Origin of the sequence: Paraburkholderia sp. 22099, from assembly GCF_052045835.1 — a bacterium.
Taxonomy (GTDB): Bacteria; Pseudomonadota; Gammaproteobacteria; order Burkholderiales; family Burkholderiaceae; genus Paraburkholderia; species Paraburkholderia terricola.
Genome location: NZ_JBQEPU010000009.1, coordinates 57672 through 111293, shown reverse-complemented (window position 1 = coordinate 111293; position 53622 = coordinate 57672). Strand labels below are relative to the sequence as shown.

The 53622-nt window shown below is 61.6% G+C and carries 57 protein-coding genes and 3 pseudogenes (2 of these 60 running past the window's edge); 37 read left to right on the top strand and 23 right to left on the bottom strand.

The features are described 5' to 3' along the window. A protein-coding gene (locus ACTJLC_RS11320) for a DMT family transporter (protein ID WP_310124769.1) crosses the window boundary here: on the bottom strand, positions 1-119 show its 5' portion. The gene continues 871 nt to the left of window position 1, outside the view; 119 of the gene's 990 nt are visible here — the first part of the coding sequence; its start codon is at positions 117-119; the stop codon falls past the left edge of the window. 259 nt (positions 120-378) lie between these two features. Between ACTJLC_RS11320 and guaB the strand changes: the two genes are divergently transcribed. The 4 genes from guaB to ACTJLC_RS11300 all read left to right on the top strand — a co-directional run bounded on the left by guaB (position 379) and on the right by ACTJLC_RS11300 (position 5964). Then, complete coding sequence (gene guaB / locus ACTJLC_RS11315) at positions 379-1839, top strand: IMP dehydrogenase (RefSeq protein ID WP_073428002.1); 1461 nt, start codon at positions 379-381, stop codon at positions 1837-1839. A 6-nt stretch (positions 1840-1845) separates the two neighbouring features. After that, positions 1846-2613: a hypothetical protein gene (locus tag ACTJLC_RS11310; RefSeq protein WP_073428003.1), complete on the top strand. Its 768-nt coding sequence runs from the start codon at positions 1846-1848 to the stop codon at positions 2611-2613. 200 nt (positions 2614-2813) lie between these two features. Further along, entirely contained in the window at positions 2814-4397 is a 1584-nt protein-coding gene (gene guaA, locus ACTJLC_RS11305; protein ID WP_440843977.1) for a glutamine-hydrolyzing GMP synthase, read from the top strand. 310 nt (positions 4398-4707) lie between these two features. Then, positions 4708-5964: a tyrosine-type recombinase/integrase gene (locus tag ACTJLC_RS11300; protein ID WP_440843975.1), complete on the top strand. Its 1257-nt coding sequence runs from the start codon at positions 4708-4710 to the stop codon at positions 5962-5964. Positions 5965-5988: 24 nt separating this feature from the next. Here ACTJLC_RS11300 and ACTJLC_RS11295 read toward each other — a convergent pair whose 3' ends face one another. Beyond that, entirely contained in the window at positions 5989-6375 is a 387-nt protein-coding gene (locus tag ACTJLC_RS11295; protein WP_440843973.1) for a helix-turn-helix transcriptional regulator, read from the bottom strand. A gap of 119 nt (positions 6376-6494) precedes the next feature. Between ACTJLC_RS11295 and ACTJLC_RS11290 the strand changes: the two are divergent. Further along, positions 6495-6767 (top strand): annotated as a pseudogene (locus ACTJLC_RS11290) (hypothetical protein); the annotation flags it as partial. Between the two features lie 126 nt (positions 6768-6893). Beyond that, positions 6894-7355 carry a hypothetical protein gene (locus ACTJLC_RS11285; RefSeq protein WP_440843971.1) on the top strand — a complete coding sequence of 154 codons (462 nt, stop codon included), beginning with the start codon at positions 6894-6896 and terminating at the stop codon, positions 7353-7355. Between the two features lie 26 nt (positions 7356-7381). Here ACTJLC_RS11285 and ACTJLC_RS11280 read toward each other — a convergent pair whose 3' ends face one another. The 5 genes from ACTJLC_RS11280 to ACTJLC_RS11260 form a co-directional block, all read right to left on the bottom strand. Further along, positions 7382-9331, bottom strand: coding sequence for a DUF3732 domain-containing protein (locus tag ACTJLC_RS11280; protein WP_440843969.1), 1950 nt, complete (start codon positions 9329-9331; stop codon positions 7382-7384). Next, positions 9328-9810 (bottom strand): three component ABC system middle component, encoded by a 483-nt coding sequence (locus ACTJLC_RS11275; protein WP_440843967.1) that lies wholly within the window; start codon positions 9808-9810, stop codon positions 9328-9330. The genes ACTJLC_RS11280 and ACTJLC_RS11275 overlap by 4 nt, the downstream gene beginning before the upstream one ends. Continuing rightward, the gene (locus ACTJLC_RS11270; RefSeq protein WP_440843965.1) at positions 9807-11024 is read right to left on the bottom strand and encodes an ABC-three component system protein; all 1218 of its coding nucleotides are present in this window, start codon (positions 11022-11024) and stop codon (positions 9807-9809) included. The genes ACTJLC_RS11275 and ACTJLC_RS11270 overlap by 4 nt, the downstream gene beginning before the upstream one ends. A 196-nt stretch (positions 11025-11220) precedes the next feature. Beyond that, complete coding sequence (locus ACTJLC_RS11265) at positions 11221-12279, bottom strand: hypothetical protein (protein ID WP_440843963.1); 1059 nt, start codon at positions 12277-12279, stop codon at positions 11221-11223. Beyond that, positions 12276-13538, bottom strand: a complete 1263-nt coding sequence (locus tag ACTJLC_RS11260) for a hypothetical protein (protein WP_440843961.1) — start codon at positions 13536-13538, stop codon at positions 12276-12278. The genes ACTJLC_RS11265 and ACTJLC_RS11260 overlap by 4 nt, the downstream gene beginning before the upstream one ends. Before the next feature lie 666 nt (positions 13539-14204). On the opposite strand from ACTJLC_RS11260, the gene ACTJLC_RS11255 reads away from it, so the two are divergent. Then, positions 14205-15029, top strand: a complete 825-nt coding sequence (locus tag ACTJLC_RS11255) for a DUF932 domain-containing protein (RefSeq protein WP_440843959.1) — start codon at positions 14205-14207, stop codon at positions 15027-15029. An 80-nt stretch (positions 15030-15109) separates the two neighbouring features. Continuing rightward, positions 15110-17158 (top strand): ParB N-terminal domain-containing protein, encoded by a 2049-nt coding sequence (locus ACTJLC_RS11250; protein WP_440843957.1) that lies wholly within the window; start codon positions 15110-15112, stop codon positions 17156-17158. Positions 17159-17517: 359 nt separating this feature from the next. Here ACTJLC_RS11250 and ACTJLC_RS11245 read toward each other — a convergent pair whose 3' ends face one another. Continuing rightward, on the bottom strand, positions 17518-17739 hold the full coding sequence (locus tag ACTJLC_RS11245) for a hypothetical protein (RefSeq protein WP_440843955.1): 222 nt from the start codon (positions 17737-17739) through the stop codon (positions 17518-17520). A 190-nt stretch (positions 17740-17929) separates the two neighbouring features. Between ACTJLC_RS11245 and ACTJLC_RS11240 the strand changes: the two genes are divergently transcribed. Further along, entirely contained in the window at positions 17930-18244 is a 315-nt protein-coding gene (locus tag ACTJLC_RS11240; protein ID WP_440844042.1) for a DUF736 domain-containing protein, read from the top strand. 40 nt (positions 18245-18284) lie between these two features. Here the strand turns inward: ACTJLC_RS11240 and ACTJLC_RS11235 are convergent, their stop codons facing one another. Both ACTJLC_RS11235 and ACTJLC_RS11230 read right to left on the bottom strand, forming a co-directional pair. Continuing rightward, a complete protein-coding gene (locus ACTJLC_RS11235) occupies positions 18285-18953 on the bottom strand; it encodes a hypothetical protein (RefSeq protein WP_440843953.1) in 669 nt (222 codons plus the stop codon). A gap of 77 nt (positions 18954-19030) precedes the next feature. Continuing rightward, on the bottom strand, positions 19031-19315 hold the full coding sequence (locus tag ACTJLC_RS11230; protein ID WP_440843951.1) for a helix-turn-helix domain-containing protein: 285 nt from the start codon (positions 19313-19315) through the stop codon (positions 19031-19033). Between the two features lie 310 nt (positions 19316-19625). On the opposite strand from ACTJLC_RS11230, the gene ACTJLC_RS11225 reads away from it, so the two are divergent. The 9 genes from ACTJLC_RS11225 (at position 19626) to ACTJLC_RS11185 (ending at position 26993) form a co-directional block, all read left to right on the top strand. After that, entirely contained in the window at positions 19626-19976 is a 351-nt protein-coding gene (locus ACTJLC_RS11225) for a DUF2958 domain-containing protein (RefSeq protein WP_440844040.1), read from the top strand. Between the two features lie 327 nt (positions 19977-20303). Continuing rightward, the gene (locus ACTJLC_RS11220) at positions 20304-21062 is read left to right on the top strand and encodes a DUF7011 domain-containing protein (protein WP_440843949.1); all 759 of its coding nucleotides are present in this window, start codon (positions 20304-20306) and stop codon (positions 21060-21062) included. Positions 21063-21187: 125 nt separating this feature from the next. Beyond that, positions 21188-21469: a helix-turn-helix transcriptional regulator gene (locus ACTJLC_RS11215; RefSeq protein ID WP_440843947.1), complete on the top strand. Its 282-nt coding sequence runs from the start codon at positions 21188-21190 to the stop codon at positions 21467-21469. A 26-nt stretch (positions 21470-21495) separates the two neighbouring features. After that, a complete protein-coding gene (locus tag ACTJLC_RS11210) occupies positions 21496-22329 on the top strand; it encodes a replication initiator protein A (RefSeq protein ID WP_440844038.1) in 834 nt (277 codons plus the stop codon). A gap of 253 nt (positions 22330-22582) precedes the next feature. Further along, on the top strand, positions 22583-23221 hold the full coding sequence (gene parA, locus ACTJLC_RS11205; RefSeq protein ID WP_440843945.1) for a ParA family partition ATPase: 639 nt from the start codon (positions 22583-22585) through the stop codon (positions 23219-23221). Then, on the top strand, positions 23218-23469 hold the full coding sequence (locus ACTJLC_RS11200; RefSeq protein ID WP_440844036.1) for a chromosome partitioning protein ParB: 252 nt from the start codon (positions 23218-23220) through the stop codon (positions 23467-23469). The genes parA and ACTJLC_RS11200 overlap by 4 nt, the downstream gene beginning before the upstream one ends. Further along, entirely contained in the window at positions 23466-23999 is a 534-nt protein-coding gene (locus ACTJLC_RS11195) for a DUF2840 domain-containing protein (RefSeq protein ID WP_440843943.1), read from the top strand. The genes ACTJLC_RS11200 and ACTJLC_RS11195 overlap by 4 nt, the downstream gene beginning before the upstream one ends. Then, on the top strand, positions 23996-24583 hold the full coding sequence (locus tag ACTJLC_RS11190) for a S26 family signal peptidase (RefSeq protein WP_440843941.1): 588 nt from the start codon (positions 23996-23998) through the stop codon (positions 24581-24583). Before ACTJLC_RS11195 ends, ACTJLC_RS11190 begins: the two co-directional genes overlap by 4 nt. A 448-nt stretch (positions 24584-25031) precedes the next feature. Beyond that, complete coding sequence (locus ACTJLC_RS11185) at positions 25032-26993, top strand: DUF3363 domain-containing protein (RefSeq protein WP_440843939.1); 1962 nt, start codon at positions 25032-25034, stop codon at positions 26991-26993. A 104-nt stretch (positions 26994-27097) separates the two neighbouring features. Here the strand turns inward: ACTJLC_RS11185 and ACTJLC_RS11180 are convergent, their stop codons facing one another. Then, positions 27098-27703 (bottom strand): TetR/AcrR family transcriptional regulator, encoded by a 606-nt coding sequence (locus ACTJLC_RS11180; protein WP_440843937.1) that lies wholly within the window; start codon positions 27701-27703, stop codon positions 27098-27100. Positions 27704-27791: 88 nt separating this feature from the next. Between ACTJLC_RS11180 and ACTJLC_RS11175 the strand changes: the two genes are divergently transcribed. From ACTJLC_RS11175 to ACTJLC_RS11165, 3 genes and pseudogenes are all read left to right on the top strand, one after another. Then, positions 27792-28163, top strand: a complete 372-nt coding sequence (locus tag ACTJLC_RS11175; RefSeq protein ID WP_175705395.1) for an antibiotic biosynthesis monooxygenase family protein — start codon at positions 27792-27794, stop codon at positions 28161-28163. Next, positions 28150-28602, top strand: a pseudogene (locus ACTJLC_RS11170) (NAD(P)H-binding protein); the annotation flags it as partial. The gene ACTJLC_RS11175 and the pseudogene ACTJLC_RS11170, both read left to right, overlap by 14 nt. 36 nt (positions 28603-28638) lie before the next feature. Beyond that, positions 28639-29087: pseudogene (locus ACTJLC_RS11165) on the top strand (type IV secretory system conjugative DNA transfer family protein); the annotation flags it as partial. A gap of 23 nt (positions 29088-29110) precedes the next feature. On the opposite strand, the gene ACTJLC_RS11160 reads toward ACTJLC_RS11165, so the two are convergent. Together ACTJLC_RS11160 and ACTJLC_RS11155 are read right to left on the bottom strand one after the other, a co-directional pair. Next, complete coding sequence (locus ACTJLC_RS11160; protein ID WP_175705394.1) at positions 29111-30223, bottom strand: NADH:flavin oxidoreductase; 1113 nt, start codon at positions 30221-30223, stop codon at positions 29111-29113. A gap of 32 nt (positions 30224-30255) precedes the next feature. Further along, positions 30256-31140 carry an alpha/beta fold hydrolase gene (locus ACTJLC_RS11155; RefSeq protein WP_440843934.1) on the bottom strand — a complete coding sequence of 295 codons (885 nt, stop codon included), beginning with the start codon at positions 31138-31140 and terminating at the stop codon, positions 30256-30258. 188 nt (positions 31141-31328) lie between these two features. Between ACTJLC_RS11155 and ACTJLC_RS11150 the strand changes: the two genes are divergently transcribed. Further along, the gene (locus tag ACTJLC_RS11150; RefSeq protein WP_440843932.1) at positions 31329-31679 is read left to right on the top strand and encodes a winged helix-turn-helix transcriptional regulator; all 351 of its coding nucleotides are present in this window, start codon (positions 31329-31331) and stop codon (positions 31677-31679) included. Between the two features lie 254 nt (positions 31680-31933). Here the strand turns inward: ACTJLC_RS11150 and ACTJLC_RS11145 are convergent, their stop codons facing one another. Beyond that, positions 31934-32368 carry a winged helix-turn-helix transcriptional regulator gene (locus tag ACTJLC_RS11145; protein ID WP_440843930.1) on the bottom strand — a complete coding sequence of 145 codons (435 nt, stop codon included), beginning with the start codon at positions 32366-32368 and terminating at the stop codon, positions 31934-31936. 106 nt (positions 32369-32474) lie between these two features. On the opposite strand from ACTJLC_RS11145, the gene ACTJLC_RS11140 reads away from it, so the two are divergent. Beyond that, positions 32475-33251 (top strand): SDR family oxidoreductase, encoded by a 777-nt coding sequence (locus ACTJLC_RS11140; RefSeq protein ID WP_175705390.1) that lies wholly within the window; start codon positions 32475-32477, stop codon positions 33249-33251. Between the two features lie 33 nt (positions 33252-33284). Here ACTJLC_RS11140 and ACTJLC_RS11135 read toward each other — a convergent pair whose 3' ends face one another. Beyond that, on the bottom strand, positions 33285-34280 hold the full coding sequence (locus ACTJLC_RS11135; protein WP_440843927.1) for an AraC family transcriptional regulator: 996 nt from the start codon (positions 34278-34280) through the stop codon (positions 33285-33287). A gap of 115 nt (positions 34281-34395) precedes the next feature. Between ACTJLC_RS11135 and ACTJLC_RS11130 the strand changes: the two genes are divergently transcribed. The 5 genes from ACTJLC_RS11130 to ACTJLC_RS11110 all read left to right on the top strand — a co-directional run bounded on the left by ACTJLC_RS11130 (position 34396) and on the right by ACTJLC_RS11110 (position 38330). Further along, entirely contained in the window at positions 34396-35496 is a 1101-nt protein-coding gene (locus ACTJLC_RS11130; protein WP_440843925.1) for a zinc-binding dehydrogenase, read from the top strand. Positions 35497-35533: 37 nt separating this feature from the next. Beyond that, entirely contained in the window at positions 35534-35971 is a 438-nt protein-coding gene (locus ACTJLC_RS11125; RefSeq protein WP_440843923.1) for a MarR family winged helix-turn-helix transcriptional regulator, read from the top strand. Between the two features lie 66 nt (positions 35972-36037). Continuing rightward, positions 36038-36601, top strand: a complete 564-nt coding sequence (locus tag ACTJLC_RS11120) for a cysteine hydrolase (RefSeq protein WP_440843921.1) — start codon at positions 36038-36040, stop codon at positions 36599-36601. Further along, positions 36602-36931, top strand: a complete 330-nt coding sequence (locus ACTJLC_RS11115) for a hypothetical protein (protein WP_440843919.1) — start codon at positions 36602-36604, stop codon at positions 36929-36931. Then, positions 36912-38330 carry a DHA2 family efflux MFS transporter permease subunit gene (locus ACTJLC_RS11110; RefSeq protein ID WP_440843917.1) on the top strand — a complete coding sequence of 473 codons (1419 nt, stop codon included), beginning with the start codon at positions 36912-36914 and terminating at the stop codon, positions 38328-38330. Before ACTJLC_RS11115 ends, ACTJLC_RS11110 begins: the two co-directional genes overlap by 20 nt. A gap of 338 nt (positions 38331-38668) precedes the next feature. Here ACTJLC_RS11110 and ACTJLC_RS11105 read toward each other — a convergent pair whose 3' ends face one another. Next, positions 38669-39250 (bottom strand): TetR/AcrR family transcriptional regulator, encoded by a 582-nt coding sequence (locus ACTJLC_RS11105; RefSeq protein ID WP_301766296.1) that lies wholly within the window; start codon positions 39248-39250, stop codon positions 38669-38671. A 255-nt stretch (positions 39251-39505) separates the two neighbouring features. Between ACTJLC_RS11105 and ACTJLC_RS11100 the strand changes: the two genes are divergently transcribed. Then, positions 39506-40639 (top strand): alpha/beta fold hydrolase, encoded by a 1134-nt coding sequence (locus ACTJLC_RS11100; RefSeq protein WP_175705383.1) that lies wholly within the window; start codon positions 39506-39508, stop codon positions 40637-40639. 316 nt (positions 40640-40955) lie between these two features. Here the strand turns inward: ACTJLC_RS11100 and ACTJLC_RS11095 are convergent, their stop codons facing one another. Together ACTJLC_RS11095 and ACTJLC_RS11090 are read right to left on the bottom strand one after the other, a co-directional pair. Next, positions 40956-42494: an FAD-dependent monooxygenase gene (locus tag ACTJLC_RS11095; protein WP_440844034.1), complete on the bottom strand. Its 1539-nt coding sequence runs from the start codon at positions 42492-42494 to the stop codon at positions 40956-40958. Positions 42495-42886: 392 nt separating this feature from the next. Next, complete coding sequence (locus ACTJLC_RS11090) at positions 42887-43261, bottom strand: winged helix-turn-helix transcriptional regulator (RefSeq protein ID WP_175705381.1); 375 nt, start codon at positions 43259-43261, stop codon at positions 42887-42889. A 112-nt stretch (positions 43262-43373) separates the two neighbouring features. Between ACTJLC_RS11090 and ACTJLC_RS11085 the strand changes: the two genes are divergently transcribed. From ACTJLC_RS11085 to ACTJLC_RS11075, 3 genes are all read left to right on the top strand, one after another. Continuing rightward, a complete protein-coding gene (locus ACTJLC_RS11085; RefSeq protein ID WP_440843914.1) occupies positions 43374-44393 on the top strand; it encodes an alcohol dehydrogenase catalytic domain-containing protein in 1020 nt (339 codons plus the stop codon). A gap of 149 nt (positions 44394-44542) precedes the next feature. Continuing rightward, a complete protein-coding gene (locus ACTJLC_RS11080; protein ID WP_440843912.1) occupies positions 44543-45346 on the top strand; it encodes an SDR family oxidoreductase in 804 nt (267 codons plus the stop codon). 255 nt (positions 45347-45601) lie between these two features. Then, positions 45602-45937 (top strand): alpha/beta fold hydrolase, encoded by a 336-nt coding sequence (locus tag ACTJLC_RS11075; RefSeq protein WP_440843910.1) that lies wholly within the window; start codon positions 45602-45604, stop codon positions 45935-45937. Here the strand turns inward: ACTJLC_RS11075 and ACTJLC_RS11070 are convergent. Further along, a complete protein-coding gene (locus ACTJLC_RS11070; protein ID WP_440843908.1) occupies positions 45934-46563 on the bottom strand; it encodes an NADPH-dependent FMN reductase in 630 nt (209 codons plus the stop codon). The genes ACTJLC_RS11075 and ACTJLC_RS11070 overlap by 4 nt on opposite strands. 81 nt (positions 46564-46644) lie before the next feature. Beyond that, positions 46645-47466 carry a DODA-type extradiol aromatic ring-opening family dioxygenase gene (locus ACTJLC_RS11065; protein ID WP_440843906.1) on the bottom strand — a complete coding sequence of 274 codons (822 nt, stop codon included), beginning with the start codon at positions 47464-47466 and terminating at the stop codon, positions 46645-46647. 82 nt (positions 47467-47548) lie between these two features. Here ACTJLC_RS11065 and ACTJLC_RS11060 point away from each other — a divergent pair, with 82 nt between their 5' ends. After that, positions 47549-47923: a winged helix-turn-helix transcriptional regulator gene (locus ACTJLC_RS11060; RefSeq protein ID WP_440843904.1), complete on the top strand. Its 375-nt coding sequence runs from the start codon at positions 47549-47551 to the stop codon at positions 47921-47923. A 229-nt stretch (positions 47924-48152) separates the two neighbouring features. After that, the gene (locus ACTJLC_RS11055; protein ID WP_440843902.1) at positions 48153-48350 is read left to right on the top strand and encodes a hypothetical protein; all 198 of its coding nucleotides are present in this window, start codon (positions 48153-48155) and stop codon (positions 48348-48350) included. 546 nt (positions 48351-48896) lie between these two features. Here the strand turns inward: ACTJLC_RS11055 and ACTJLC_RS11050 are convergent. Next, positions 48897-49832, bottom strand: a complete 936-nt coding sequence (locus ACTJLC_RS11050; protein WP_440843900.1) for a LysR substrate-binding domain-containing protein — start codon at positions 49830-49832, stop codon at positions 48897-48899. 257 nt (positions 49833-50089) lie between these two features. On the opposite strand from ACTJLC_RS11050, the gene ACTJLC_RS11045 reads away from it, so the two are divergent. Then, on the top strand, positions 50090-50506 hold the full coding sequence (locus ACTJLC_RS11045; RefSeq protein ID WP_440843898.1) for a nuclear transport factor 2 family protein: 417 nt from the start codon (positions 50090-50092) through the stop codon (positions 50504-50506). A gap of 264 nt (positions 50507-50770) precedes the next feature. On the opposite strand, the gene ACTJLC_RS11040 is transcribed toward ACTJLC_RS11045, so the two are convergent. Then, positions 50771-51376 carry a DUF2867 domain-containing protein gene (locus ACTJLC_RS11040; RefSeq protein WP_440843896.1) on the bottom strand — a complete coding sequence of 202 codons (606 nt, stop codon included), beginning with the start codon at positions 51374-51376 and terminating at the stop codon, positions 50771-50773. A gap of 153 nt (positions 51377-51529) precedes the next feature. Continuing rightward, entirely contained in the window at positions 51530-52414 is an 885-nt protein-coding gene (locus ACTJLC_RS11035; protein WP_440843894.1) for a LysR family transcriptional regulator, read from the bottom strand. A gap of 88 nt (positions 52415-52502) precedes the next feature. Here ACTJLC_RS11035 and ACTJLC_RS11030 point away from each other — a divergent pair, with 88 nt between their 5' ends. Then, a complete protein-coding gene (locus tag ACTJLC_RS11030; protein ID WP_440843892.1) occupies positions 52503-53447 on the top strand; it encodes an NAD-dependent epimerase/dehydratase family protein in 945 nt (314 codons plus the stop codon). After that, positions 53444-53622, top strand: partial view of an SDR family NAD(P)-dependent oxidoreductase gene (locus ACTJLC_RS11025; RefSeq protein WP_175705371.1) — the beginning only. The gene runs 562 nt beyond the window's last position; 179 of the gene's 741 nt are visible here — the first part of the coding sequence; it begins with the start codon at positions 53444-53446; the stop codon falls past the right edge of the window. Before ACTJLC_RS11030 ends, ACTJLC_RS11025 begins: the two co-directional genes overlap by 4 nt.

The window sequence follows — 53622 nt, the reverse complement described above, 5'->3', positions numbered from 1 at the left end:
ATCGTGTAGCGGCCGGCAGAGAGCAGCAGCGGCGAAAAGTCGGGCAGCACGCGCGGCACCAGAAACACCATGCCCCATAAGGCTCCAGCCATCACTCCATATGCCACACCGCGCTGCATCGACTACCCCTGCCGGAAAGACTCGAATGGTCGGCAGAATAGCCCGGTGGCGGCGGGGCGTCTTGTTCGATTCTGCATTCGGCGCCGATGCGCCCGAACGCGCAAACGAAACCCGATCGAACCCGAGCCGAACAGCGAGGCGAAATCGCCGCGCCCAAAGTCACGAAAAAAATCGGCGGAAACTCGCTAAGCTGCTGTTCGTGCAGTGAAAACCAGGAGGTATCGCGTATAATTCGCTTTTGCGCCTATAGGATTTGCCATGCGTCTGATCCAAACAGCACTCACGTTCGATGACGTGCTCCTCGTCCCGGCCTACTCCGATGTTCTGCCGCGCGACACCAGCCTCAAGACCCGGCTGACCCGCAATATTTCCCTGAATATGCCGCTCGTGTCCGCCGCCATGGACACGGTCACCGAAGCACGCCTTGCGATCGCGATGGCGCAAATGGGTGGCGTGGGCATCATCCACAAGAATCTCACGCCGGCCGAGCAGGCGCGTGAAGTCGCCAAGGTCAAGCGCTTCGAATCGGGCGTCGTGCGTGATCCGATCACGGTGCCGCCGCAGATGAAAGTGCGCGACGTGATCGCGCTGTCGCGCCAGCATGGCATTTCCGGTTTCCCGGTGGTCGAGGGCGCGCAACTGGTCGGTATCGTCACGAACCGCGACTTGCGCTTCGAGGAGCGTCTGGACGAACCGGTGCGCAGCATCATGACGCCGCGCGAGCGCCTCGTCACCGTCAAGGAAGGCACGCCGCTCGCCGAAGCCAAGGCGCTGATGCACAGCCACCGCCTCGAGCGCGTGCTGGTCATCAACGAAGCGTTCGAACTGCGCGGCCTGATGACTGTGAAGGACATCACCAAGCAAACCGAACACCCGGACGCCTGTAAGGACGAACACGGCAAGCTGCGCGCGGGCGCGGCGGTCGGCGTGGGCGAAGACAACGAGGAGCGCATCGCGCTGCTGGCGCAGGCGGGTGTCGACGTGATCGTCGTCGATACGGCGCACGGCCACAGCAAGGGCGTGCTCGAGCGCGTCAAGTGGGTCAAGCAGAACTTCCCGCACGTCGAGGTGATCGGCGGCAACATCGCCACCGCGGCGGCGGCCAGGGCGCTGGTCGAATACGGCGCCGACGGCGTGAAGGTCGGTATCGGCCCCGGTTCGATCTGTACGACACGCATCGTGGCGGGCGTGGGCGTGCCGCAGGTCACGGCGATCGCCAACGTGTCGGAAGCGCTGAAGGGCACCGGCGTGCCGGTCATCGCCGACGGCGGCGTGCGCTTCTCGGGCGACGTCAGCAAGGCGCTGGCAGCGGGCGCGAACGCGGTGATGATGGGCAGCATGTTCGCCGGCACCGAAGAAGCGCCGGGCGACGTCTTCCTGTTCCAGGGCCGCCAGTACAAGTCCTACCGCGGCATGGGCTCGGTCGGCGCGATGAAGGACGGCGCGGCGGACCGCTACTTCCAGGACAACTCCGCGAACATCGACAAGCTGGTGCCGGAAGGTATCGAGGGCCGCGTCGCCTACAAGGGTTCGGTCAACGCGATCCTGTTCCAGTTGATCGGCGGCGTGCGCGCCAGCATGGGCTACTGCGGTTGCCGCACCATCGCGGAGATGAACGAGAAGGCCGAGTTCGTGCAGATCACGGGCGCGGGCTTGCGCGAGTCGCATGTGCACGACGTGCAGATCACCAAGGAAGCGCCCAACTATCACGTGGACTAAACGCCAATGAAGCCATTGCTGCGTGCTGTACTCATCCTCGATGCGTTGCTGTTGCTTGCGTTCGGCCTGCTGTTCGTGCTGACGCCCTGGACTTCGTTGTACAACGCGCTGCTTCTGGTGCAAACCCAGCCGGCTCTGGTCGGCCAGGGGTTTGGCGTGGCGCTGATCGGGCTCGGCTGGCTGGCCTTGCACGCGTCGATCGACGGGGCGCTCACTTCGAGTGTCGCGAGAGTCGTCGGGCACGTGAACTGGTTGACCGGCGTGCTGATGCTAGTCTGGCTGCTCGGTTTGCATACGCCGTCGCTGACCGGTTTCGGGCAGATCGTGGCGGTGCTGACGGGTGTGGTGCTGCTGGTGATCGGCCTGGGCGGCGTGCGTTTATCGAGCGCGGTGCGGCGGCGTGAAAAGGCGCGCTTGGCTGAAGCCGCCGCTGCCGAGCGCGCCGAGCGCCAAGCGGCGAAAGATGCCGCGAAAGACGCCGCCTACAAACGCGAACCCGGGAGCGGGGCCGCTCCCGTCACGGCGGGCTTTCCGGTCTACCGTGCGGAGCCGGTGATCGAGCCGGTCATGCCGGCTACGCGGCCGGTGAGTCCGGCTACGGGTGCGCCGGTCGATCCAGCGGTCGACGAACCGGGTAGGCCTGCGGCCGAGCGTGCTGTACGCGCTGAACATGCAGCGAGGGCCGCCAGTTCCGAGGCTACGAGCGCACGCGACGAGGCCCGCAACGCCGCCGCCGACGCGCCGGGTGCGCCCCGCCCGCCGTTTCATGGCTGAGGCGCCGGACCGCCCCGTCCTTCGAAGCTACCGGATTCGTTCGCGCGTGCCGCAAATCACTGCCTGCGGCGCCGGCCACGCCAGCGCGCATCATCGTTACGTTTCATGCTCGACCGTTCCCACGTGGACCGCTTTGAATTCAACGCCGCGCCTCGTGCGCGGCATTCCGTATCCGTTCACTTTTGACTCCGTCCGCTGCCATGCATGACAAGATCCTGATTCTCGACTTCGGTTCGCAAGTCACCCAACTGATTGCACGTCGCGTTCGCGAAGCCAACGTGTACTCGGAAATTCATCCGTACGACGTCGACGCGTCGTTCATTCGCGATTTCGCGCCGAAGGGCGTGATCCTGTCCGGCGGCCCGAGCTCGGTCACCGAAACGGACACGCCGCGCGTGCCGCAAGCGGTGTTCGAACTCGGCGTGCCGGTGCTCGGCATCTGCTACGGCATGCAGGCACTGGCCGAGCAACTGGGCGGCAAGGTCGACATCGGCCACCTGCGCGAGTTCGGCTATGCCGAAGTGCGCGCGCGCAACCATACGAGCCTGCTCGAGGGCATCAGCGACTTCACCACGCCGGAAGGTCACGGCATGCTGAAGGTGTGGATGAGCCACGGCGACAAGGTACTGGAAATGCCGCCGGGCTTCGCGCTGATGGCGTCGACGGAATCGTGCCCAATCGCGGCGATGGCCGACGAAAAGCGCCATTTCTACGGTCTACAGTGGCATCCGGAAGTCACGCACACCGTGCAGGGCCGCGCGATGCTCGAGCGCTTCGTGCTGCGGATTTGCGGCGCCAGGCCCGATTGGGAGATGGGTCATTACATCGACGAAGCCGTCGCGAAGATTCGCGAGCAGGTCGGCAACGAACACGTGATCCTGGGGCTGTCGGGCGGCGTGGATTCGTCGGTGGCGGCGGCGCTGCTGCATCGCGCGATCGGCGATCAACTGACCTGCGTGTTCGTCGATCACGGCCTGTTGCGCCTGAACGAAGCCGAGCAGGTGATGGCGACGTTCGCCGATCACCTCGGCGTGAAGGTGATTCACGTGGACGCCAGCGATGTGTTTCTGAGGAAGCTCGCCGGCGTGAGCGATCCGGAAGCGAAGCGCAAGATCATCGGCGCGGAGTTCGTCGAGGTGTTCCAGGCCGAGGCCGGCAGGCTCACCGACGCCAAGTGGCTGGCGCAAGGCACGATCTATCCGGACGTGATCGAATCGGCCGGCAAGGGCAAGAAGGCGACGCAAACCATCAAGAGCCACCACAACGTGGGCGGCCTGCCTGAGACGCTGAATCTGAAGCTGCTGGAGCCGCTGCGCGAACTGTTCAAGGACGAAGTGCGCGAACTCGGCGTGAAGCTTGGTTTGCCGCCCGCGATGGTATATCGCCATCCGTTCCCGGGCCCGGGTCTGGGTGTGCGGATTCTCGGCGAAGTGAAGCGCGATTTCGCGGACCTGTTGCGTCGCGCGGACGCGATTTTCATCGAGACGCTGCGGACTTTCATCGACAAGGAAACCGGCAAGTCCTGGTACGACCTGACGAGCCAGGCGTTCGCGGTGTTTCTGCCGGTGAAGAGTGTCGGTGTGATGGGCGACGGGCGGACTTATGAGTACGTGGTGGCGCTGCGCGCGGTGCAAACGCTCGACTTCATGACCGCGCATTGGGCGCATCTGCCGCATGAGCTGCTGGGGCATGTGTCGAACCGGATCATCAATGAAGTGCGCGGGATCAACCGGGTTGTTTATGACATTTCGGGGAAGCCGCCGGCGACGATTGAGTGGGAGTGAATTGACGTCCTTCGAGGACTATCGCCAGCTATTGAAAAACTGACGTAACGTGTTGATATAGAAGGAAATACGTCGCGCCAGCTATCGGTGGCTATCGCCGGCCAGCAGAAAAAGTTGGCGGTAGAGCTGACGGTAAAAATCTAGGCCGGATTAAGACACTCTCGTTCACTATTCAGACTTTTACCGTCTTTGACGGTAAAAGCCTTCTCGGGAAAGCTTATTTTATGCGGCTTTCCGGGCAGCAACAGGTCTCCAGGTCCTTGACGGTAAAGCCTGACGGTAAAGCCGTCACAAGCCGGAGGAAACCTCGATGCTTACTGACGCTGCACTACGAAATATGAAGCCTAAATCCAAGATTTATAAGGCTTCTGACCGGGACGGGATGTACGTGACGGTATCGCCTAGCGGTACTGTCACCTTCCGATACGACTACCGCCTCAACGGCCGCCGCGAGACGCTGACTCTCGGGCGCTACGGCCAGGGCGGCATCTCACTGTCGATGGCGCGCGAACTGCTCCTAGACGCGCGGAAAGCCGTGCTCAAGGGCATCTCGCCCGCGCTCGAAAAGCAGCGCGAGAAACGCCGGGTGGTCGCCATCAAGACCTTCGGCACGGCGATGGACACCTGGCTGGCCAACGCAAGGTTGGCCGACAGCACCCGCGCCATGCGCAAGCACATCATCGACCGGGACATCTTGCCGGTCTTTCAGAACCGCCTCCTGACCGAGATCCAAGCCGAAGACCTGCGAGCCTTGTGCAACAAGGTCAAAGAGCGCGGGGCGCCCGCCACCGCGGTCCAGATTCGGGACATCGTGAAGCAGGTCTACGTCTACGCCATCGCCCACGGCGAAAAGGTGGACAACCCCGCCGACAGCGTGGGCGCGGCGTCGATCGCCACCTTCGTACCGAAGGACCGGGCCTTGTCGCCGCTGGAAATCCGACTGTTTGTGCAACAGATGGAGTCCGTGGCGACCTATCCGACCATCAAGTTGGCGTTGCGCCTGATCCTGCTGACGCTGGTGCGCAAGAGCGAACTGATCCAGGCCACCTGGGATGAGATCGATTTCGAGAGCAAGACCTGGACGATCCCGAAGCAGCGGATGAAGGGACGCAACCCGCACGTGGTCTATCTGTCACGCCAGGCGCTCGACATCTTCGTGACGCTGCACGCCTGCGCGGCGGGCTCAAGATTCATTTTTCCTTCTCGTTACGATGCCGAGCGGTTCATGTCTAATGCGACCTTGAATCGGGTCACGCAGCTCGTGGCGGAGGCTGCAAAGACCAAAGGGCTGCCGCTACAACCGTTCACCGTCCACGACCTGCGCCGTACCGGCTCGACGCTGTTGAACGAAATCGGCTTCAACCGCGACTGGATCGAGAAGTGCCTGGCGCACGAGGACGGACGTTCCTCGCGTTCGGTCTACAACAAGGCCGAATACGCGGAGCAACGGCGCCATATGCTGCAAGAATGGGCCAACATGATCGATGCTTGGAGCGGCGGGCAGCCCTACGTGCCGAAGCTGCTGCCGGACAACGTGGTGGTGCCGGCGTTGAGCGCGATGGCCTGAGCGGATGAGAGCCGCTGCGCGGCTTCATTCCTCACTCGAACCCGCCCGAACAGGGCGGGTTTTGCGTAGATGCACATCCGGTTTCGAGACGCTGCCGCGACGGGCTTGCTTGCGCTGCTCGATCCAGGCTTCCACTTCTGCCAAGTCCCACACGACGCACCGTGGCGTCAAATTGAAGCGGTGGGGAAACTCGCCGCGGCGCTCCATTTCATAGATCGTCGTTTCGGCCAATGGAACGATCTGCCGCAGCTCCTGGCGGCGAATGGTACGACGGTAGGGAAGTGGGCTGCGCTTTGGGAACTGCGGCAACTCCTCGTAGGCTTTCGTGCCGGGCAGGGGAAGATGCTGGCCGGCGTCGATGCCAGCCGCGCTGGATACTGCTTGCGGTAGTTGTTTCACATCGGGCTCCATGAGTACGCGCATGGAGGCATGGTGACGTTCGATACCTATCGGGACAACTTGCTGCGGCGTAGTGCGGCGAACTTGGAGCAACCTTGATCTCAATTGCTATGTCGAAAATCCGAAATGGCGTCGGGACGAATGGCATCCGTCATCGCGCGGCCACCGACATCGCTAATTCCGGCGTTTCCGTCAAGGTCGGAATAGCGTTGACTGCGCACAAGACCGTCACCATGTTCACGACTCGTGTGCATACCGACGATAATTCCGAGCGGGCGGCAGCCGACAAGATTGCGAAGACGAACTGGCCCATGTCCGAGCAAGATGCACTCGACATTCTGACCCTGGTGTCGTTGATTCATCGCAAGCTGGATCGCACACAGAAGGCTATTCCATCACCGTAGTGAGGAAATCCCATCTATGGGTCTTCCACGTATCGAATTACCTCCGCGGCAAGAGCCGCTCTTGATGCCCTGGCCGGTGCAAGGGAATCCAGGTGGGTTCAGTTCGACCACGCTGATCAATGGCGCATGTTCATCGGCAGCCTAGACATGGACGCTCGCATTCCAGATGTTGTGCGCCTGAAATATGCCCGCGCGCAGAAGCTCTATTTGTTCGGCTGGATCGACACTGACTTAATCAAGGCCGGCGAGCTGATCGCTCTGACCACGCTGGAACTCGCGCTAATGGATCGCTATGGGACCAAGTTCAAGACACGAGAGCGGACGTTTGCCGCCGTGCTCAAGCATCTAGTGGAGGTCGACGGTTTGACTGACGCGCAAATACCTGTTGTCGCCCGCTGTGGCGGTAGTGCGATCGGCCAGCTAGTCGGCACGGTGAGGCCCACATTAGCGCAACGCGGAAATGCGTTGGCCCACGGTGACCCATTCGACGGGTTCCCGGTCGGCGGCCTTCTTGAATTGGTGCGCGACCTGATTACATTCGCTTATCGCAGTTTCATCGCAGAATACCGCCAAGGAGTAACCGGCTAGGACGCCGGATAATCCGTTTGGCTGTTTCATTGTTCGGGCCAGTCTTCCGGTACAAGCGCCGGCGGCTTGGTCCAAGGCTGTTCTACCAACGCGTCTTGGAACCACTGCTCGCGAAGGTTCGCGTGCTCGGTGACGATCAACTGGAAGCCAGGTGCGTCTTCCTGTGTGAACTTGAGCAGCAACTCGAACAACCGCTGGACCGCCTTGAGGTCGGCATCGGCTTCCTCTGTACTCTGGACGGAGCCGTCGGCTTCTTTGTAGACCTGCTCCGACGGGAAATAGACTTGGGTCGGCTGATCGATCAGCAAAAAGCGTGGAATCGGCCGGTTGTTCTTGACGGCGAACAAGTGCAGGGCGAGCAATGCAGAGAGGTGGTAGGCCAGATGGTTCTCGCCACCACCAGTTCGGCTCATGGGAACCGGTCGTTCGGGGCGATCGAAGACGATCGTGATGTTGGCCAGGTCGAATCGCGCCGGATAGGCTCTGAACTCGGCTTCGAACTTCTGAATATATTGCGATACCTGCGTCGAGATGATGTTTAGTATCGAATTGAGCCGGTCGTTGCTGTCGTCCGCGCCAACACGCTTTTCCAGATCCTCAACCTTCAGCTTGAGGCGGCGATGTTCCGCCTCAAGCCTAGCAAGTTCTTCGTTCGGAGCGAGGTTTTCCAGGAATAGGCTGATGCGACCGACGACACGTGCGGCCGCATTGTTACGAGTGCCCATCTGAGCGATGACGTCATTTGCCGCTATCGCTGCGGAAAGTTCGGCTTCCTTCTCTTTGATGACACCAGCGATCTCTTGCGCCTTGACATTTAATTCGGTCAGGTAGGCGTCGAGCTTGGGGCGTTGCCCGGTGGCAATGCGTAGCTCGGCATCGAGCGATGCCAGTTCGTCGAGTAGGACCGTGGCGACCGGCGATTCCATCGCCAGGTTTTGTGCACTGAACGGCCACTGCCATTCGCCGGTATCCGGGTTCTTCGGCAGTGCCTTGATCGAAGATAGTCGGTCCAACTGCTCGGTGGCCTCGCTCTCATAGCCGCTGGCGCGTTTGGAAAATTGGCGAGCGGCATCAATCTTCGCTTGTGCTTCCCGACGATCCTTGCGCAATTGGCCCAGTTCTTCTTCGAGACGAGATATCCTGCTCCCGTCGTCTTCGGGAATCTTCTCGGGTTTCCAGCCGAGCGCGGATCGCAGGATTTCGATGATCCCGTTCGCGGTGGTGTCGGCGTCGGTGTCGCCGATTACGCCAACGGCTTTGGCCTCGGAGTAAAGACTAATCGCCTTCTCGTGGGACGTGTCGATGGCATCCCGCGCCTGTTCCAATAATTTTGCATTGAGCCTCAGATCCCGCTGTGCGACGCGCAGCTTAGATTCGAGTTCATACCGATCATGGGAAAAGACCCCGAGCAAGATCGGTAGCGTGTCACGGATCGCCTGCGGCTGAAACTGCTCGTTCTGGCGATAGAGGAGTTGGTCCTTGTTTGCAACCAGCCCTTGCTTCTGGAACAGGTAATAAAACGTGTGCTTGACGTTGGCGTCGTAACTGTCTCTGCTGTTTTCCAGAGGGACATCGGTGCGGTTCTCGGGAATTCCGAGCAGGCGTGAGAGCAAAGTAACAACGGCATCGTCATCTGAATTGACGGCCAATTCTTCGAACGATGGGGCCTGCAATTCAGTACCCCGACGCAACATCGCGGTGCTGCAACTTGCTCCGCCTTCGGGCGGCGTTGGCTTTGCGACTAGGACCTGCTCGTGTTCGAACTGGTAGATGACGGCGAACCACGCCACCTTGTCGCGAATAATGCCCTCCGGGACATTGAATGAGGACCGCCCCATACAGTATTCGACGATCTCGGAAAGCGCAGATTTGCCGGTGGAAGAACGCCCGGTGATGACGTTGAGACCGTCCACCCGGAATTGCAGATCCCTGCGTTGCCCGTCATGGCTGTAGATGTGGATGGACTTGATCTTCATGGGCGAATTCCGAAAGTCGTATATACGGTCACTCGGTCAGCGATGCGGGCGAATTCCTTCCCGACGATGCGTGCCACGCGCTGGCAGGATTTCGTTTCGTCGGTTCCCGTTATTGTTTTCCGAACCTTGTCGGGGACAGTTTGGAGCCGCCCGTCAGGCGCGACGACGATGCAGCCTCTCTCCATCAACAAGCCGAAGCCCTCGAACGCATAAGGCAGCATGGCCGTGACTCTGCTGGCGAAGCCTACCTGCACCTGGGGATTCTTTTCGATACTCTTCAACAGGTAGCTTCGAGGATTAATTGCTTCGCGCGAGTCTTTGTGCAGGCACAGTGGCAGTACGAGTAAGGAGAGCGAGAAGGGCAAACCTCGGGCGTCTTCTTCCTCATAACCCTGCATGGCACGGAATAGGATGAGGCCGCAGAAGGCCGGATTGAACAAGTTCCGTATCTCGAAAGGGCGCTGGTCCCAGCGTTTCATTTGGCGACCTCCAGCAACTGACCAACGCGGTCGAGGAATCGGGGATGCCAGTAGACCCTGGGTTCAGGAGCGGCATCGGCCAGAATATGGAAAGAGCCGCGGGTGACATAGGGTTCGGTTACGCGCGCCCGGATACGCAGCGATTCGTAGTTCCCAGTCTGCTGATCTGCCCACGTGTAAAGCTCCCTGCCGGCTCGCAGCAACACATCCTCGGCACTGTTTTCGTCAAGTTCCTCGAACACAACGTCCTTGTAGCGGCTCCATTCATCGACGAGGCGGTCTTCGTAGTCCTCGATCTCTCCCGAAACCAGCAGGTTTTCGCGCGCCCACTCTGATCGTTGTTCAAACGCCCTGTAGTAGTCCAAGATCGCGTTGCGGATACGGTTAGAGGAAACACCGACCTGCCGGAGTTGCACCACAAAGGTCCGAGGGTCGTTGTCAGTGTCAATCTCGCCGGCCGGCGTCTTGCCGCGGAATGTGATGGGCAGGTTGTCCAGTTTATATTCTTCGGATAGCGCGGAGAACTTGTCGGATACCTCGTAGCCGAAAATTCCATTGTCCCTACTGCCAGTCAATTGCTTGATGACGGCGTCGTTCCACCATCCCTCCAATCGCTCAAAGACAGCATTCCGATGCTCGCGCCGAACGCTCCGCATGTGCATGTCTTTGATGGTCTGCGGAATGTCCTCGATGCGGGGGCTGCCGTCGAGAATCAGAATACGGGCCAGGAAGTCCTCTTTCTCGGAGCGGGTAAGTTCGTTAAATGCCTCCGCGATCTCCCCGATCAGCTCCGACCTTGATCTGCTGAGCGCTTCTTCCGCCTGTTCAGCAAGCGTCATCGCTTCGTCGTCTGTGCTGAGTTGGACCGGCAAGAATCTTTTCAGGAATGAGGAGTCCGAAACCGTGCCCGTTGTAAATAGAAAGAAGCGAAGGTTCGATGCGCTGCGCCCGTCGTGCTTGTATCGTACCAACCAGATGCGGACGGATTTCCAGAAGTCGGTCGACAGGTCGGTCAGACGGTCGCCGGCGGCCTTGTGTTTTAACGATGCGAGGGATTTGCTGCCGTCGCTGTCCACGAAGTCCAGGTCGTCGTCCTTCTCCAGGAAGACGGCTGTATCTTCTGGTAGCTGCAGTAACTGAAGCAGAGCGAGGCGTGCTTGATAGATGTACCCCAGTCCCTGCTCGCCTGCTGAGAACTTGTCTGTGGTTGCCACGGCGATACCCCAAGCCCTTTTGCAATGTTGTAATGACGGCAGAGCTCCCGAGTGGCCTAGCACGGAGAGGGCGCGGTTACCGACGCGCCCTGTTGATCTCTGATTCTTTCCCCGCGGCTACGACGGTTGATGTAATTCGTGCCTGCCTTTCCGTACCGATAGTACCAAATCCCGATAGCGTAGCTACCTTGATCGATTACTTCACCTCTAGCGCTTCTGAAAACAGCACGCGATCGATACCCCAGTAATCGAGCAAGCAGAAAAGCATACTGCGAAGTTCGATACTGGCGGCGTCGTGAAACGCAAATGCCCTTGACATGGCCATCTGCTCGAACTCCTTAGCAACTGCAAATAGAGTTTTGGCCACCTCATTTTTTGAGAAGAACTCTCCCAAGATGGCCGTGTTCAACTGAGCCAACTGCTTCTCAACACTTGCTCTTACTTGTCGAGAGATGGCGGGGCCGTCGCTCGCATGTTCTTCAACCAGCCCCATTGCAACATTGAGGACTTTCTTCAGGCCAGTGCTGCCTCTAGCCCCATACGTGAAGCCGTCTTTGATGAGTACGCTTCGCTCGGACTGCTCATGAAACGAGAGTTCCTTCATGCAATAGTCCACTGCAATGGCGATGAACGAACACACCAAGTACAGGCACCGAAGTGCCGTTTCACGCTGATTGCCTTTGGTGATGGACTGCTCGGCGAAGAACTTGCCTTGTCCAAGCCATTCGTTGCAGCTATCGAACGAAAGCGATTTCGCAAGCAGGCTCTTTGAAAGAGCGATACGTCCTCGCCAATCGCCATCTAATTTGTTCAATGAATATTCATTGATTTTTGCGAAGAAATCTTCATCCGAGATCCGCGTTCCGTTGGGATCGTCCGACTTGGCAAGCTTGCTTAGAAAGGTTCCATCTAGAACGAGTATGCCGAGGTCACGCCCGAAGTCTTTAACTTCTTGGCGTTTCTCCGTTGTGGCGACAATTGCATTTGTGGCTTTGGTGGCGATACGAAGGCCCTGTACCCAAAAGATTCGTTCTATGGCTTGCGGCGTCTTCTTGTTTTTTGCGTCCACCAAAGTGACTTCACGGGATACTGACGACGTGCGGCTGTACAGCCATAGGTCAATATCGGTCACGTCAAAGCTTTCGTACACAAACGGGACACCGCGCACAACGTAGTAGCCGGCTTTGAGGAAATAGCTGCGCAGCAACTCCTCCATCATGGGGCCCTTGGACAAACTGTTTGTGTTCTTGCTCACAGTCCACCTCCGGTACGGAGGATGGACAGCATGTCGTTCGTTGCTTTCGGACTCATCTTGGTTTGTGTCCTCCGGACCTTCTCACGGTTGTGCTCGGGGCCGTTGAACGTGGTGACAGCAGCGGTTGGTAGTGCGTTGAGCGAGTGCTCGCTGACATCACCCTGTCGAATCGCCTGAAGGGCAAGCTCGCCAACTTCCGTTTTCAATAGGCGGAGCATGGGGCCGGTGCGCCCCTTCTTGGTCCCTTGCTTAACTTCGACCACCCCTTTCAGTTCAAGCACCTTGTAGTCTTCTGCGATTGCTCGTACCGGCCCCACGCTTTCCCCTCGCACAAGCGCGCTCAACAGAGCGTCGACCATTTGAATCTGTCCGCGAGCATAGTTGCTCTTGGTCATGCCATAGGTCACTGAGCTGACGAAGGCTTTGGCGAGGTCAAAGGCATCATCGACCATCGAGTTGCTGTACTTGGAGAACGCAGACGGCAACGTGAGGAAGCCGACATCTTCGGTAGAGTTGCTAACTACACTGATGTCGAACAGGCCGATGGCCACCACCTTTTGAAAGAGCGCATCACCAAGGAACTGTTTTGCATAATCTGCGGTGACACATGCTCGCTTACGCAGCATCTCCGTCAGTTCATTGAGCTTTGTCTGTTCCGCTGGTTTGAGTGAATCGAGGACGGTTTTGATTTTCTGGGTCGTATCGCGGCGGAACAGATTGCCGTTGAATAGCAGTGTATCGCTGCCGCCAAGTTTCTCGGTATCGACAAAGCCGATCTGTTCTGCGTCTGACAGCAATTGGCTAAGGTTCGCCGAACCTAGCTTGTAGGTGTCAGCCAGATCTTGGGCCACCTCGTTGGCAAACACCGGGGCCACGGAGGCACGCTCTGCGAGCGCGATCGAAGCAACTTCGTTCGCGCTAGGTGAGAGGGCATCGAAAAGCTCGGACGTGCGCTCCAGTGCGGTGACGGTTGTGACGCCAAGCACGGCGATTCCCCCGGAGGCTGTATCAACGAGCTTCTGTTGTTGCAATACCTCCACGAGTTTCGGAAGTTCAAACGTCGTGTTGATGTTGGCGGCCTGCGCCAATACATTCAGTCTGTCGTTGTTGACGGTGCTCTGCTTGTTGGCAGATATCGCCGACAGCAATATCCCAGCTTTTCCGGCCAAATAGGTCTTTTCGTAGCCGACCTGATTGGTAACTCCCTGAAGCTTGTTGGTATGGTGGATCAACCACGATCCTTTGGTTTTCTTGTCCATGTTTCCCCGTTCCATCCATCAGTGTTCTGTGTCGAGCAACCCTCGATTCTTCATCAGGCAGCGAGGGGTGTCGTTACTACGTGTCGTGCGTGAGTAATGATTTATATGCAAAACAGCTAAAAGCTACAGAAACCAGCAGGTTTTACCTAGGTAAATTGTGCCACGAACCAGGGTCTCTGCGCTTTTGACTTGAGCGTCTCCCGGCTGTGCCGGGCCGCGCTGTCGTGCTCCGCATCGAGCCTCGCTGCGCGAGTCTCGCCCCCTTCGGGCTTCCATCGCTGACGCCTTCGGCCCGGCTCCCTGAGCCGGGCCTGCGCGCTTCGCTTGCGTGGGGTCTGCGCCAACTGCGGCCGGTTGCCTGTCCAGCAGTCTTCCCTGACTTCATCCCCTTGTCCGCGACTGTAGCCCGCGGCCGGGCGCCGTCAAGGCGCGCAGGGCCGTGTCCTCGGCTGCGCCTGCGGGCCGCACCAACCCTGCGCTTCTTCCCTTGACGGCCCCCGTCCGCGCGCTCCTGACCGTCGCGGGCGATGAACTCAGGAAAGACGGTGGCAACGAGGCCGGCCCAGGTCTCCGCGCCGACCCCACCGGAAAAGCCGAAAGGCGGGCTCCGAATCTAGGAATCCGGTGGTGGTTTTTCGACAGTCAACCCTTTGCAGGAGAACGACCATGCAACTCGCATCCCGCTTCGCTTCCCGTTCGCCGGTGCTGCGTTCGGAATATCCCTTGTCGGACGACCAAATTCGCGCCGTAGCGCCGTCCATCTTCGCGGACGCGCCGCACGAAAGCCGTTCGGAACGGTACAGCTACATCCCCACCGCGACCGTGCTGCAAGAACTGCGCGGGGAAGGTTTCGAGCCATTCATGGTGTGCCAGACCCGCGTGCGTAACGACGACCGCCGCGAATACACCAAGCACATGATCCGGCTGCGTCACGCCAGCCAGATCAACGGCCGTGAGGCAAACGAAATCATCCTGCTGAACTCGCACGACGGCACGAGCAGCTATCAGATGCTGGCCGGCATGTTCCGGTTCGTATGCAGCAACGGCCTTGTTTGCGGTGACACCGTGGCGGATGTGCGCGTACCCCACAAGGGCAATGTAGCGGCGCAAGTCATCGAAGGCGCTTACGAAGTCCTGCACGGCTTCGACCGGGCGCAGGCATCCCGTGACGCCATGCAGACCATCACGCTGGACGCCGGGGAATCGGAGGTGTTCGCCCGCGCCGCACTAGCGTTGAAGTACGACGACGCCACGCCCGCGCCCATCACGGAATCGCAAATCTTGATGCCACGCCGTCACGACGACGACCGTCGCGACTTGTGGAGCGTGTTCAACCGCACGCAAGAAAACCTCATCAAAGGCGGCCTGTCCGTCCGCGCCGCGAATGGTCGTCGCCAGACGACACGTCCGGTGCAGGGCATCGACAACGGCATCCGCCTAAATCGGGCCTTGTGGTTGCTGGCCGATGGCCTGCGTCAGTTGAAAGCCTGAACCCCACGCGGAGGGGCTTCCAATATCTCGGCCCCTCCATTCCTTCCGCTGTTGTTCCGCTCACGAATGGAGTTATCACCATGAACGCCGTAACCAAAACCGAAACCGTCGCCCTCGAAGCTGCCGCACCGCTGGAAGTGGCCGACCCGACCAAGAACCTGATTCTGGTTCCGCTGTCGCAGTTGTTGCCACGCCGCTCCAAGCGCAACGTTCGCACGACTCCGCGCCAGTCCATCCCCGAACTGGCCGCGAGCATTGCCCGCGTCGGCCTGTTGCAAAACCTCATTGTTATCCTCGCCGCCGATGGTGAGCAGTACGAAGTCGTCGCGGGCGACCGCCGCCTGACCGCATTGAAGCTGTTGGCGAAGAAGAAGCGCATTGCCGCCGATTACGAAGTGCCGTGCCTGTTGGTGGCCGATGCGTCCGCCCGTACTGTGAGCCTCGCCGAGAACGTGCAGCGCGAGGCCATGCATCCCGCCGACCAGTTCGCGGCCTTCGCCGCGCTGGTCAAGGAAGGTCGCCCCATCGAGGACATTGCCGCCGACTTCGGCGTGTCCCCGCTGGTGGTGCAGCGCCGCTTGAAGCTGGCGAACGTCTCGCCACGCCTGCTGACCGACTATCGCGGCGGAGTCGCCACGCTGGAACAGTTGATGGCCTTGACCATCACCGACGATCACGCCGCGCAGGAAGCCGCCTTCTACGGTGCGCCGGAATGGCAGCGCAGCCCGTCGGCATTGCGCGAGCGCCTGACCGAGCGTGAAATCACCGCCACGCATCCGCTGGTGCGTTTCGTCGGGTTGGACGCGTACACAAAGGCAGGCGGCGGCATCCGCCGCGACCTGTTCGCGGAAGGCGATACCGGAACCTACCTAACCGATGCCGCGCTGCTGGAAACACTGGTGCGCGACAAGCTGGATGCGCAGGCCGAGGCCGTGCGTGCCGAGGGCTGGGCATGGGTCGAAGCCGTGACTCAGTTGAGCCATGCCGACCGGCAGACGTTCCAGAACGCGCCGCGCCGGCGTCGCGAGCCGACCATCCGCGAAGCCCGCCGCATAGCGTCCCTGCAAACCTGCCTCGACAAGCTCGACGCCGAACTGGAGGAAGCCTACGACGCCGAGGACGAGGACAAGACCGAGGCGCTGGAACCGCGCCGCGAGCAGGTGGCCGAAGAACTGCAAGCCATCGAAGAAGGCTTGCGCGACTACGCCCCCGACGTGCGCGCCGTGGCCGGTGCCATCGTCACGCTCGACCGCGAGGGCGAAGCCGTGATTCATCGCGGCCTGTTGCGCGAAGCCGAAGCGAAGGCGCTGCGGACGCTGGAAAAGCTGCGGCAGGGTTTCACCGCAGGCGAAGGCGCGAATGATGAAGAAAGCGACGACACCGAAGAAGCGCCCAAGTCTGCGAGCCTGTCCGATCGGCTGGCGCAGCGGTTGAGCGCGCACCGCACGGCGGCGCTGCAAATCGAAGTTGCCCGGCATCCGCACATCGCACTGGCCGCGCTGGTGCATGGCGTGGTGCGGGCCGTCTTGCAGCATGGATACCACAGCAATGGCTTACCGCTTGCCGTGCGCCTGACCGTGCAAGACCGGTTGGAAGGTATGGCCCCCGACGTGTCGGAATCGCCTGCCGCGGTGGCGCTGCGCGAGCTGCAGGAAGTCGCAGGCGAAGCGTTGCCGGAGGACAGCGCCGAACTGTTCGCCGTACTGTTGGAGACGTCGCAAGTTGAACTGGTGCGCCTGCTGGCCGTGTGCGTGGCATCCACCGTGGACGTGGTGACGCCTCGCGCCACGCAGCATCAGCCCGGTGCGGAATTGGCGCGCGCTGTCGGCTTGGACATGGCCGCATGGTGGAAGCCGACCGCCGAGGGCTATTTCCGCCACATCGCCAAGCCCGCGATTCTGGATGCCGTCAGCCAGTACGCCCCGGCGCACGTCACCCGCCTGTCGAAGTTGAAGAAGGGCGACATTGCCAGGGAAGCGGAACGGCTGGCGGATGGCACCGGCTGGATGCCTGCCGTGTTCCAGACTGAGCACCACACGGAGCCGGAAGGCATACCGGACGCGGTGAACGAAGCCGATGTGCTGGAAGATGCCACCGACGAGGTGGAGGCCCACGCGCTGGCCACGTGACCTGGCAGCATGACCCCGGCGCATTGCGCCGGAGTTTTCTTTCATCCCGAACCGGGCGTGGCAGGTTTGCCGCGCCCGGTTTCAACGTCCACCCCAAAACCGCCGCGTCGCCACCTTCGGCCAGGTGGCGACGGCGCCGGCGCGCAAGTGCCTTGCACGCGGCACAGCAAATCGGTGCCCGCTGGCGCGGGCAAGATTTTCGATGACGCCCCGCCGCAATGGACGGGGCTTGTGCGGGGCTACGCCCCGGCTAGCTGCGACAGGTTGTGCCAAAACGTGCCGTCCTCGACGCTAGCGGTTCGCCTGTTCGTCACGAAGGGCGGTTCACCGACACGCCGTTTGGCCTTGCCTACGGAGCTTCAACGCCGCGCTTCACGCACGAGGCCGCCTGCGGCGGCAGGGGCATTCTCGTCGTTGTCGTTGTCGTTGGTGTTGGCCTTGCCCGCGCCAGGGTGCGAGCCGGTGCAGCCGTCATGCGCGGATGCCGAGGTCGGCCACATCTCCTTTTGGGACCGGGCGGCCACTGCGTCCTTGGCTTGTCGTGAATCCTGGCGAGGGCACGGCTGCGCCTTGGGCTTCATGGCCGCAACCTTCCAGCGCAAACAATTTCCCCGCCGCTGCGCGGCTTCCTCGCGAGACAAATTCTTTTCGCCTCCAGGTTCTCCTCTGCGTTTCGACCGCAAGCGGTGCGGCCCGCCCATCTCCCGCCGGCCGGTTCACAACAAGGACGCGATGGGCGCGACCTTGTTCAACCCGAAAGGAGAAAACATCATGGCTAACATCGGCACCTTCACCGCAGAGAAAGACGGCTTCACCGGCACGCTCCGCACCCTGACGCTCAACGTCAAGGTTAAGCTGGTTCCTAACGACAAGGGCGACAGCGAGAACGCCCCCGACTTCCACGTGCAGGCGGGCCACGACATCGGCGCGGCGTGGAAGAAAGTCAGCAAGGCCGAACGGCCCTACGTGTCCGTGACCCTGGACGATCCTTCGTTCCCGGCAACGGTCTACGCCCGCCTGATCGAGAACGAGAGCGGCACGCACGACCTGATCTGGTCGCGCAGCAAGCCGCAGCAGGCGGACTGACCGCCGCCCACCGCGCCCCGCCCATTACGGCGGGGCGCTTCTAAGATGCAGCGCCTGGAGATTTGGATTCTCCTTGAATGACCTCAACCGTCACGAACATTGAGATTTGGGGTGTTCCTCCTTGCGATGCGGTGGACTGAATATCATGCGCAGGGAAGAAGGTCGCTACATCGCGGTAAGTGGCGTCGATCAACCGAAATAAAGCAGAGAACGACATCGTGAGTCCACGAAGTCGCATGCCATTGCTGTCGTCTGACAGAGCTACGAGGATTGGGCCGTCGCCGGTTTGACCTGCAGCGATTTGCGAATGCATATGTTCCTGTTGCCGCCGAAATGCATTCAAAGATTGCATCTCATCGTCCAATGCAAGAACGTATGCCGACTGCACTTCTCCTTTGCTTGCCAAGGCTCTGATGCACGCTACCGCTTTTTCAAGCGACGTGATGCAATCCTCCATCGCGAATGGAAAATCAAACATGGGCAACTGCCGGCCTTTTGCCATTTCAGCTGAGGAGCGGTTGCCTTCGTTGATTTGCGCAAGAATTAGTGACCGTGCTTCGTTGTAGTGGCGAGCCGTCTTTACAAGGCAATGTACCAACCAAGAACGCCATTTTCTTTTTTCGACCGATACATCCGGCTCGGGCATGAAGATGCTCACAAGCATGGCATGCGAGCGAAGACCTTCAATATTCAAATTGAGCGGGGGCATGCTGCAATGTGTTGGGAGAGCCATTTGGTGCAATCTCAGGTTTGCTTGGGGCCAAGTTGCCATCATCGGCTTTCGATTTACGACGCGGAAGCTATTTCCTTTAGCTCCCGCTGAACCTGGGCCAGAAGCTCATCGACATTGTGCTGGCTGTTTCCTGCATACGCCAGCGTAAGTAGCGTCAGCGGATGCACTTCCATGACCTCGCACAGCTCGGTCAGCTTGTGCATGGTCGGGCTTTTCTGGTCGCGCTCCAGCGAACTCAAATAGGTACGGCTGGACACGTCGGAGAACGCTTCCTGACTCAAGCCGCGCGCTTTCCTGACCGTCCGTATCGCCGTCGCCAAAGAGGGTTTCGCTGCCACCTATGGTTTCCCCTAGAAAACCAAGATGACATCTCATTGCACCCTATAGGGCTACAATCTATAGTGTTCATTTGGCGATGTTGATTTCCGTATTCGTGCCTTTACGGAAATCCGCATCGGCGGATTCCGACGGAATCGGAGAGCCGCGTCTGTGCCTTTCCAGACATACATGATTCCGCTTCCGTGTTTCCCTGCCTGTACGGATTCGATGAATTGCACATCCGTGTTTGCGCACGAAACCAGCTTCGCGGTTCCGTACTTCGGCACAAAAGTGTGTTCGTGCATCCTCGGCTTTGAGGGGTTCCTGGCCATGACTCAGCCGCTGACCACCGCAGACGAACGCACGCAACTGCTCGCCAACGGCACGGCACGCGCGGCCGGTCAGGACATCGATCCGTTGCCGATCGTGCGGCTGTTCACGCCGGACGCGCACGCAACCTGGCTGCTGGCCGCGCTCGACCCCGCCGACGGCGATACCGCGTGGGGATTGATCGACCTCGGCATCGGGATGCCGGCATTGGGGACGGTCAAGCTGTCCGATCTGGCCGGTATTGTCGGGCCGCAGCAGCGCCCCATCATGCGTGACCTGTATTTCCATGCGGCGCGGCCGCTATCAGAGTACGTCCAGCTCGCGCAACGCGATGGTTCCATCCCCGATTGACCTCGGCGTATTATGTCTTTTCCGGTCTAATATCAGACGAATACGGTCTCGATCAGTACTCTTGCACCAGGCGAGTGGGGTCCTGACTAAAAAAGACAGGATGCGCGATACGGATTGCGGCAGGGTGTCCGATGCTGCACGCCGTTTCCGCGCGGCGCAGCCGTCGCACTTGGACAATGCGTGTAAGGCTTCGGAGCGAATCGGTCTTGACATCCCTCGTTACAGCTTGAGTTTACGCCGTCCTTGATGGCGCTTTGATGATGTTGATGCCGTAGTTCTCGCGTCCGACGCCCGTGGCGACGTTCCTGTTCCACAGGAGGTCGCGTCATGACTGATCGAAGCGCCGATGCCTGGTATCCCACTGCTGCGTACCTGTACGTGCTGCATCTCGACGGCCCCGCGCTGGCCTGGGAGTACCTGCGCCGCCATCCCGACTACCGGCGCGACTGGCTGCGCCGTCGCCGCCAGCCGGAGGCGGCGCACGCCTGGGGACTGCGCCTGCTGGAAGACCCGGCGCTGGATGCGCGCGACGCGAACCCGGTCTGGTTTCCCGACCCTGACGCCGTGCTCCAGCTCTACCCGGATGCCGACCCACCGCCGGAGGCGGACGCCTTCGAGTTCTGGCGCGTTCCCGGCCACAAGCACCTGATCCACGACGGCAAGCGTTTGGTGCTGGTGTCGCGCTGGCCCGGCTGCTGCGTGCGGCTCGCACTCGCACCGGGTCTGGCCGACGGCATGGCCTACCTCTACGCCATCCGCGCGCGCGCCGCGCCTTGCGCGAGCTACCGCACGATCACGTCCGAGCTGGACAAGCTGGCAACGGTGGACGCCGCGGCCGCGCCTGCGGCAGTGGCGCGCTCGCGGCCAACACCGGCCGCGCTGCTGGAACTGCACACCTTGCAGGCGCTCGACGCGACCCTCGCGGGCGCGTCCTTGCGCGAAACGGCCGAAGGGCTGTTTGGCGCCGAGGCCGTGGCCGCCGGCTGGTACGCCGACGGCGGCCTGCGCTCGCGCGTGCGCCGCCTCGTGCGGCGCGGCCAATCGCTGATGCGCGGCGACTACCGCTGCCTTGCACAGCTCGAATGACCTGCGCAGGGTCGTTTTGTCTGTGCTGCAAATCGACCCTCTGCGCAACGCATCGCTTTCCCAAGACTGCCTCCATCCGGTTGCGTTGTGTGGCCGGGCGTTCCTGACCGATGGAGGTTCACCCGATGCGTCCCGCTCCCTTGCGGCCTGCTGCCGCTGCTGTCGCCACGACTGCGCAACCCCAACGCTACCTCACCAACGACGAAGCCGCCGAGTACCTGCGGCTGTCGCCGCGCACGCTCGAAAAGCAGCGCGTGATCGGCAACGGGCCGAAGTTCCGCAAGTTCGGTCGGCGCGTGATGTACGCGGTGGCCGATCTCGATGCCTGGGCCGACCAGCGCAGCTACGAAACCACGTCCGATCCCGAATACGCCGAACATCACTCGGCGGACAACCGTGCGCGCTGACGGGCGACTCGCCGGTGGCCATCGCCATGCCCAGCCCGTCGGGGGAGCGGAAACAGCTCAATCTGTTCCGCGCCTTGCCGGGCGACATGGTGCCGCGCGACGCCCAGGACTTGATGGCCTTTCCGTTCTTCTCGCTGGCGAAGTCTCGGCGCACCGCGCCGATCGACTTCCGCAGCGGCAACGTCACGATCCGCGTGGAGGGCACGCAGGAGCACGGCATAGCGACCATCTGGGATGCGGACTTGCTGATCTGGGCGGCCTCGCAGATCGTGGAAGCGCGCGACGCGGGCCTACGCCCGTCGCGGCTGATGCAGGCGACGCCCTACGAGATCCTGCGCTTCATCGGACGCGGGGTGTCGCTGCGCGACTACCAGCGCCTCAAGGCCGCGCTCGACCGGCTGCAATCGACCACCGTAGCAACGTCCATCCGCGAGACGACCGGGCGGCGCCTGCATCGCTTCTCGTGGATCAACGAATGGAAGGAGCTGGCCGACGCCCGCGGCACGCCGCTGGGCATCGAGTTGATCCTACCGGACTGGTTCTATGCCGGCGTGCTCGACGCCGCTCTGGTGCTGACCATCGACCCGGCGTATTTCCGGCTGACCGGCGGCATCGAGCGATGGCTGTACCGGCTCGTGCGCAAGCACGGCGGCAAACAGCTCGGTGGCTGGCAATTCGACTTCCGGCATCTGCACAAGAAATCCGGCAGCACGGCGAAGCCCTACGACTTCGCTTGCGACCTGCGCGCGCTGGTGGCGCGGCAGTCGCTGCCTGGCTACGTGCTCGGCATCGAGCGGATGCCGGACGACGGAACCGAATTGCTGACCTTCCGGCCCGTGCCGTTCACGGCACGGGGATAACCCGGGGACAACGTGTGGACGGCCTCGTGCTATCAGGCGTGCCGGGTATCGTGCTATCAGGCGTGCCCCTATCGTGCTATCAGGCGTGCGAAATCGCCGGAAAGCCAATAACGGCGCGGGTTTCGGCGTCCTCTAACTTACCTAACTTAAAAGCTCTAACGTTTGGTAAGAGCGCTCCGCTTCGGTGGACAACCACCCAACGGCACGCAGCGCAACAGCTAAAGCCCGGCTTTCCCACACGGAGGGCCACGCCATGATCGTTGCGCTGCTCAACCAGAAAGGCGGCGTCGGCAAGACCACGCTCGCCACGCATATCGCCGGCGAGTTGGCGATGCGCGGGCAGTCGGTCATCCTGCTGGATGCCGACCCGCAAGGCTCGGCGTTGGACTGGACGCAGCGCAGAAGCCAGCAAGGCTTGCCACGGCTGTTCAGCGTCGTGGGCCTCGCCCGCGAGACGCTGCACCAGGAAGCGCCGGAGCTGGCCCGTCGCGCGAATCACGTCGTCATCGACGGTCCGCCGCGCATCGCCGCCCTGGCGCGCTCCGCGCTGCTGGCGGCCGAGCGCGTGCTGATTCCGGTGCAACCCAGCCCCTACGACTTGTGGGCGTCGTCGGAGATGGTCGCGCTGATTCACGAAGCACAGATGTTCCGGCCTGCGCTGCGCGCGGCCTTCGTCGTCAACCGGCGCGTCAGCACCACCATCATCGGCCGCGAGGCGCGCGGCGCGCTCGCCGAGCAACCGCTGCCAGCGCTGCGCTCGGAAGTGCATCAGCGCATCGTGTTCGCCGACAGCGTGGCCGCTGGCCGGCTTGCACGAGAGACGGCGCTCAACAGCGCCGCCGCGCGCGAGATCACTGCGCTCACCGACGAGTTGTTGCGGTGGTCGACATGACGACTGCGCGTGGCAAACGCATCGGCATCGGCGCACGTCCGCCGGCGAATCCGCACGCCGAGGCGTGGATTCGCCAAGGCGACGCCGATGCGCTCAACAAGGGCGACCTCTACACCGCGCGCCTGACCCTCGACATCACGCCCGCGATGCGGGCGCGCATCAAAGTGTCTGCGTTCACGCAGGGCGTGACGGTGGCCGAACTGCTGCGCGCACTGCTCGAACGCGAGTTCCCGGAGATGACCCCATGAACGCATCCGCTCTGGCGGCCACGACTGCGCCGCCGCCATCACTTGCAGTGTTCGCCGGTCACGCCGGCATTGCGCCGCTGACCCGCGTTTCGCTCGCCCGCATCGAGCAGCGCATCGACGTGTATCTGCGCTTCGGCGAGCCGGCGCGCATCATCCGGCTCGACCGCTGGCGGCGCATCGCCGTGTTCCTGCCCGGCGCCATGTTCTGCCGCATCCGCTGGCACGCCAACGATTACGGCACGATCCGCTGGCGACTCATGGTGATGCAGTCTTGCACGCCACTGGACGCGGCGCAGCGCATCCCCGGCGTACTGCCGGGCGCGCGCCTGCTGCTGCACGCCGAAGGCGAACCCGCCGTGCGCGCCGTGCTGTCGCAGCTCGACGCCATCGAGGCGCAAAGCATCGCGCCCGCCGACGTGTCGCCGACGTACTGGCGCACGCTCGGCAACCGGCTCGCTGCGCGCTTGCCGTTGCCGGCGTACACCGCCGAGCGACACGCGGCTTGGTTGGCCGGGAAGGTACTGCCATGACGACCATTTCCCTGTCCGGCACCGCACCGCATCCTCGCTCGCGCCTGCGCGCACGCCTCGTGCTGGCAGGCCTATCCGCCTGCGGCTTCGCTGCGCTGGCCTTGGCATCCTTCGTGTCGCCGCTGCCGCGCCTGACCTACAACCCGTCCGACAGCGTGGCGGTCGGCTGGTATCGCGTCGATCCGCTCGACCACCGGGCCGGCTCGCTGCCACGTCCGTTGTCCGTGGACAGCATCGTGCTCGTCCCGTTGCCCGCCGAGGCCGCCGCGCTGGCGGCGCAGCGCGGCTATCTGCCGACGCGCGTGCCACTGCTCAAGCGCGTGGGCGCGGTCGCACCGCAGCAGGTGTGCATCGCGGGCGGCATCGTTCGCATCGACGGCGTGCCTTTGGCCGCCGTGCTGCGTGCCGACAGCATGGGTCGTCCGCTGCCATCGTGGCCACAGTGTCGTCGCCTCGAACCGGGCGAGCTGTTCCTGTTGAGCGTGACCAATCCGGCGTCATTCGACAGCCGGTATTTCGGCCCGGTCAGCGCATCCACCGTGCTCGGTGTCGCGCACCCAATCTGGCTGGAGGCACGTCGATGACAGCCGCCGATTCGCCGCGTGGCGTTGTGCATTCGATCGTGCCATCCGGCGTGTCGTTCTTCTGGCCGTCGCCGTGTCGTCGCGCGTGTCGTGCGAGCGCATCCGCGCCGCACGTTGCGCAACATCCGGCGACGCTTTCCTCCGTGCAGGCATCTTGCCTTGAACGCGCCCGGCCTGTGGCCGTGGTCGCGTTCCCCGGCAGGCTGGCCGCTAGCAGCGCAGTGCCGCCGGGCCGCCGACGCCCGGAGCAACAGCGCAGGGCAAAGGCGGAAGGCAAGATAAAAGGTCGCGGCACATCGCCGCTAGAAAACCTTGTCTGCACATGGGGGGAGCGCGGCACGCGCCAGGGAGCGGCAGCGTGCCGCGAAGGTGCGCCATACCGCATCAGCGTTGGCGAAGTTGCGTGCTTCGTCCGCTGGACTGCGCCGGCCTTGGATGGAGCCACGCCATGAGCCAGCGCGACGATGACCGCTTCCGCGTCCGGCCCGGTGCGCCGAAGCAGCGCGGCAATGCCTACGTCAACAAGGTGCTACGACAGACCAACAAGGCAGGCGCGAAGCTCGGCAAGGCGGCGGGCAAGGTCGGCCAGCGACCCGGTTCCCGGCTAGGCCGCGGCCATGTTGCGGCGCGTTTCGCAGGCCGGGGACTTGCAGCCAACGCGCGGCGCGTGACGATCAAGGCCCGGCTGGTCAATCTGGCGAAGGCCGGGGCGCGCTCGACTGCCGCGCACCTGCGCTACATCGAGCGAGAAGGCGTTGATCGTCAAGGCGGGCCGGGCCACGCCTATGGTCCGACGACCGATGATGCTGACCTCGAAGCGTTCAAGGAGCGCGGCGAAGGCGACCGGCACCAGTTCCGGTTCATCGTCTCACCGGAGGATGCCGAACAGCTCGACGACCTGCGCACCTACACCCGGCACCTGATGGCGCGCATGGAGGCCGACCTGGGCACGCGGCTGGAGTGGGTGGCGGTTGATCACTGGAACACCGATAACCCGCACACACATGTCGTCCTGCGCGGCAAAGACAATACGGGCAAAGACCTCATCATTTCCCGCGACTACATCGCCGACGGGATGCGTCGCCGGGCATCCGAGCTGGCGACCGAATGGCTGGGGCCACGCACCGAGCTGGAGATGCAACGCGCCATGCAACGCGAAGTCGAACAAGAACGGTGGACGGGCCTGGATCGCACCTTGCAGCGCGAGGCCAGCGACGATGGCGTGGTGCGCATCGAACGTTTCGTCGAACCACGGCTGCAACGCCAGCGGCAAATGCTGATCGGGCGCCTGCAACGCTTGCAGCGCATGGGCCTGGCGACCGAGCAACAGCCGGGTGCGTGGGCCATCCATGCCGAGGCCGAGCCGACGCTAAGGGCGATGGGCGAGCGCGGCGACATCATCCGCATCATGCAGCGCGCCATGAGCGGCAAACAGCGTGAGCTGGCCGTGTTCGAGCAGGGCAACGACGGCCGCACCCTCATTGGTCGCGTCGTCGGCAAGGGGCTGGCCGACGAGCTGTACGACAAGGGCTATTTGATCGTCGATGGTACGGACGGCAAGGCGCACTACGTTGCGCTGCCGCTGCGGTCAGAGCTGGAGCAGTACCCGACCGGCGCCGTGGTGGAGGTGAAGGGAGTGGCCGATGTGCGCGCCGCCGACCGGAACGTCGCCGCGCTGGCCGTCGATGGCGTGTATCGCACCTATCATCACTTGGCCGTCGTCCAAGGTCAGGCGATGCCCGTCCGCGACCCGCGCGAGGTGGTGGCCGCCCATGTGCGCCGGCTCGAAGCGCTGCGCCGGGCCGGCATCGTGGAGCGCGAGGCCGAAGGAGTGTGGAGTGTGCCCGGTGACCTGGCCGAGCGTGGCCGCCAATACGACATGCAGCGGCTCGGCGGTGGCGTGGCAGCGGAACTGAAATCGCACCTGCCCATCGAGCGGCAGACCCGCGTGATTGGAGCCACTTGGCTCGACCAGCAGTTGATCGGCGGCAGCAGGGGGTTGGGCGATCTGGGCTTTGGGGCCGAGGTCAAGGACGCGCTGCGCCAGCGCGCCGACTTTCTGGTCGAACAGGGGTTGGCTGAGTATCGCGGGCAGCGCGTCGTCCTCGCGCGCAATCTGCTGGCGACGCTGCGTGGGCGCGAGCTGGCGACGGTCGGGCAGGGCATTGCCGTCGAAACCGGCCTGGAACATCGGCCTGTGGCCGAAGGGCAGCGCGTGGCCGGCATCTACCGGCGCAGCATCATGCTGGCCAGCGGGCGCTTCGCTATGCTCGATGACGGGATGGGTTTCTCGCTGGTGCCATGGAAGCCAGTGATCGAACAGCGGTTGGGCCAACAGCTTGCCGCCACCGTGCGCGGCGGCGGCGTGTCATGGGAGATTGGGCGGCAGCGAGGCCCGGCGATTGGCTGATTGAGCATCCACCAAATCTCGAAACCACGAGAGAAGTGCCTCGTCTGCCGAAGTCGATGTTTCGAGTTCGGTCGCCTCCCGTCCGACTTCCTCGACCGACCCGCTCAGCCACGAGGCCAAGCGCCCCGCAGGGCCGCGTCGATCAGCGCGTCCCCGTATTGTTCAGTCAGAGGCAGGCCCAGCAGACGCCTGTAAATCAGCGAGCCGAAAAGCATGTCGATCAGCTGCGCCGGATTGACCGTGGACGCAAACTCGCCCGTCGCCTGTGCGCGCTCAATTTCGGCGATATCGGCTGCCTGCCGAGCTCTGAGGTGATTTTCAAACAGATCGTGCAGAAGGGCGGGATCGCCCTGTCCCTCCGCGATCAGATCGGCCAGAACCTTCCCGAAGAGGCCGTTGAGCCCCTTTATCAAGCGACGCATCGTGGTCCGAAGCGTCTCTTCCGCCGTCGCGGCGGACACGGGAGCTTTCACCGCGACGGCAATCCGCTCATGGAACATGGCCATGATGAGTGCGGCCTTTGAAGGCCACCACTTATAGAGCGTGGGCTTGCCGACGCCGGCCCTCTTAGCCACTGCCTCCATCGTCAGGTCCTTGGCCGGACCCTCCTGTAGGAGCGCAAAAACGGCGTCCATGATTGCAGTATGTGATTCCGCCGCGGCGCCAGGCGGGCGACCCGTCCGGGTTCGTGCAGGCGAATTTTTCTTCATCTACATATCTTACCAGAACGGCACGTAAAGGAAATTCTTGACTTTTTAATTTAACGTGACGTATCGTTAAATTAAATGGGAGGTACTCATGAAAAACGACATCAGCACCACAGCCCCCAAAACGGGTCTCACGACGCTCGACCCGAGCGCCGGCCACGTCACGACGATCAACACCTACACGGTCACACCCGAGCGCGCAGAGGAGGTGCTGACCTATCTCGTGCATTCCGCAGAGGAGACCGTTCGCCATGTGCCGGGGTTCCTGTCCTTCAACTTCCACCTGAGCCTCGATCGCACGCAGATCGTCAATTACGGCCAGTGGGAAAGCCGCGAAGCGGTCATGGCCGCACGCGAAAACCCCAAGGTCAAAGCGCTCATGGCTGAGACAGTAAAGGTCGCGGGCAGCTCGAACTCGGTGCCGTACGTGCTCCGCAAGTCGGTGCCGGCTGCGGGCAAATAACGCTGCCCCAACACAGCAATATTCAACGCCCCCAAAAGGACGCGGTCATGACGAACGACACTCCAAAATTCTGATTACGGCCGCCGGCGGCAAAGTCGGCCAGCATGTTGCCAAGCGGCTCTCTGACAAAGGCGTGACGGCGCGCGCCGGATTCCACGGTCAAGACAAGGCTGCTGCGCCTCGACCACGCGGCATCGAGGGCGTGGTCCTCGACTTTGAAACCCCAAAGACCGTGGCCGCCGCCTTCAAGGGAATCGACACGCGGTTCCTCGTCACGCCAGGCTCGCCCTACGCGGCGCGGCAGGAAGAACGGCTTCTTGCCGAGGCAAAAAAGGTCGGCGTCGGCCGACTCGTTAAGCTGTCCGGCAAAATCGCCGAGCACCACCCTGTCGGTTCGGCGTATGGGAATACGGAAGCCGAGCGCCAGATCAAGAGCAGCGGCATTCCCTATGCGCCGCGCCTGTACCTCAAATGCGTTGCCATCGGCATGTCGGTATGGCGCGCACGGCAATCGCGCCTCGTCGCGACTTATGGGTCGGCGCGCTGGGCCGATCCCGTGATATTCGCAAGGCTGGCCTTACACAACCCGTTGGCGTACTTCTAGGCCTGGACGACGGGCAGTACCTGCGCCACGAAGGCCCGGAACACGTTCTGACTTTTGCGCTCACGCGATCGGGGAAAGGCGTTGGCCTAGCGATCCCCATGCTGTTGAGCTGGCCAACGTCCGCCATCATCCACGATATCAAGGGCGAGAACTGGGCCATCACCGCGGGCTGGCACTCGCGCTTTTCGCATTGCCTGCTGTTCAACCCGACCGACGCGAAGTCGGCTGCATACAACCCGCTGCTCGAAGTCTGGCGCGGCGCGCATGAATTACGCGATGTGCGGAACATCGCGGACATTCTCGTTGATCCCGAAGGTTCCTCGTCAGACGACGGCTACTCGCGCTAGCTCAAAGTCGAAAAGGCAGCCGGTGTGAAATCAGCGATCTGATCGGAGCACCCTTGCCGAATCTTCTCAAACCATGCAGGGTCCTGCAGCAATGGACGTCCGACCGCGACCAGATCGAACTCGTCGCGTTCCAGGCGTGCGACAAGCCCGTTCAGCGATACGGCGCTGGCGCTTTTTCCTGCAAAGGATTCATAGACGTCTCCGCTTAGCCCGACGGAGCCGACTGTGATCGATGTGACGCCCACGAGCTTCTTGGCCCAGCCAGCCAGATTGAGCTGGTCGTCAAACTCGGGAAAGGCTGGCTGCCAGAATGTCGGCTGGGAGAGGTGAAATGCATCGGCACCGGCGTCGACGAGCACGCCGAGCCACCGTTCGAGCATCTGTGGCGTACTAGCGAGCCGCGCGCTGAAGTCCTTCGGCTTCCACTGCGAGAGGCGCAGAATGACCGGAAATCCGGGGCTCACTACCGAACGGATTGCCTTCAGGATCTCGATCGCAAAGCGGGAGCGCTCGATGAGCGTCGCGCCGCCATACGGGTCGCCGCGCAGGTTGAAGTCTTCCGAGAAAAACTGATTGATCAGGTAGCCATGCGCACCGTGTAGTTCGACGCCATCAAAACCCAGTCGCTCCGCATCGGCTGCTGCGCGTGCGAAAGCGTTAATGGTGTCGGCCACGTCGATCTCGCTCATTGCCTGTCCGATGGACTCACCTGTGACCGAAAGGCCCGAAGGACTCTCATAGGGGGCTGGCGGTATCCAGTCCGGTGCAGCATTCGAGCGCTTCCCGCCTACGTGCCAAAGTTGCGGGGCAATGCGTCCTCCAGCGGCATGTACCTCGTCTACCACTTTCTTCCAGCCTGCAAGCGCTGCTTCGCCGTGGAAGATGGGGATATGAGGTTCGTTGAGTGCAGCAGGTCGGGCGACTCCAGTCCCCTCTGTGATGATGAGGCCGACGCCGCGTTCCGCGCGGCGGCGATAATACGCAGCGACCTCGGCGGTCGGCACCCCGTTTGGAGAAAAGGACCGCGTCATCGGAGCCATGACGACGCGATTAGGCAGATCGAGGGCGTTTAGCCGGTAGGGGCTGAACAGGATGTCAAGATTGGGCATCAGATTCCTTGGGATCAGAAAGGGTTGTCTGGTTACAGCGCGTCGATCCACGCGGTAATCGCGTTGTTGACGCCTTCCTTGTGGTCCAGCATGATCCAGTGTCCCGCGTCGGCCCAGGCTTCGACTTTCGATTTCGGATGCGGGAACCACGCACCCATGTGCGCTGCTTGAGCTTCATCGAGACACAGGTGGTAGAAGGGAACAGTCAGGCCGCGGCAGAATTTTGCGCTCGCTTCGCCCAGGCCCACCTGTTCAGATCCGAAGAAAAGCGGCCCGAACGATTCACGAACGACGTGCGATGGCATCCCCTGGACGCGTCTTGCGTGCCAGCGCTTGTATGCAGGATCGGTCAATGGGCCATAGACGCTTTGGAATAGGGCTGAGACCACCGTGCCCGGGTCTCCGAAATTTAGCGCTTCTGTTGTCTTGGCGAAGACCTGCACGGCATCACCCGAAAAACCGAGCGCACCATCGACGGATACCACGGCGCTAACGAGATCTGGTCGCCTGGCGGCGAGACGGGCGGCGATCTGACCGCCCATGGAATGGCCGACAATGATGAACTTCTCGCCGGGATAGCGGATCGATATCAATGCCTCGACATCGTCAACGTAATTGTCGGGCATGTACGCACCCGACGGCATGACCTCAGATCTGCCATGTCCGCGCAGGTCGACAGCAATGACGCGATACCTGCTCTCGAACAATGGCAGTTGCCAGCTCCAGTCGTGGGAATCGCACGTCCAGCCGTGGAGAAACATCACGTTCTTGCCTGTACCAGCCTCCGTTGCAAAGAGCTTTGCCGTCGGTCGACTTGTTAAGCGCATGCCGCTCAACGGGAGCGTCGTAGCCTTTCCACTGCTGACAGTGCGATTTGACCCGTTATGTGGAAACGGGGCGCGCTGATTTTTCTCCATCGCTTTGTATTTCCCTGATGCCCTCCGCTCGCCGGCTGATCATCTGCGTCAGCAGCGTGAGCCACGGTCGAACGTCGAACGGTTAGTCGTGGCATTCATGGTATACATCGGATATCTACGGTCAATTACGCACCTGAGAGTGCGTAGATATACGGAGGGATATCGGCATGACGTGCCAGGTGGATACAGTGTTCTTCGCCGACTGTGCCGCGCGCTCTTTCTTCGATCAGGTGGCCAACAAATGGTCAGTCATGATCCTCACGCTGCTTGCCGAGAAACCGACACGCTTCAACGAAATAAGACGAAGGCTGGAAGGAATTACGCACAAGGCGCTCACGCAAGCCTTACGGCGGCTGGAGCGAAATGGACTGATCGCCCGGAAAGTGCTCGATACTTCTCCGGTGGCCGTCGAATATTCGATCACCGAACTCGGGCGTACGCTGCAGGTTCCGTTCGGTGCGGTGTATGAATGGTCGATCAAGCATTTGCATGAAATCGAGCAGGCACAGGAAGCCTACGACGAGCGGCACCAAGCCTGATAGGAAGAGCAGGCTACGACCACTTCTTAGCGAACCTCTGCGACGGTCAATCGCCTTGCCACACGAAGCAGGCCAGTGCGTATCACGCAGTGGAGAGCTCTATTAGAGAAGGGGGATGCGGCCAAGTCTGCCATTGCAATGCACGATCATGGTCGCAAAGAGGCGCTGGTCTTCAGCGGGAAAATTATCCTCCACTTACGATGCGCCGGCCGGATGGCTTGCTTGGGAACCGTCACGAGCAATGACTGCCAATCTTACACCGCTGCACGACTGTCAAAATCGCGGCGCGCCTCTTCTACCGCGTCAAGATTTTTAGCAGCCCAAACCCATACTCCGCAAAACGCAGCACTCAGCGTGATTCCCAGATCCGTTAGCCTGTACTCCACCTTCGGTGGCACGACTGGATATACGGTGCGCGCAACAAGGCCATCGCGTTCCATTGCGCGCAGGGTCTGGGTAAGCATTTTCTGACTGATGCCTTCAATCATCTCGCCAAGGCGACTGAAACGAAGCGGTGACTTTTCCGCGAGGACGTCCAGAATCAACATCGTCCATTTGTCGGCGACACGGCCAATCAGATCCCTCACCAGGGACGCAATCCGGGGATCAATATCGACTGGCGGAGTCAGGCTGGCGTAGTACTGTGCGGCCGCAATCTGCTCCTTGGTGAACCTGGACGCTCGTGCCATGACCACACTCTCCGTTTGGTAAGTATATGACTTTCGGGTGCCTTCTTTCCAATGGTGAGTATGCCCGTCAAACTACGTTCGTGCTCAACCAGGCAGGAGCAAACTGATGGAAATGATTGGAAGAACCGTGTTGATTACGGGGGGGACCAGCGGAATTGGTCTGGAGCTGGCGAAACAATTGACCGCCCGAGGCAATACCGTGATTGTTACCGGCCGCTCGCCCGAGAGGCTGGAAGCTGTGCAAAGGGCGGTACCGGGGCTCCACATTTGCCGGAGCGACGTCAGTGATCCTGCGAGTATCGAGTCACTGTACAAAACCGTTTCGGACAGGTTTCCATTGCTGGATACCCTCGTGAACAATGCGGGTACGATGCGCAACATCAAGCTGGCTCAGCCAAATCAGCTTGGTGATCTGATCACCGAGATTGATGGAAATCTTAAGGGGCCGATGTGGATGATTCAGGCGTTCCTCCCTTTGCTGCTCCGTCAGAAAAGCAGCCTGATTGTGAATGTATCGTCGGGTCTTGCGTTTATTCCTTTTCCTGCCGCGCCCATATACAGCGCGTCAAAGGCCGCGCTCCACGCTTATACGCAGTGTCTGAGAGCGCAACTGGAGGACTCCTATGTGTCGGTCGTCGAACTGGCCCCTCCAGGCACCGAGACACCACTGTTCCGGGGCGAGTTCGCGGAGGAAATGAAGGGAGAAAAGGGCATGGACGTGAGTGTGCTTGTCAGGCGAACCATCGCGGGTATCGAAGCTGGGAAAACAGAGATCCGCCCCGGGGCAAGCAACGTATTGAAAATTGCCAGCCGCGTCGCGCCGCACTTCATGTTCAGGCAACTGGTAAAGCTGGGGCGTCCGCGGTCTGGCGTCGGAACGTAATCACAATCTGGACACCTGAGCGCTTTACTGCATTCATCCCGTTCGGGACCTGCGTTCCTGGATCTCATCGGCACCTGTGCTTTGTCGGCGACCATACCGGCGTGGTGAGCAATGCATGACCCGTTTGAACGCAGCGCTAAATGACTTTTCGGATTCGTATCCCAGCGACAGTCCGATCTCGGCAATGGAGTCACGGGATTGCCTCAGCCTGTTTGCGGCTAGCGTCATTCGCCAGCGCGTCAGATAGTCCATCGGCGAAAGTCCGACGAGCTTTCTGAACCGGAGCGTGAAGGTGGTGCGCGACATGGCCGCTTCCCTGGCCAGCGTCTTTAGCGTCCATTTGGCTCCTGGGGTCTCGTGCATGGCATTGAGCGCTGCGCGCATACGCTTGTCCGCCAGGGCAAAAAGCCAGCCGACGCCATCGCTGTACCCCGAAGAAAGCTGCAGTCGTAGTCCTTCCACCAGCACCATGGTGGCCAGCTGTTGCGCGACGATGCCGCCGCCCGGCTGCGGCTCGCTCAATTCCTGTCTCAAGCGTTCGATACACCATCGCAACGTCGATCGCTCCGGCTCGTCGCGGATGTGGATGACCGGCGGGAGCATGTTCAACAGCAGATCGGCCTGACCATCGGCCAGAGCGCAGTAGCCGCCCAGGCCAAGGAATTCGCCCCCACCGTTGTGAGTGACGATACGGTCGCCCTTAGCCTGGGAGACGAGCGTACGAAAATCTATCGCTTCGGCTGCCGGATTGCTTGCGACGAAAAAGGGCCTTCCGCTGACCAGCAGGAAGCATTCTCCCTCCTTGATTTTCACGGGCGTGGTGTCGCCATCGACGGAAACCCAGCACTGTCCGCGCAGAACTGCATGAAATTTGATCCCGTCGAACGAGCCGAATCGCACCGCCCAATCGCCGCGTGCATCAAGGCCGCCGGACACATAGCTGCGCAGCTTCAGCAGTGACAAGACATCCGATAGAGGATCCATTGGAGAAATCGAACGATCGAATACTAAAAACGTACTGTAAGCCATGGATCGTTCCGCTTCAACGTCATAGCCTGCACTGCAACAAGGACCGGGCGCCCAAAATACCCAGCGCCAGTCATTGCACGGTGTCTTTGGATTGACACCCTTGCTGAGGTCTTCAATGAAAGCCGCTGTCCTGAATTCATTCGGCGCGCCGCTCGATATTCAAAGCGCGCCCGACCCGGTGCTCGGCACCGGCGAAGTGATCGTCGATGTGGCGGCCGCGCCGGTTGCGAGCTACGCCGCCCATGTCTTCAACGGCTCGCGCAACTACCTGTTGGAGCTGCCATTGATCCCGGGGCCGGGTGGCATCGGCAGGGTGCGGGCCACGGGCCCGGATGCGACTAGGCTGAGACCCGGTGACTGGGTGTTCGTCGACTCCACTATCCGCTCCCGGGACAATATCGCCAGCCCTGAACAGATACTGCTGGGCTGGACCTACCGGAGCCCAGCGGCGTTGCCGTTGCATCGCTACTTTCACCACGGCTCGTTTGCGGAGCAGATGTTGGTGCCCACCGAGAACGCGACGCCAATCGGTCACATCGAGCCGTCGGACGCCGGGCGATGGATGGCCCTTGGACGGCTGCTGGTTCCCTTCGGAGGTTTAGTGGCGGGCGGTCTGCAGGCTGGCGAGACGCTGGTGGTCAACGGTGGAACCGGGGGCTTTGGTGGTGCGGGAGTCGCCGTGGCATTGGCAATGGGAGCGGGCCGGGTCGTCGTCACTGGTCGCAATCAGGAGACGCTGAAAGACCTTGTCCGGCGATATGGAAGCCGCGTGGGGATAGTCCAGTTCAGCGGCGATGAAGCGCGTGATCGCAAGTCGATTTGCGACGCGGCCGGCGGCCCGATCGACATGGTGCTGGATTTCCTGCCGCGTGAGGCGTCCGCCGCGCAGGTAAGGGCCGCGGCGTTGGCCGTCAGGTTGGGAGGGCGGGTGATCCTGATGGGTGGCCTGCGCGGAGGCGAAGGCGACCTCGGACTGAACTATCACTGGCTGATGCACAACGAGACGACGGTGCGTGGCGTGTGGATGTATAGCAGGGATGCCATCCCCCGAATGGTGCAGATGGTACGCGCCGGGCTGATTGACCTCGGGCAGTTTGAGGTAGCCGAGTTCGGACTCGATGACTCCAACGAGGCGGTGGCCTATGCGGCGGCCAATGCCGGACCGCGCCAACTGACTGTGCTTCGGCCTGACGGATACAAAGAAAACATAAGATAAACTTGCAAGCTTATCTGTCGTATTGTATCGTCAGTTCATGACGATCGATTCCGTACCTCCATTTGACATCCTCGCCAGGGACCTCACGACGGCCATCAGCCGCCTGGTGAGGCGCTTGCGCACCGAGGCCAACCCAACTGAGCTGGCTCTTTCACAGATGGGTGTTCTGTCGCGTCTGGAGCAAAGCGGCCCGATGACGACTGCGGAGCTGGCGCGCGCAGAACTGATGAAGCCGCAGTCGATGGGTGTGATCCTGGGAAGCCTGGAGCAGGAAGGACTGGTCAAGCGACAGCCTCATCCGACCGATCGCCGTCAGATTCTCTTCGTGCTGACCGACGCGGGTGTGGTGGTGCGAACGAGACACCGCGCCATGAAACGGGACTGGTTGGTCGCAGCACTCGGTGCGCTCGAACCGGCTCAGCGGGAAGCGCTCGTCGCGGCGATACCGATCATCCGGCAGATGGGCGATTCCTGACGCCATGTCGGCACCGCCGGAACAGGGGACGCAAGCCAACCAACTTCCTGTATTTAGGAGAACGACATGACTGTGAGTCAACTGGATTCGAGAACTGCGCTGATCGTCATCGATCTGCAGAAAATCGTTGCATCGATGCCCACCGTTCATCCCTTCGGGCAGGTGTTGGAGAACGCTGGTCGTCTCGCCAGGGTATTTCGTCAACATAGCCTTCCTGTGGTCCTGGTCAATGTCGTCGGAATGGCGCCTGGCCGAACGGAGCAGAGCCATTCCGGGCACGCGCTCCCGCCGGATTGGTCCGAATTGCTTCCCGAACTGAATCAGCAGCCGCAGGATCACCTCGTGTCCAAGAGAACGTGGGGAGCGTTTACCGACACCGGTCTTGACGATTACCTGAAATCTGCAGGCGTCACCCAGGTCGTGGTTTGCGGCGTCGCGACGAGTATCGGCGTCGAATCAACCGCTCGCCAGGCCCATGAGATCGGCTTTAACGTCGCCCTGGCTGTCGATGCCATGACAGACCTCAGCGCCGAGGCACACGCCAATAGCCTTGAGAGGATCTTTCCTCGATTGGGCGAGACGGGCACAACACGAGATGTTCTCGAACTCCTGTCGACGCGGAGCGTGTGAATGTCCTGGTTCCCCGTCGTCGCGTATTTTTTCGGCGGTTTCTTTTTGGCGAATGCCGTGCCACATGTCGTGAGCGGCATGATGGGAAGACCATTCCAGAGCCCGTTCGCCAGGCCGCCCGGAACAGGGCTTTCTTCCTCGACCACCAATGTGATCTGGGGCTTCTTCAATATTGTCGTCGGCTATCTGCTGGTGTGCCGTGTCGGTGATTTCACGTTAAGGAGTACGACCGACGTTATCGCCCTCGGTGCTGGCGCGTTTCTGATCTCATTGTTCTCTGCACGGCATTTTGGCCGGCTCAACGGCGGTCATGCGAAAAAGCTCTCCTGAAGTGGCCGATGCGGCAGACGATCGGATTGACCCCTCTGTCTGGAAAATCGCAGGCGTCGCATTGTTCGGAGCGTTGCTCGCACAGCTCGATGCGACGATCGTCAATGTCTCCCTTTCCAACCTTGCGACACAGCTGGACAGCAGCCTTTCCACCATCCAATGGGTCACGAGCGGTTACTTGTTGGCACTCACCCTGGTGCTGCCGTTGAATGGCTGGCTGGTCGACCGCATCGGCGCCAGGGCGCTTTATCTCTGGTGCTTCTCGGCGTTCACGCTGTGCTCGGCGCTATGCGGCCTCGCCTGGTCGGCTCCCTCGCTGATCGGCTTCCGGGTCTTGCAGGGAGTCAGCGGTGGCCTCCTGGCACCCATGACGCAAATGATGATCGCGCGTGCCGCGGGCAAACACATGGCCCGCGTGGCGGGCTATATGGCGCTTCCCGTCCTCCTGGCGCCAGTGCTTGGCCCCGTGATTGCGGGTGCCATTCTGCAATATGCGTCGTGGCGCTGGTTGTTTCTGGTCAATCTACCGATTGGGCTCGTCGCTCTTCTGCTGGTGCACCTGTTCCTTCCAGGCGATCGGTATGAAACGACGCGACGCAGGTTGGACTGGGTCGGCCTTGCGTTGCTCTCGCCCGGTCTGGTGATGTTTCTCTACGGTTCCGAGCGACTCCACGGTGCAGGGGGACGCCTCATTCTGGCGTGCGGCCTGCTCATGATGGGGGCTTTCCTCTGGTCCGCGCGGCAAAAGGGAGATAGCGCACTGATTGATCTGCGCCTGTTCCGGGGCAAGGTTTTTTCCGTCGCAGCCGTCACGCAATTCCTGTCGAACGGCGGCATGTTCGCCGGCCAGATGCTGATTCCGGCCTTTCTCATCCAGGCGTGCGGTCGAGCGCCTGGCGACATGGGCTGGCTGCTCGCGCCGCTTGGCATCGGCATGATCCTCACTAACCCATTCATGGGCATGCTGACGGACCGATTCGGCATTCGGTGCGTGTCCGCCGGGGGTGCCTTGCTCACGCTCCTCGCCACACTCCCCATGGTGTATCTGGCCACCCACGGGCTGAATCTTCTGGTGCTCATACCTGCGCTAGTTTTGAGAGGAATCGGCATGAGCGGCGTGGGTCTGCCATCGCTGAGCGCCGCCTATGCTTCGGTCCGTCAAGAGCGGATGCCCATGGCGACGACGTCGCTCAACATTGTTCAGCGTCTTGGCGGACCGACGATGACGACCCTATGCGCGACATTTTTGGCGTGGAAGCTAAAGTCGGTCGACGCTGGTCATGCGATTTCGAGTGCATACGGCGGGGCGCTTCTAATTCTCTGCGGCATCCACGCGTTCGCCTTTCTTGCAGCGGTTCAATTGCCACGCCGCCTCGACGACGTGACGATCCCTGGGTGAAAGGTAGATGCGGTCATGTAAGACATGCGCTGGGTCTTGTCATCGCGCGGCACCGATGCATACCTCTTCGCCGTTGTCATCGAATCGAAAACCTGAGTGTTGATTTTCACTGGGTACCGAACCGCCGCGAAACGATACTGGGTCAACAGCAACAGGTCGTCCTCGCGGCTTTCCGATCGATCGGTCCTTTCAGGCCAGACTGATCGTGGCGGTCGACGATGAACATTGGCAGGACATCGATCCGGCGAGCTGGCGTCTATCAACGGATCCTCGCGCATGATCGATGCACTCCACACGTGATCGGTGTCAGGTCGGTCCGATGGAAACCCCGCACCCGATCACTTTGCGGGGGCAGCGCACCTTTGGATACTTACCTCTGCCAGCGCCCGGAATACAGCCGGCGTGCGTTCCAGGCGGGCGATCGTCCGCGCGCCTTCGAGGGCGGCTACCAGGGCGGCTGCGGAAGAGGACGCGCGCGCGGGAGTGAAGCCGCATTCCCTGAAATGCTTCCTGATAATCCCGGTGGAGTCAGCAAATCCGCGCGCTACCCGTTCGGTCAGCTCAGCATCGAGCGCGGGCAATTCGTTCGCCAGGTTTTGCATCAGACATCCGTACTGGAAATCCGAGGCGACCATTTCGGCCGCGAATGTCCTGAAAATCTGACGGACAAAAGTCGGTGCATCACCGGTCGTATTCGCCGAGATGTTCCGTAGTACCGCAATCCGGTTCGCCACGTAATTGTCGATGGCTTCTTCGGCGAGTTGTGCCTTGCCGCGGGGAAAATGAAAGTAAAACGATCCCTTGGGCGCACCACTTTCTTCAAGGATCTGGGTCAGTCCCGTCGCAGTGTAGCCCTGGATGCGAAACAGCCGTTCGGCCGCGGCAATCGCGCGCGCGCGCGCGTCAGTCTTGCGTGTCATACCGGAAACGTACCACGTTTCGCTTGACCCGGCTATGGCAGTCGCCATACTATGGCGATCACCATATTCTGGATTTCAGCGATGCCTCTCGATCCATTGACGCCATCGATGTCCCGACGAGCCGTCCTGGCGATGGGCGCGGTCAGCCTGGTTGCCGCTTTACTTCGACCCGCCCGCGCAAACCCCACAGGAGGAATTGATTTGACTATGTCAACATATGGTGAGGGAACGCTTCCCAAGGGAGTCCGCTCGCGCATGATCCATGGCGTCAACGGGCTCGATGTCCATATTCTCGAGGCCGGTTACGAAAGGGCAGGCCGGCCGCTCGCACTGCTTCTGCACGGCTTTCCCGATCTGGCTTACGGCTGGCGACACGTGATGCCGATTCTTGCTGACGCGGGCTACCATGTCGTGGCGCCTGACCAGCGGGGTTTTGGCCGCACCACGGGTTGGGTGAACGACTATGACACCCCGCTGGCGCCCTTCAGCCTCCTGAACATGACGCGTGACGCCCTCGGTCTGGTTCTGGCGTTGGGGTATCGGCGCACGGCCATGCTCGTCGGGCACGACCTCGGTTCGCCCGTGGCGGCCTATTGCGCGGTAGCGCGACCGGACGTCTTTCCCTCGGTCGTGTTGATGAGCGCACCGTTCCCCGGCCCGCCGGCGCTTCCGTTCAACACTGTGGAAGGCGGGGTATCGCCGGTTCAATCGAACACGGGCAACCAGAAGCTGGCGGCCGCGCTGGCGGCGCTCGACCCGCCCAGGGAGTATTACCAGCAGTATCTGAGCAGTCGTCAGGCGAACCAGGACATGTGGCACCCGCCTCAAGGCTTACACGCGTTTCTTCGTGCACTTTTCTACGTCAAGAGCGCCGACTGGCCGGGAAACAAGCCGCATCCGTTGAAGGCGCTAACCGCCGCAGAACTTGCACAGATGCCCACCTATTACGTCATGGACCTCGGCAAGACGATGCCGGAGACGGTCGCTCCATTTCAGCCTTCCGCCGCCGAGGTGCTGGCCAGCAAATGGCTAACCGAGCCGGAACTTGAGGTGTACACACAGGAGTATGACCGCACGGGGTTCCAGGGCGCGCTGCAGGCTTATCGCGTCTTTTCCGATCCTGGCCTGAACGCTGAGTTGCGCCTGTTCTCTGGCAGGACGATCGATGTGCCGTCGCTCTTCATCGGCGGGAAGAGCGATTGGGGCACCTATGCGGCGCCGGGAGCGCTCGATCTGATGAGGACGAAGGCGACGACGGGAATGAGGGGCATCGAGCTGATTGACGGTGCCGGTCACTGGATACAGCAGGAACAGCCGGGTCGACTCAGCGAGCTTCTGCTCGCCTTCGTCAGAGAGGTGGGTGGGGCGGCGGATCACATTAGCCGTTAGGCCGCGGAATGCCTATCGCCGCTCTTGCCATTATTTGCGCCCAGCCTGGTCCGACCACGACGGATCTCTTCCTACACGGCAAGTCGCCCGAGTCGGTGGCTCTATTGGCGGCTTTGGACACTCGCGCGGCTCGGGAGCCCGATGACATCGGCGGCGAGCTTACGGCTCCACAGATCCAGCGCATCGGACAAAACCGGCAACGGAGTAGGCACGTATGCGCGGACACAGGTCGACCAACGGGATGCCAGGGAACGCATCATCGGCCCGGTTTCCTGCCATGGTGGGCGGAAGTCACAGGGCATAGTGTCGATTTGGCTCAGCTTGCTCGAGGCGTTCCCTGCGGGTCGCCGAACCAACGTGACGCGGCGTCGTGGACTTCCTGATCGTCCGGCGAGATCTTGCCCGCCCAGGCGACGACGCCATCGGGGCGCACGAGCACAGCGCTCAAGCCAAGCCGCTCCGTGGCGTCGCATGCGACATAGGTGATTCGCTCGCGCCAACGGCTGGCGAGCGTCCGAAGCGTTGGGCGCGAGTCGAAATCTAGCAGCAATCCACCGCCTGTCGTCAGATGATCACCAAGCCGCGTGCCATCAGCCAGTTCGAAATCTGGCACGCTACGACCGACGAGTGGGTGGCTCGCGCCGAGGTTATAACCGAGTCCCACACCCCAGACGCGTTCAGCAAAGTAGGTCGCGCCATCACGCGTCGCAATCAGGTCGCGGACGATAGCTCTGAGCGCTTGCGAACTCCGGCTCGGCCGCATCAGCGCGACCTGCGCTCGAGACCAGTCGAGTATCTGCTCGGCAAGGGGCCGCCGTTCGTGCTGATAGCTGTCGAGAAGTCCAGCGGCCGCATTGCCTCGAACTGTTGCGGCCAGCTTCCAGCCAAGATTCATCGCATCTCCTAGACCGAGGTTGAGGCCCTGTCCGCCGAGCGGCGAATGAATGTGAGCGGCATCGCCCGCGAGCAGTACGCGCCCCTTCCGGTACTCGGTCGCCAGGTAGGCCCGATCGGTCCAGGTGGTGGCAAGTCCGAGCGCCGTCACCTCGATCTGGGCGCCGGAGATACGGCGCAACACCGCCTGGACATGGTCGCGTGTGATCGGCTGAATCCGGTGAGAGGCGCCGCCGTCGAATTCGACCATCCTGATCATGTCAGGCAGGTCGAAGATGTAGGTGCCGTTGGACGTGTCGTGGTGACCTGGCTCGAGCATCGCCGGATCGGCGAGTTCGATCCGGGCGAAGTAGCCGGTGAACTCGGGGTCGGTGCCGATGAAGCCGAAGCGGGCCGCCTTGCGCACTATGCTGCGGGCGCCATCGCAGCCGACGAGCCAGCCCCCTCGGAATGTCTGACCACCGGCGTGGACAGTGACATCGTCATCTGTGACCTCCGCGCCCGAAACCCCAAGTCCGCGTCTGATCGTGACCCCTAGCTCCTCAGCGCGATCCGTCAGAATGGCTTCAATGCTCTCAACATCCGCGGCCATAGTGGCCGCCGAATGTGGCAGACGATAGGGCCACTGCGCCTGATCGATCTGGTCCATGAAGAAGTCGATGCCGGCGAAATGTCCGCCAGGCCTGCGCTCTTCCTTCATCCAGGAGGCTGCGGCCGCGATCTCTCCGTCGGGGATCCGGGCTTTAAGGGTCGCCAACAGGCCGCGTCTGCCGAAGCTTTCGATGGTCGGCACGGAGAGGCCGCGCAGTCCGAATGGAGCCCGCTTTAACGGCGTAGTCGGTTCATTCGCCCGTTCAAACACCTGCACCGAGCAACCGGCCAGGCGCAGCTCGCAGGCGAGGAGTAGTCCGACCGGACCAGCGCCAGCAATCAGAACATCGTGGTGTTCGGGGGTAGGCATATTCATGGTTTGGCTCCGTTGTCGACGTTCGACCGGAGCGTTTCTCGAACCTGAGACCCTCACGGACGAACCTAGGGGTGCCAAAGAAGCGCCCTTCGTTCGTCGTGGGGATCTCGTGCACGAGGCCAAAGACCAGAGCTTTCGTTACCGAAAGGACTTGGGCTTACCAAACCAAGTCTGCCTTTTCCGACGCTGGAAACATACCGCGGTGGCGATTGGTCCGCAAGCAACGGCGTGATCGATAAGGTAGCGAAGCGCGTGCATGCGCACGGCGCACGTCAGCACACAACAATCACCGTGTGTCCTCGCAAGCGCGTCGTCATTTGGCAACGCGTTTTTTCTTCTGCTGCGTGACGCATGAATATTTACGCGTCACGAAAATCCCCGTTTCACTAGTCATGACCGAGATCTTCGGTGGAAGCGGGTGGGCGGGCATCTTTCGGGGTTTCAATGACGTTTTCGCGATTGGCCGAACCCCATTCGGCCATGACAGCCATGACCGGACGAAGCGTCTGCCCCAGGGCGGTCAGGCGATACTCCGTTTTCGGCGGAATGACCGGGAATTCTTTGCGCGAGATCAGGCCGCAGTGTTCCAGTTCTCGCAGTTCCTTGGTCAGGATGCGATCGCTGACGGGCGGGCAAGCTCGTCGGATCTCCGAGAAGCGAAGTGGTTCATTCCGGACAAGCGCCCAGACGATTCGGGCTTTCCATTTGCCGCCCAGAATGCGCGAGGTAAATGCCACGGGGCACTTCGTTTCAAGTTTCATGGCAGCGATACTAACAAATAATTCCGTACTTGTTAAAAGTAAGTAACTGGATTCTCATGTATCCAGTTCGGGTATCACTCCCTTCATTTACATCCGGACTTGAGGAGCATGCATGAAAGCGATCGGCATCAATGCGTCCAGCCGCGGGTTGGCCGTGCTGGACCTTCCCACACCTGATACGCCGCCGCCCGGTCATGTGATCGTGGACATCGAGGCGTGCGCCATCAACCACGGCGACAAGCTGTTCTTGATGATGCCCGACGCGGCGGGCCGGGTTCTCAATGGATCAAACAGGGTATGGGGCGCGTCCGCGGCTGGCAAAGTGGCCGCGATCGGTGATGACGTGCCGGAGGAGTTCCTGGGGAAGCCCGTGGCGCTTTATCGGTCACTTGGCACCGGTGCCGGGACGGTTGGGTTGTGGTCCGAAAAGGCGCAGTTGCCTTACACCAGCTGCGTAATCCTGCCTGACCAGGTGCGGACTCGCGACTACTGTGGCTCGCTGGTCAATGTGTTCACGGCCTATGCCTTCATGGAGCAAATGGTGGCCGAAGGCCATCATGGTGTGATCGCAACGGCGGGCGCCTCGGCGACCGCACTGGCCCTGGCCGCGCTGGCGCAAAAACGCCAGGTTGCGGTAATCCACCTCGTGCGTTCGCAGGCGCAATACGAGGAGCTCCGTCAACGGGGTCTTGCTCACGTCGTGGCAACCGATGACGACGGGTTCGAGGACCACCTGGGACAACTGGCCGAAAGCCTCGCAACCACCGCGGTGTTCGACGGGCTGGGCGGCGCCTTGATCAACCGCATTGCGCCACACGTGCCCATGAATACCTCAATCTACATCTATGGAACCCTGGATGTCTCGGTGCCCGTGACAATCCCGTCGCGGCTGTTCATGAGCAAAAATCTTGTCGTGAAGCGATTCAGCAACTTCAGCAGCGCTACGGCCACAGACGCGGCACGGCTGGCGGCAGCGATGGCCGATCTGCGCACTGTCATCGCAGACCCTTTGTTTCGAACCCAGATTGGCACAGCCTTCCGTTTCGAGGAGATTGAAGCTGCGATGGCCTATCAGGGAACCGCTAACGCGAGGGCAGTTCTTGTACCGCCCGCAGCCTCATTGAAGCAATGAGCATCCGTGCAGTGTCGTGCAAATCCGGGCGCTACTCTGACAGTTCGGCCAGCTGTGACACCTTGCTCGCCATCGGCTGATTGACGTTGGCGCCGTGATGGCTACTCGTCGCTTGTTCCCATGCTTCGACGCATTCCAGGGGAAAGACCATGAAAACAACCGGCAATACCATCCTCATCACTGGCGGCGGCTCGGGCATCGGCCGCGGGCTGGCCGAAGCCTTCCACGCGCTAGGCAACCAGGTCATCGTCACTGGCCGCCGGCGCGAGATGCTCGACCAGACGCTGGCCGCCAACCCGGGCATGCAGGCCGACGTGCTGGATATTCGCGATGGCGCCGATATCCGGCGTACCGCTGCCCGGCTGGTCGCCCAATTCCCGGCGCTCAATGCGGTGATTCACAACGCAGGAATCATGCGCACCGAGGATGTCCGCGAGCCCGGCACCGTGGATGCGGAGGAAACCATCTCCACCAACCTGCTCGGTCCTATCCGTTTGACCGCAGCCTTGCTGCCACATCTGCTGGATAAGCCGGACGCGACGATCATGACCGTGAGCTCGGGCCTGGCGTTTGTGCCGGGCGCCGTGACGCCCACTTACTGCGCCACCAAGGCCGCCATTCATTCGTACACACAGTCGCTGCGTTACCAGTTGAGCGACACCGGCGTGCAGGTGATGGAGCTGATACCGCCCTATGTGCAGACGGAACTCACGGGGCCCGCTCATGCGAGCGACCCCAATGCCATGCCCCTGAAGGACTTCATTTCCGAGGTGATGGGAATCATCCAGAACTCCCCTGAGGCCACGGAAATCTGCGTGGAGCGGGTCAAACCTTTGCGTAGCGCGGTCACGGGCGCCGATTACGACGCGTTCTTCAAGCGCTTCAACGATGCCCGCTCAGGACCCACCGTGGCCCGTTGGAAGGGCGCCGCCGGGCGAGGTAAGTGGCGCTAGACATCAGGCAAATCAGCGCGTCAACGGCCTCGATGTCCATATCCTCGAGACTGGGTTACGAAAAGCCCGGCCGGCCGCTCGCACTGCTTCTGCACGGCTTTTCCCGATCTGGCTTATGGCTGGCGACACCTCATGCCAATTCTGGCTGACGCCGGCTACCATGTCGTGGCGCCACGCCAGAGACCGTCGCTCCATTCCAGCCTACCGCCGCCGCGGTCCTGGCCAACAGATGGCTCACCGGGCCGGAACTTGGGGGTGTACACGGAGGAGTATGGCCGCACGGGCTTCCAGGGCGCGCTGCAGGCTTACCGCGTTTTTTTGGATCCTGACCTGAACGCTGAGTTGCGCCTGTTTTCGGGCACTACGATCGATGTCCAGTCGCTCTTCATTGGTGGGAAGAGCGATTGGGGCACCTATGCGGCGCCGGGCGCGCTCGATCTGATGAGGACGAAGGCGACGACGGGAATGAGGAGCATCGAGCTGATTGACGGCGCCGGACACTGTATCCAGCAGGAGCAGCCGGCTCGATTCAGCGAACTGCTGCTCGCCTTCGTCAGGGAGGTGGGTGGGGTGGTTCTTACCAGCGGTTAGCGCGAGGTACGCCTATCGACATCCGAGCGAGAGTTGCCATGCAATGAACGCTCGGCCATCGTCGCGTGCGCCCACCAACTCAGTTCGTCGAGCGCATTCGTGGCGGCAGGCAACAGGGTCTGCTCGATCTCCTCGATCGGCTTGTTGCCGCCCATCGGGAACACCTTCATGAAATCGCTGCCGCCGATATGGACGGCCGAGCGCGTCGAGACCATCTGGAGTTCGACGGCGATCCCCCGCAGGTGCTCGAGCGCACGCGCACCGCCCGCGCCACCGTAAGCGATGGCGGTGAACGGTTTACGGGTCCACTCCGTATACGCCTGGTCGAGCGCGTTCTTGAGCGCGCCGCTGATCGAATGGTTGTATTCGGCCACCACGAAGATGAAGCCGTCGAACCCGGCGATCCGCTCCTGCCAGCGGATCGCCTCTGCGTCCTTGCTGGGCGCGTGGAGATTGGAGGCCACCTCGGTGAAGAAAGGCAAAGGGTGGTCGCGCAGGTCAACTAACTCCACCTCCATGTCGTTTCGGGCGCGCACCTGCTTGAACATCCATTGCGCGGGCTTGTCGGCAAAGCGGGTCGGCCGGGTGGAGCCAATGACAAGGGCGATGCGGGGCCTGGCGGTCATGTCGTACTCACTTTCACGGTTGAGAGAAGTTTAGTGCGGGAATGGGGAGATTCGGTCGGTGACCGCGATCGCAGTGCTTGGCTATGTCACGGGCTGGCCGAACCGGAAGCTCGAGGCGGTGATCGCACCCATAAAATCGGCTTGATGGTAGATGCGTGTTCCCACGTCGTTGCCAGCTGCTCCGACGGCAACCATCAGCGGCAGGAGGTGGTCTTCACGCGGGTGCGCCGCTCGCGCCGAGGGTGCGGTGGTCCATTGGACGAGACGCCTATGCCGCTCGTCGGGCGCCGTGCCGACCAGCGTCTCGTCGAGCCATCGATCGAACGTCGCCGAAGCAGGGCCGCCCGAGCCGCCGCGCATTGCCGCCGTGTCGTGGAAGCTGAAGCCGCTGCCGATGATCACTACGCCTTCATCGCGCAGCGGCGCGAGCAGCTCGCCGGCCTGGAGGTGCGCAGCAGGATCGAGGTCGGACCTGAGGGCAAGCTGCACGAGCGGCATCGTCGCTTCCGGGTACATGGTGTGCATCAGGCTGAACGTGCCGTGGTCGAAGCCGCGCTGCGGATCGAGGCCGGCTGCCAGACCGCCGCGCCCCAGTAGGTCGCGAACCCGTTCCGCAAGTGCCGGATCGCCTGGCGCGTCGTAGCGGATGCGATACGTGTGTTCGGGAAAGCCTTGGTAGTCGTAGACCATCGGCGGGCGGGCGGCGGACGAAACCAGAAACCGACCCGCTTCCCAGTGCCCGGAGATCATCAACACAGCGCGCGGGACTGTGCCCAGCTCATCGCGGACGTCCTGAAGCGAGACTTCGAGTTGGTCATAGATACCCGGCCGCAGTTGCTTCAGCCAGGGCCAGGGGCCGCCGCCGTGCGAGAGGAAGTAGGTCGGCATGCGTCCAGGCATCATGGTTCTGTCCTTCAGTGAGATTACGTGGTATCTATCTGAAACTTAATATCCAAGAATTCGCGCCGAAGGACAAGGAGGCACCTTGCAAGCACTTGATTACCAGGCGGAAACCGCCCAATGCGTTTTCATCGGCCGCATGTTGGGGCGGGTCACCGATAAATGGACAGTACTGATCGTCCGGGTGCTGGGGCGCGGGCCGCGCCGCTTCAATGCACTTCGCCGTGAAGTGGGTGAGATCAGCCAGAAGGTGCTTGCCTCCACTCTGCGCGATCTGGAGGAGAACGGACTCGTCTCGCGGACGGTGACGCCTGTCAACCCGCCCCAGGTCGAATATGCGCTCACCGACCTCGGCCGGGATTTCCTGCGTCCGATCCGGGGGCTCGCGGAGTGGGTGCTTGAGAACGCCGCCCGTATCGAGACGGCTCGCGCCGAGTACGCCGCTCGCGCATCAACCTGAACGGTGCGATAGGCAGCGCAGCCGCGGCAAGTAGCGACCTGCATCGCCGGCCTGCCGCCCCTCGACATTCCGGGAGACGCACAATCCTCCAGCATCTGTGGGGCGCGGGCGAGATGTTGCCGCTCACGGCGGACGTCCGTGATCCGGATCAGGTCTGGAGCACCGCGCATGCGAGGCTCGAGCGGTTGAGGCGCTGCGACATCCTCGTCAACGTCCCGCGCTAATGTCGATGAGTACGCTGGACACGGTGACTGCCGAGATCCGGCATCAGTTGCAGGCGGTCAATGCCGAGGCGCTGGTGTATTTCGCGCGAGCGTGCATGCCGGGTATGGTGCCGGCGGGTTGCGGACGGATCGTCGCGACAGGGTCTACGGTGATGCTTCTTCCACAGACACGGGACCTCGCCTATCTGGCGTGGCTGGTTTGACGACGCCGGCTTTATCACGGGCCAGATCATTCACGTCGATGGCTGATGTGCCCGAAGCGGCGCCTGCTCCTCGCGGGCTCCCATTGCATCATCGACATACGGGAAGCGGGTGGAGCGAGAGACGATTCCCAGGCTGCGGTTTCCTCGCGCATCGCCTCGATCTTGTCACTCACGAGCTGGAGGGCCGCCGCCCGGGTACAGTCTGACTGGCGGGTTGTCGGACGCGACCAGCTTGAGCCGCGCTTGGGCCGCCTTTTCCGGATCGCTGGGCGAGCTTGTGCGGCCGCGTCTATCCGGAGAGCGGTCGAACTAAGCCGTGGCATCGTGCGCGCGCCGAAGACCATCTTCGACCCGGTCGTCGAGCTGCGGCTGGAAGCGGACGGGCGGATTGGCGTCAGGGGAATAGCAAGTCGGCAGGTACCAGCTTTTCGTGAAGGTGCGGAACTGACTCCCGTCAGATGCAATGGGAGACTGCTCATGTCGACCTTATCCGATAGAGCCGCGAACCTCCCGCCAACAACCTCCGGGACGGTTCTGGTCGCGTGCTCACCGCCGTTGCTTTCCGTCAGCGACTTCAGTCACCAGATGCTCGCCAAAATGGGTACGCACAAAATCCACGAAGACGCGCACCTTTGGCGTCATTTTCCGATTGCTGGGCCACACCAGGTGGATGGCGTTGGAGTCCACCACATAGGGAGCCAACACGGGTTTCAGGCGTCCATCTGCGATTGCGTTCTTGACAGAAAAATCCGGCACGCAGGCGATCCCGCGCCCCGCCAGGGCCATATGAAGCAGCGCGTCCAGGCTGTTGCATACCATCGTCAAAGGCAGCGACGAGCCTGCCGACGCGAATGCCGAATGCCGCAGCGGCCATTGATGGAGTCTTCCCGTGGAGGTCCAGCGATAGTGCAGACATGCATGATTCAAAAGGTCGTCCGGCTTCGCGGGCACTCCCTCTCGGTCCAGGTACGCTGGCGCGGCCACCAGACAGGCGCGCCAGCGACCCAGTGGGCGAGACACCAGGCGCGAATCTCGAAGGGCGCTCCCACGAATGACCACGTCAAAACCTTCATCGATTACGTCGACCAGTCGATCATTGAAGTCAAGGTCAAGTTCGATCTCGGGATGGCGCTCCATGAATGCCGAAAGCACGGGCAATGGTAGCCCCGCCGAGAGCGCCAGGCCCACCCGTAGTCTCCCTCGCGGGTGTTGTGCCATTGCGCCTAGTTCATCCTCCGCAGCCTGAACTTCTCCAAAGATGCGTCTGCATCTTTCAAGGAACATCTCGCCTTCGGACGTAAGGCGGACGCTCCTCGTGCTGCGTTGAAAGAGCCGCACACCAACGCGCTCTTCAAGTCGGGAAATGCTTTTGCTGATGGCTGACGCTGAGATGCCGAGATCTCGTCCCGCTGTGGCAAAGCTCTGCGTCCGCGCGATCTGAATGAAGACCTCTAGCCCACCCAGCGCACCCAATTTCTCCATATAGACTCCCGAATCGCACTAATGACATTTTTGTCACGACTGACGTGAACGGTACTCCCGTTAATTACCCAGGGTCAATGGCATTACGATGGATTTGGAAGGCAACTTGACTTTATGAGGCATGGGCCCCGCGCCCTCAGGCATCACCGTTAGATTTGTAGGGCGTGGAGAAGATTGAGCGAACTTCAGGTCGCTCATCGTTTTGATAACCAAACGCGCAGAACCGGCACCGCCGGCTAAATCAGGAGAAGTTCCTTGTGTTAACTACCGAGCATCTCGACGCTTATCTCGAAGCCATGGGCAGGCGCGATGTCGAAGGAACCAAGTTCCATATGGCAGATAATGTCGTCCTTCGAAGCCCAATCGCTCCCGCCTCCTTCGAAGGCAAGGAGCGTGTCGCAGAGGTCCTGACCCAGCTTCTCGATACCGTGGAGGCCTTCGAACCGAAGCTTCTCCTGCGCAAAGGGGCTGATTTCGTCGCCGTATTCACGATCAGGCTGGGCGACCAGGTGATTGACGGCATGGATCACATGCATCTAAACGATGCGGGCCTTGTCGATAGCATGACAGTGGCATGGCGCCCGCTTCCAGCAGTGGTTGCAGTCCAGCAGAAACTCACGCCGAAATTGGGCGGTAAGGCGATGAGGCTGGTTCCGGCAGATCAATCTCCCTGAATCACTGGCGAACGCGGCTGCCATTGCGTGGGATGCGGCGTATGCGCACAGGAGATCCGCCGACTGCTATGGCGCTGCGCTTACGCCATCGAGTACGCGTTGTCATGGTCAGTGGCGCCGAAGGCATCAATACCGCGCACTGCAGTGCCAGTATCGACGGCGCGGCTGGGTATCGACGGTTTTCACTTTTCGGTGTAGCGGGCGCACGACGCATGGCGCCTCTAGTGAAGAACCGCGGTTTACCAGGTTGGGGGGCAAATCGGTTCAATCAGTGAGCGCGGTTCGACAAAGGACGCGGACGAAAGTCGAAGCAATTCGACGGTGCTGAAAGACAGTGTCGGCCCGAACAGCTTCAGTAGCCTGCATTCGCCTTGCCAGGCGGGCCAGACTGCTAAGCACGACAAGGTGGTGAAAGGGCTCAATGACCGCAAGGTAGGTGCGGCCAAGCCTGCCGTGACAATGCACCACCGTGGTCGCGTACAAATGCTGGCCTTTCGATGTTTGCTGGCGCAAAAGCGAAAAGCGGAAATCCAGATGGATGTCGTCTTCGCCCAGAACGATTTCGTCCTGGTCCTCACTTTGTACCGGAAAGAATTCGATTGTGTGCTTTAGCGGCGTGATCAGGCGCATCTGATTCGATGTTTTCACGCCGAACACGCCTATTGCCGTGTCGCGAATGAGCATCAGCGCGCGAAACCATGTGGGTGGGGATTCAAACATGGTGGTGGCGAGGGCGCGCATATCCGATGATGTTCCGGGCGGCAGATCGATGGAGTAACAATCGAGAAAGTTCGCATTCCTGAACTGCCCGGCGATGCAACTGTTTGTGGGCGGTATCTCACGTCTGGCACGTCTGGCCTGCGTCTTCATATCGTTCCTTTGCGTTGTCCGCGACCATACTGGCGCGGCGGGCAGTTCATGACCCGTTTGAATGCCGTGCTAAATGATTTCTCGGACTGGTACCCACGCGCGGCCGGTTCTGGCAATCGACATCGGTCGGCTAGCTAATCAAAGTCCCTTCAATCAGGTACCCTGGAAGCGTTCCAGCAACCACCTGCCAGCGGGGCCGGGCAATCGATCAGTCAGATAGGTGGCCTGGAAAGGCATCAAGCCTGCAGAAGGCCCTTCCAGCTCGATGCGCACCAGACGGCCTTCCTTCAGGTCTTCACTGATCAGCCAGAGCGGCATGTGTCCCCATCCGAGACCGGCACGCAGGAAAGCGTGCTTCGCGCCAAGATCGGCAAGCCGCCAGATGTTCTTCCCTTGCACGCCGTAATCGACTCCACTGGTCAGAGAGGAGCGATCAGTGAGCACAAGCTGTGTCTCGTCCAACACCTCCCGAAACGCGATGGGCCGCCGTCTACCTGCAAGGGGCGACCCGGGAGCCACCACTGTCACCATCTCCTCACTGAAAAGGCGTTCGGCCGCGAGTCCGGGAGGAAGGAACGGTAGTGTCCCGGTGATGCCGAGGCTGCATTCACCATTGAGCACGAGTTCTGCGACGCGGCCCAGCGCCTCGACATGGAGCCTGAGCGGCGTAGATGGGAAACGCTCCTTGAAGCTGCCGAGAGCATCGGTAAGGCACCGCTGCGGAAACATGACGTCAACGACGATGGAAAGTTCGGGCTCCAGGCCGGCGGAGAAGCTCCGTGCCTTGGCCGTTAGTGCGTCGGCACCCGTCACTACGCGGCGCGCGTCGGCCAGCAGGTTCGTTCCCTGAGCCGTCAACTTAGGGTAGCGGCCGACCCTCTCGAACAACGCTACGCCGAGCTGCACTTCCAGGCTGGCGATGGTTTGACTTACCACTGACTGCGCCCGCCCGATCACGCGACCCGCAGCCGAAAAGCTGCCGTGATCCGCGGCAGCAACGAAAGTCCGCAGGTAATCAAGGGAAACGCCGTTCAACAATGTATCTACTCCCTCGATAGGTGGTATCTAATAATACAGTCTTTTCAGAGACATCGAGAGGCCCTAGGCTATAAGCCAAGGAGCCTTCATGTCACAAAATATCTTCATTATTGGTGCGTCTGGATTCGTCGGAAGCGCGCTGGCAAGACACTTCCTGGCGGACGGGCGGCGGGTGCTAGGGCTCGCGCGAACTGATCGCGCCGAGGCAGCCCTAAGAGCGGTCGGTATCTCTGCAGTTCGCGGCGATCTTGACGCCAACATGGCGCCGGTGCTCGCCGCAGCACGCTCAGCCGAGGTGACAATCTACGCGGCACAGGTTGCCTTCGAGCGCGAGCCGACGATCATCCGGACGCTGTGCGAAGCACTCGCGGGAGGTGGCAAGACGTTCGTCTTCCTGTCGGGCAGTGGCGTTTTCATGCAACGCACTGGTGGGGCGTGGAGCCCGGACAGCTTTGCCGAAGACGATCCCTTCGTGCCGGAGCCATTGGCGCTTCCGCGGGTCGAGGCAGAGGGCATCGTCCGCGCCGCCGCCGGGCACGGACTGCGAAGCATGGTGATCCGGCCGCCGGTGATTTGGGGGCCGGGCGATAGCGGGCCGGTGGCGAGCGTGTACCGCTCCGTCGCGCTCACCGGTGCCGCCTGCTACATCGGCTCCGGACTTGCCACCTATTCCAACGTGCATAGCGCCGATCTGGCACGGCTATTCTCGCTTGTCGTCGAGCGCGGGCAGGCGGGCGCGCTGTACCACGCCGTTGCCGGAGAAATCCCATACCGCTGGATTGCCGAGGCCGTGGCGCGCGACCTGGGCGTCCAGACGCGCAGTCTGACGATGGACGAGGCGGCCGACGTGTTCGGCCCGTTCGGGGCACTCCTACTGTCGGCATGCAGCCGCTCGCGCGATCCGCGGACACGAACTGAGCTGGGCTGGAAGCCGACCAGACCCGACCTGCTATCAGAGATCGGCGAGCCGCGGCTGCGCGCGCTCGCAAACCAGCAATCCAACCAGCAATCCAACCAGGCAAGCAATCCATGAACACACATGAAAACAAGGTCGCCATCATCACCGGTGGCAAGCAGGGCATCGGGCGCGGGATCGCCAATCTTTTGGCGCAGCGCGGCGCGAAAGTCGTCCTCGTCAACCGCCGGGATGCTGCGGAGGAAGCTGCCCAGATCGGCAACGGCGCGATTTCCATCGCCGCTGACGTCAC

Excerpts from the sequence above, each read along its gene's own strand:
- guaB (WP_073428002.1), top strand. The coding sequence starts at position 379 with ATGCGTCTGATCCAAACAGCACTCACGTTCGATGACGTGCTCCTCGTC.
- ACTJLC_RS11310 (WP_073428003.1), top strand. The coding sequence starts at position 1,846 with ATGAAGCCATTGCTGCGTGCTGTACTCATCCTCGATGCGTTGCTGTTG.
- guaA (WP_440843977.1), top strand. The coding sequence starts at position 2,814 with ATGCATGACAAGATCCTGATTCTCGACTTCGGTTCGCAAGTCACCCAA.
- ACTJLC_RS11300 (WP_440843975.1), top strand. The coding sequence starts at position 4,708 with ATGCTTACTGACGCTGCACTACGAAATATGAAGCCTAAATCCAAGATT.
- ACTJLC_RS11295 (WP_440843973.1), bottom strand. The coding sequence starts at position 6,375 with ATGGAGCCCGATGTGAAACAACTACCGCAAGCAGTATCCAGCGCGGCT.
- ACTJLC_RS11285 (WP_440843971.1), top strand. The coding sequence starts at position 6,894 with ATGTTCATCGGCAGCCTAGACATGGACGCTCGCATTCCAGATGTTGTG.
- ACTJLC_RS11280 (WP_440843969.1), bottom strand. The coding sequence starts at position 9,331 with ATGAAGATCAAGTCCATCCACATCTACAGCCATGACGGGCAACGCAGG.
- ACTJLC_RS11275 (WP_440843967.1), bottom strand. The coding sequence starts at position 9,810 with ATGAAACGCTGGGACCAGCGCCCTTTCGAGATACGGAACTTGTTCAAT.
- ACTJLC_RS11260 (WP_440843961.1), bottom strand. The coding sequence starts at position 13,538 with ATGGACAAGAAAACCAAAGGATCGTGGTTGATCCACCATACCAACAAG.
- ACTJLC_RS11255 (WP_440843959.1), top strand. The coding sequence starts at position 14,205 with ATGCAACTCGCATCCCGCTTCGCTTCCCGTTCGCCGGTGCTGCGTTCG.
- ACTJLC_RS11250 (WP_440843957.1), top strand. The coding sequence starts at position 15,110 with ATGAACGCCGTAACCAAAACCGAAACCGTCGCCCTCGAAGCTGCCGCA.
- ACTJLC_RS11245 (WP_440843955.1), bottom strand. The coding sequence starts at position 17,739 with ATGAAGCCCAAGGCGCAGCCGTGCCCTCGCCAGGATTCACGACAAGCC.
- ACTJLC_RS11240 (WP_440844042.1), top strand. The coding sequence starts at position 17,930 with ATGGCTAACATCGGCACCTTCACCGCAGAGAAAGACGGCTTCACCGGC.
- ACTJLC_RS11235 (WP_440843953.1), bottom strand. The coding sequence starts at position 18,953 with ATGCCCCCGCTCAATTTGAATATTGAAGGTCTTCGCTCGCATGCCATG.
- ACTJLC_RS11225 (WP_440844040.1), top strand. The coding sequence starts at position 19,626 with ATGACTCAGCCGCTGACCACCGCAGACGAACGCACGCAACTGCTCGCC.
- ACTJLC_RS11220 (WP_440843949.1), top strand. The coding sequence starts at position 20,304 with ATGACTGATCGAAGCGCCGATGCCTGGTATCCCACTGCTGCGTACCTG.
- ACTJLC_RS11215 (WP_440843947.1), top strand. The coding sequence starts at position 21,188 with ATGCGTCCCGCTCCCTTGCGGCCTGCTGCCGCTGCTGTCGCCACGACT.
- ACTJLC_RS11210 (WP_440844038.1), top strand. The coding sequence starts at position 21,496 with ATGCCCAGCCCGTCGGGGGAGCGGAAACAGCTCAATCTGTTCCGCGCC.
- parA (WP_440843945.1), top strand. The coding sequence starts at position 22,583 with ATGATCGTTGCGCTGCTCAACCAGAAAGGCGGCGTCGGCAAGACCACG.
- ACTJLC_RS11200 (WP_440844036.1), top strand. The coding sequence starts at position 23,218 with ATGACGACTGCGCGTGGCAAACGCATCGGCATCGGCGCACGTCCGCCG.
- ACTJLC_RS11195 (WP_440843943.1), top strand. The coding sequence starts at position 23,466 with ATGAACGCATCCGCTCTGGCGGCCACGACTGCGCCGCCGCCATCACTT.
- ACTJLC_RS11190 (WP_440843941.1), top strand. The coding sequence starts at position 23,996 with ATGACGACCATTTCCCTGTCCGGCACCGCACCGCATCCTCGCTCGCGC.
- ACTJLC_RS11185 (WP_440843939.1), top strand. The coding sequence starts at position 25,032 with ATGAGCCAGCGCGACGATGACCGCTTCCGCGTCCGGCCCGGTGCGCCG.
- ACTJLC_RS11180 (WP_440843937.1), bottom strand. The coding sequence starts at position 27,703 with ATGAAGAAAAATTCGCCTGCACGAACCCGGACGGGTCGCCCGCCTGGC.
- ACTJLC_RS11175 (WP_175705395.1), top strand. The coding sequence starts at position 27,792 with ATGAAAAACGACATCAGCACCACAGCCCCCAAAACGGGTCTCACGACG.
- ACTJLC_RS11160 (WP_175705394.1), bottom strand. The coding sequence starts at position 30,223 with ATGCCCAATCTTGACATCCTGTTCAGCCCCTACCGGCTAAACGCCCTC.
- ACTJLC_RS11155 (WP_440843934.1), bottom strand. The coding sequence starts at position 31,140 with ATGGAGAAAAATCAGCGCGCCCCGTTTCCACATAACGGGTCAAATCGC.
- ACTJLC_RS11145 (WP_440843930.1), bottom strand. The coding sequence starts at position 32,368 with ATGGCACGAGCGTCCAGGTTCACCAAGGAGCAGATTGCGGCCGCACAG.
- ACTJLC_RS11140 (WP_175705390.1), top strand. The coding sequence starts at position 32,475 with ATGGAAATGATTGGAAGAACCGTGTTGATTACGGGGGGGACCAGCGGA.
- ACTJLC_RS11135 (WP_440843927.1), bottom strand. The coding sequence starts at position 34,280 with ATGGCTTACAGTACGTTTTTAGTATTCGATCGTTCGATTTCTCCAATG.
- ACTJLC_RS11130 (WP_440843925.1), top strand. The coding sequence starts at position 34,396 with ATGAAAGCCGCTGTCCTGAATTCATTCGGCGCGCCGCTCGATATTCAA.
- ACTJLC_RS11125 (WP_440843923.1), top strand. The coding sequence starts at position 35,534 with ATGACGATCGATTCCGTACCTCCATTTGACATCCTCGCCAGGGACCTC.
- ACTJLC_RS11120 (WP_440843921.1), top strand. The coding sequence starts at position 36,038 with ATGACTGTGAGTCAACTGGATTCGAGAACTGCGCTGATCGTCATCGAT.
- ACTJLC_RS11115 (WP_440843919.1), top strand. The coding sequence starts at position 36,602 with ATGTCCTGGTTCCCCGTCGTCGCGTATTTTTTCGGCGGTTTCTTTTTG.
- ACTJLC_RS11110 (WP_440843917.1), top strand. The coding sequence starts at position 36,912 with ATGCGAAAAAGCTCTCCTGAAGTGGCCGATGCGGCAGACGATCGGATT.
- ACTJLC_RS11105 (WP_301766296.1), bottom strand. The coding sequence starts at position 39,250 with ATGACACGCAAGACTGACGCGCGCGCGCGCGCGATTGCCGCGGCCGAA.
- ACTJLC_RS11100 (WP_175705383.1), top strand. The coding sequence starts at position 39,506 with ATGATCCATGGCGTCAACGGGCTCGATGTCCATATTCTCGAGGCCGGT.
- ACTJLC_RS11095 (WP_440844034.1), bottom strand. The coding sequence starts at position 42,494 with ATGCCTACCCCCGAACACCACGATGTTCTGATTGCTGGCGCTGGTCCG.
- ACTJLC_RS11090 (WP_175705381.1), bottom strand. The coding sequence starts at position 43,261 with ATGAAACTTGAAACGAAGTGCCCCGTGGCATTTACCTCGCGCATTCTG.
- ACTJLC_RS11085 (WP_440843914.1), top strand. The coding sequence starts at position 43,374 with ATGAAAGCGATCGGCATCAATGCGTCCAGCCGCGGGTTGGCCGTGCTG.
- ACTJLC_RS11080 (WP_440843912.1), top strand. The coding sequence starts at position 44,543 with ATGAAAACAACCGGCAATACCATCCTCATCACTGGCGGCGGCTCGGGC.
- ACTJLC_RS11070 (WP_440843908.1), bottom strand. The coding sequence starts at position 46,563 with ATGACCGCCAGGCCCCGCATCGCCCTTGTCATTGGCTCCACCCGGCCG.
- ACTJLC_RS11065 (WP_440843906.1), bottom strand. The coding sequence starts at position 47,466 with ATGATGCCTGGACGCATGCCGACCTACTTCCTCTCGCACGGCGGCGGC.
- ACTJLC_RS11055 (WP_440843902.1), top strand. The coding sequence starts at position 48,153 with ATGAGTACGCTGGACACGGTGACTGCCGAGATCCGGCATCAGTTGCAG.
- ACTJLC_RS11050 (WP_440843900.1), bottom strand. The coding sequence starts at position 49,832 with ATGGAGAAATTGGGTGCGCTGGGTGGGCTAGAGGTCTTCATTCAGATC.
- ACTJLC_RS11040 (WP_440843896.1), bottom strand. The coding sequence starts at position 51,376 with ATGAAGACGCAGGCCAGACGTGCCAGACGTGAGATACCGCCCACAAAC.
- ACTJLC_RS11030 (WP_440843892.1), top strand. The coding sequence starts at position 52,503 with ATGTCACAAAATATCTTCATTATTGGTGCGTCTGGATTCGTCGGAAGC.